The organism is Streptomyces diastatochromogenes, assembly GCF_002242805.1.
Taxonomy (GTDB): domain Bacteria; phylum Actinomycetota; class Actinomycetes; order Streptomycetales; family Streptomycetaceae; genus Streptomyces; species Streptomyces diastatochromogenes.
Genome location: NZ_MCGQ01000007.1, coordinates 513,954 through 567,170 on the forward strand (window position 1 = coordinate 513,954; position 53,217 = coordinate 567,170).

General features: G+C 69.4%; 70 protein-coding genes (2 of these 70 running past the window's edge). 14 read left to right on the plus strand and 56 right to left on the minus strand.

The genetic code is table 11. The features are described from left to right. The 3 genes from BEK98_RS06815 to BEK98_RS06825 form a co-directional block, all read right to left on the minus strand. A protein-coding gene (locus BEK98_RS06815; protein WP_208643032.1) for an LCP family protein crosses the window boundary here: on the minus strand, positions 1-281 show its start. The gene continues 775 nt to the left of window position 1, outside the view; the window shows 281 of its 1,056 coding nt (coding positions 1-281); it begins with the start codon at positions 279-281; its stop codon lies off the left edge, out of view. Positions 282-355: 74 nt separating this feature from the next. Continuing rightward, the gene (locus tag BEK98_RS06820) at positions 356-1,711 is read right to left on the minus strand and encodes a glycoside hydrolase family 10 protein (protein ID WP_094215476.1); all 1,356 of its coding nucleotides are present in this window, start codon (positions 1,709-1,711) and stop codon (positions 356-358) included. Between the two features lie 82 nt (positions 1,712-1,793). Continuing rightward, entirely contained in the window at positions 1,794-2,831 is a 1,038-nt protein-coding gene (locus BEK98_RS06825) for a LacI family DNA-binding transcriptional regulator (RefSeq protein ID WP_094215477.1), read from the minus strand. Positions 2,832-2,975: 144 nt separating this feature from the next. On the opposite strand from BEK98_RS06825, the gene BEK98_RS06830 reads away from it, so the two are divergent. Both BEK98_RS06830 and BEK98_RS06835 read left to right on the plus strand, forming a co-directional pair. Further along, the gene (locus tag BEK98_RS06830) at positions 2,976-5,288 is read left to right on the plus strand and encodes a beta-xylosidase/alpha-l-arabinosidase (RefSeq protein WP_094215478.1); all 2,313 of its coding nucleotides are present in this window, start codon (positions 2,976-2,978) and stop codon (positions 5,286-5,288) included. A 152-nt stretch (positions 5,289-5,440) separates the two neighbouring features. After that, complete coding sequence (locus BEK98_RS06835; protein ID WP_208643033.1) at positions 5,441-6,310, plus strand: COG4705 family protein; 870 nt, start codon at positions 5,441-5,443, stop codon at positions 6,308-6,310. A gap of 184 nt (positions 6,311-6,494) precedes the next feature. Here the strand turns inward: BEK98_RS06835 and BEK98_RS06840 are convergent, their stop codons facing one another. Genes BEK98_RS06840 through tsaB form a run of 4 tightly spaced genes read right to left on the minus strand, consistent with a single transcriptional unit; the run spans position 6,495 to position 8,992 of the window. After that, positions 6,495-6,746, minus strand: a complete 252-nt coding sequence (locus BEK98_RS06840; RefSeq protein WP_094215479.1) for a hypothetical protein — start codon at positions 6,744-6,746, stop codon at positions 6,495-6,497. Continuing rightward, positions 6,743-7,828: a tRNA (adenosine(37)-N6)-threonylcarbamoyltransferase complex transferase subunit TsaD gene (gene tsaD, locus BEK98_RS06845; RefSeq protein ID WP_094215480.1), complete on the minus strand. Its 1,086-nt coding sequence runs from the start codon at positions 7,826-7,828 to the stop codon at positions 6,743-6,745. The genes BEK98_RS06840 and tsaD overlap by 4 nt, the downstream gene beginning before the upstream one ends. Beyond that, positions 7,821-8,318: a ribosomal protein S18-alanine N-acetyltransferase gene (gene rimI / locus BEK98_RS06850; RefSeq protein ID WP_094215748.1), complete on the minus strand. Its 498-nt coding sequence runs from the start codon at positions 8,316-8,318 to the stop codon at positions 7,821-7,823. The genes tsaD and rimI overlap by 8 nt, the downstream gene beginning before the upstream one ends. A 17-nt stretch (positions 8,319-8,335) precedes the next feature. Beyond that, complete coding sequence (gene tsaB, locus BEK98_RS06855) at positions 8,336-8,992, minus strand: tRNA (adenosine(37)-N6)-threonylcarbamoyltransferase complex dimerization subunit type 1 TsaB (RefSeq protein ID WP_094215481.1); 657 nt, start codon at positions 8,990-8,992, stop codon at positions 8,336-8,338. Positions 8,993-9,105: 113 nt separating this feature from the next. On the opposite strand from tsaB, the gene BEK98_RS06860 reads away from it, so the two are divergent. Further along, positions 9,106-9,663, plus strand: coding sequence for a hypothetical protein (locus BEK98_RS06860; RefSeq protein ID WP_094215482.1), 558 nt, complete (start codon positions 9,106-9,108; stop codon positions 9,661-9,663). Between the two features lie 6 nt (positions 9,664-9,669). On the opposite strand, the gene BEK98_RS06865 is transcribed toward BEK98_RS06860, so the two are convergent. The 4 genes from BEK98_RS06865 to alr all read right to left on the minus strand — a co-directional run bounded on the left by BEK98_RS06865 (position 9,670) and on the right by alr (position 13,033). Then, positions 9,670-9,858, minus strand: a complete 189-nt coding sequence (locus BEK98_RS06865) for a hypothetical protein (RefSeq protein WP_094215483.1) — start codon at positions 9,856-9,858, stop codon at positions 9,670-9,672. Between the two features lie 127 nt (positions 9,859-9,985). Then, a complete protein-coding gene (gene tsaE, locus BEK98_RS06870; protein WP_094215484.1) occupies positions 9,986-10,498 on the minus strand; it encodes a tRNA (adenosine(37)-N6)-threonylcarbamoyltransferase complex ATPase subunit type 1 TsaE in 513 nt (170 codons plus the stop codon). After that, the gene (locus BEK98_RS06875; protein WP_094215485.1) at positions 10,464-11,726 is read right to left on the minus strand and encodes an alpha/beta fold hydrolase; all 1,263 of its coding nucleotides are present in this window, start codon (positions 11,724-11,726) and stop codon (positions 10,464-10,466) included. Before BEK98_RS06875 ends, tsaE begins: the two co-directional genes overlap by 35 nt. Positions 11,727-11,866: 140 nt before the next feature. Then, entirely contained in the window at positions 11,867-13,033 is a 1,167-nt protein-coding gene (gene alr / locus BEK98_RS06880) for an alanine racemase (RefSeq protein WP_094215486.1), read from the minus strand. Positions 13,034-13,216: 183 nt separating this feature from the next. Between alr and BEK98_RS06885 the strand changes: the two genes are divergently transcribed. From BEK98_RS06885 to BEK98_RS06895, 3 genes are read left to right on the plus strand one after another with little or no spacing between them, the layout of a single operon-like run. Next, on the plus strand, positions 13,217-13,981 hold the full coding sequence (locus BEK98_RS06885) for a CPBP family intramembrane glutamic endopeptidase (RefSeq protein ID WP_094215487.1): 765 nt from the start codon (positions 13,217-13,219) through the stop codon (positions 13,979-13,981). Positions 13,982-13,992: 11 nt separating this feature from the next. Further along, complete coding sequence (locus BEK98_RS06890) at positions 13,993-15,264, plus strand: sensor histidine kinase (protein WP_094215488.1); 1,272 nt, start codon at positions 13,993-13,995, stop codon at positions 15,262-15,264. Next, entirely contained in the window at positions 15,216-15,860 is a 645-nt protein-coding gene (locus tag BEK98_RS06895) for a response regulator transcription factor (RefSeq protein ID WP_094215489.1), read from the plus strand. The genes BEK98_RS06890 and BEK98_RS06895 overlap by 49 nt, the downstream gene beginning before the upstream one ends. Positions 15,861-16,127: 267 nt before the next feature. Here BEK98_RS06895 and BEK98_RS06900 read toward each other — a convergent pair whose 3' ends face one another. The 6 genes from BEK98_RS06900 to BEK98_RS06925 all read right to left on the minus strand — a co-directional run bounded on the left by BEK98_RS06900 (position 16,128) and on the right by BEK98_RS06925 (position 20,284). Beyond that, positions 16,128-17,561, minus strand: coding sequence for an NAD(P)H-hydrate dehydratase (locus BEK98_RS06900; protein WP_208643034.1), 1,434 nt, complete (start codon positions 17,559-17,561; stop codon positions 16,128-16,130). A gap of 45 nt (positions 17,562-17,606) precedes the next feature. Beyond that, positions 17,607-17,978 carry a holo-ACP synthase gene (locus BEK98_RS06905; RefSeq protein WP_094215750.1) on the minus strand — a complete coding sequence of 124 codons (372 nt, stop codon included), beginning with the start codon at positions 17,976-17,978 and terminating at the stop codon, positions 17,607-17,609. Between the two features lie 10 nt (positions 17,979-17,988). Next, positions 17,989-18,594 (minus strand): class I SAM-dependent methyltransferase, encoded by a 606-nt coding sequence (locus tag BEK98_RS06910; protein WP_094215490.1) that lies wholly within the window; start codon positions 18,592-18,594, stop codon positions 17,989-17,991. After that, the gene (locus BEK98_RS06915) at positions 18,591-19,271 is read right to left on the minus strand and encodes a glycine-rich domain-containing protein (RefSeq protein WP_094215491.1); all 681 of its coding nucleotides are present in this window, start codon (positions 19,269-19,271) and stop codon (positions 18,591-18,593) included. Before BEK98_RS06915 ends, BEK98_RS06910 begins: the two co-directional genes overlap by 4 nt. Before the next feature lie 9 nt (positions 19,272-19,280). After that, complete coding sequence (locus BEK98_RS06920; protein ID WP_094215492.1) at positions 19,281-19,781, minus strand: hypothetical protein; 501 nt, start codon at positions 19,779-19,781, stop codon at positions 19,281-19,283. Positions 19,782-19,882: 101 nt separating this feature from the next. Then, complete coding sequence (locus tag BEK98_RS06925; protein WP_094215493.1) at positions 19,883-20,284, minus strand: ATP-binding protein; 402 nt, start codon at positions 20,282-20,284, stop codon at positions 19,883-19,885. 131 nt (positions 20,285-20,415) lie between these two features. Between BEK98_RS06925 and BEK98_RS06930 the strand changes: the two genes are divergently transcribed. From BEK98_RS06930 to BEK98_RS06940, 3 genes are read left to right on the plus strand one after another with little or no spacing between them, the layout of a single operon-like run. Next, entirely contained in the window at positions 20,416-21,252 is an 837-nt protein-coding gene (locus tag BEK98_RS06930) for a helix-turn-helix domain-containing protein (protein ID WP_094215494.1), read from the plus strand. A gap of 8 nt (positions 21,253-21,260) precedes the next feature. Next, complete coding sequence (locus BEK98_RS06935; RefSeq protein ID WP_094215495.1) at positions 21,261-21,437, plus strand: DUF397 domain-containing protein; 177 nt, start codon at positions 21,261-21,263, stop codon at positions 21,435-21,437. Then, positions 21,438-21,971, plus strand: coding sequence for an AAA family ATPase (locus BEK98_RS06940; RefSeq protein ID WP_094215496.1), 534 nt, complete (start codon positions 21,438-21,440; stop codon positions 21,969-21,971). Positions 21,972-21,982: 11 nt separating this feature from the next. Here the strand turns inward: BEK98_RS06940 and glmS are convergent, their stop codons facing one another. Next, positions 21,983-23,830: a glutamine--fructose-6-phosphate transaminase (isomerizing) gene (gene glmS / locus BEK98_RS06945; protein ID WP_094215497.1), complete on the minus strand. Its 1,848-nt coding sequence runs from the start codon at positions 23,828-23,830 to the stop codon at positions 21,983-21,985. A gap of 184 nt (positions 23,831-24,014) precedes the next feature. On the opposite strand from glmS, the gene BEK98_RS06950 reads away from it, so the two are divergent. The 4 genes from BEK98_RS06950 to BEK98_RS06965 all read left to right on the plus strand — a co-directional run bounded on the left by BEK98_RS06950 (position 24,015) and on the right by BEK98_RS06965 (position 27,469). Then, positions 24,015-24,581 (plus strand): carboxymuconolactone decarboxylase family protein, encoded by a 567-nt coding sequence (locus tag BEK98_RS06950; protein WP_094215498.1) that lies wholly within the window; start codon positions 24,015-24,017, stop codon positions 24,579-24,581. Next, positions 24,578-25,444: an RNA polymerase sigma-70 factor gene (locus BEK98_RS06955; protein WP_094215499.1), complete on the plus strand. Its 867-nt coding sequence runs from the start codon at positions 24,578-24,580 to the stop codon at positions 25,442-25,444. Before BEK98_RS06950 ends, BEK98_RS06955 begins: the two co-directional genes overlap by 4 nt. Positions 25,445-25,530: 86 nt before the next feature. Further along, a complete protein-coding gene (gene coaA / locus BEK98_RS06960; protein ID WP_167444103.1) occupies positions 25,531-26,499 on the plus strand; it encodes a type I pantothenate kinase in 969 nt (322 codons plus the stop codon). 22 nt (positions 26,500-26,521) lie between these two features. Next, on the plus strand, positions 26,522-27,469 hold the full coding sequence (locus BEK98_RS06965) for a DUF389 domain-containing protein (RefSeq protein WP_094215501.1): 948 nt from the start codon (positions 26,522-26,524) through the stop codon (positions 27,467-27,469). Here the strand turns inward: BEK98_RS06965 and glmM are convergent. The 3 genes from glmM to rplM all read right to left on the minus strand — a co-directional run bounded on the left by glmM (position 27,466) and on the right by rplM (position 30,011). Beyond that, positions 27,466-28,824, minus strand: coding sequence for a phosphoglucosamine mutase (gene glmM / locus BEK98_RS06970; RefSeq protein WP_094215502.1), 1,359 nt, complete (start codon positions 28,822-28,824; stop codon positions 27,466-27,468). The genes BEK98_RS06965 and glmM overlap by 4 nt on opposite strands. Positions 28,825-29,003: 179 nt before the next feature. Next, positions 29,004-29,525, minus strand: coding sequence for a 30S ribosomal protein S9 (gene rpsI / locus BEK98_RS06975; protein WP_066995736.1), 522 nt, complete (start codon positions 29,523-29,525; stop codon positions 29,004-29,006). A 42-nt stretch (positions 29,526-29,567) separates the two neighbouring features. Beyond that, the gene (rplM, locus tag BEK98_RS06980; protein WP_037680366.1) at positions 29,568-30,011 is read right to left on the minus strand and encodes a 50S ribosomal protein L13; all 444 of its coding nucleotides are present in this window, start codon (positions 30,009-30,011) and stop codon (positions 29,568-29,570) included. Positions 30,012-30,309: 298 nt separating this feature from the next. Here rplM and BEK98_RS06985 point away from each other — a divergent pair, with 298 nt between their 5' ends. Continuing rightward, on the plus strand, positions 30,310-31,188 hold the full coding sequence (locus BEK98_RS06985; RefSeq protein WP_094215503.1) for a hypothetical protein: 879 nt from the start codon (positions 30,310-30,312) through the stop codon (positions 31,186-31,188). A 3-nt stretch (positions 31,189-31,191) separates the two neighbouring features. On the opposite strand, the gene truA is transcribed toward BEK98_RS06985, so the two are convergent. The 35 genes from truA to BEK98_RS07165 form a co-directional block, all read right to left on the minus strand. Next, entirely contained in the window at positions 31,192-32,046 is an 855-nt protein-coding gene (gene truA / locus BEK98_RS06990) for a tRNA pseudouridine(38-40) synthase TruA (RefSeq protein WP_094215504.1), read from the minus strand. Positions 32,047-32,149: 103 nt separating this feature from the next. Next, positions 32,150-32,644, minus strand: coding sequence for a 50S ribosomal protein L17 (gene rplQ, locus BEK98_RS06995; protein WP_094215505.1), 495 nt, complete (start codon positions 32,642-32,644; stop codon positions 32,150-32,152). Positions 32,645-32,761: 117 nt separating this feature from the next. Further along, entirely contained in the window at positions 32,762-33,784 is a 1,023-nt protein-coding gene (locus tag BEK98_RS07000) for a DNA-directed RNA polymerase subunit alpha (protein WP_003966937.1), read from the minus strand. A 153-nt stretch (positions 33,785-33,937) separates the two neighbouring features. Continuing rightward, positions 33,938-34,342, minus strand: a complete 405-nt coding sequence (rpsK, locus tag BEK98_RS07005; RefSeq protein ID WP_003956432.1) for a 30S ribosomal protein S11 — start codon at positions 34,340-34,342, stop codon at positions 33,938-33,940. A gap of 65 nt (positions 34,343-34,407) precedes the next feature. Continuing rightward, positions 34,408-34,788, minus strand: coding sequence for a 30S ribosomal protein S13 (gene rpsM, locus BEK98_RS07010; protein ID WP_031167100.1), 381 nt, complete (start codon positions 34,786-34,788; stop codon positions 34,408-34,410). 190 nt (positions 34,789-34,978) lie between these two features. Beyond that, positions 34,979-35,092 carry a 50S ribosomal protein L36 gene (gene rpmJ / locus BEK98_RS07015; protein WP_003998809.1) on the minus strand — a complete coding sequence of 38 codons (114 nt, stop codon included), beginning with the start codon at positions 35,090-35,092 and terminating at the stop codon, positions 34,979-34,981. Between the two features lie 59 nt (positions 35,093-35,151). After that, on the minus strand, positions 35,152-35,373 hold the full coding sequence (gene infA / locus BEK98_RS07020) for a translation initiation factor IF-1 (RefSeq protein WP_003948620.1): 222 nt from the start codon (positions 35,371-35,373) through the stop codon (positions 35,152-35,154). A 286-nt stretch (positions 35,374-35,659) separates the two neighbouring features. Next, positions 35,660-36,496, minus strand: a complete 837-nt coding sequence (gene map, locus BEK98_RS07025) for a type I methionyl aminopeptidase (RefSeq protein WP_094215506.1) — start codon at positions 36,494-36,496, stop codon at positions 35,660-35,662. Positions 36,497-36,596: 100 nt separating this feature from the next. Then, a complete protein-coding gene (locus tag BEK98_RS07030) occupies positions 36,597-37,262 on the minus strand; it encodes an adenylate kinase (RefSeq protein ID WP_094215507.1) in 666 nt (221 codons plus the stop codon). After that, positions 37,262-38,575, minus strand: a complete 1,314-nt coding sequence (secY, locus tag BEK98_RS07035; protein WP_094215508.1) for a preprotein translocase subunit SecY — start codon at positions 38,573-38,575, stop codon at positions 37,262-37,264. Before secY ends, BEK98_RS07030 begins: the two co-directional genes overlap by 1 nt. Before the next feature lie 177 nt (positions 38,576-38,752). Continuing rightward, entirely contained in the window at positions 38,753-39,208 is a 456-nt protein-coding gene (gene rplO, locus BEK98_RS07040) for a 50S ribosomal protein L15 (protein WP_094215509.1), read from the minus strand. A 2-nt stretch (positions 39,209-39,210) separates the two neighbouring features. Beyond that, complete coding sequence (gene rpmD / locus BEK98_RS07045; protein ID WP_003974250.1) at positions 39,211-39,393, minus strand: 50S ribosomal protein L30; 183 nt, start codon at positions 39,391-39,393, stop codon at positions 39,211-39,213. Further along, positions 39,393-39,998, minus strand: coding sequence for a 30S ribosomal protein S5 (rpsE, locus tag BEK98_RS07050; RefSeq protein WP_015658456.1), 606 nt, complete (start codon positions 39,996-39,998; stop codon positions 39,393-39,395). Before rpsE ends, rpmD begins: the two co-directional genes overlap by 1 nt. 39 nt (positions 39,999-40,037) lie before the next feature. Continuing rightward, the gene (rplR, locus tag BEK98_RS07055; protein WP_053661883.1) at positions 40,038-40,421 is read right to left on the minus strand and encodes a 50S ribosomal protein L18; all 384 of its coding nucleotides are present in this window, start codon (positions 40,419-40,421) and stop codon (positions 40,038-40,040) included. Between the two features lie 3 nt (positions 40,422-40,424). After that, positions 40,425-40,964 (minus strand): 50S ribosomal protein L6, encoded by a 540-nt coding sequence (rplF, locus tag BEK98_RS07060; RefSeq protein WP_094215510.1) that lies wholly within the window; start codon positions 40,962-40,964, stop codon positions 40,425-40,427. 24 nt (positions 40,965-40,988) lie between these two features. Further along, positions 40,989-41,387: a 30S ribosomal protein S8 gene (rpsH, locus tag BEK98_RS07065; protein WP_094215511.1), complete on the minus strand. Its 399-nt coding sequence runs from the start codon at positions 41,385-41,387 to the stop codon at positions 40,989-40,991. Positions 41,388-41,600: 213 nt separating this feature from the next. Then, positions 41,601-41,786: a type Z 30S ribosomal protein S14 gene (locus BEK98_RS07075; protein WP_003948630.1), complete on the minus strand. Its 186-nt coding sequence runs from the start codon at positions 41,784-41,786 to the stop codon at positions 41,601-41,603. Between the two features lie 5 nt (positions 41,787-41,791). Continuing rightward, the gene (rplE, locus tag BEK98_RS07080; RefSeq protein ID WP_067119440.1) at positions 41,792-42,349 is read right to left on the minus strand and encodes a 50S ribosomal protein L5; all 558 of its coding nucleotides are present in this window, start codon (positions 42,347-42,349) and stop codon (positions 41,792-41,794) included. Then, positions 42,349-42,672 carry a 50S ribosomal protein L24 gene (gene rplX / locus BEK98_RS07085; protein WP_030930498.1) on the minus strand — a complete coding sequence of 108 codons (324 nt, stop codon included), beginning with the start codon at positions 42,670-42,672 and terminating at the stop codon, positions 42,349-42,351. The genes rplE and rplX overlap by 1 nt, the downstream gene beginning before the upstream one ends. A gap of 2 nt (positions 42,673-42,674) precedes the next feature. After that, positions 42,675-43,043 carry a 50S ribosomal protein L14 gene (rplN, locus tag BEK98_RS07090; protein ID WP_003998823.1) on the minus strand — a complete coding sequence of 123 codons (369 nt, stop codon included), beginning with the start codon at positions 43,041-43,043 and terminating at the stop codon, positions 42,675-42,677. 97 nt (positions 43,044-43,140) lie between these two features. Continuing rightward, the gene (gene rpsQ / locus BEK98_RS07095; protein ID WP_014674375.1) at positions 43,141-43,425 is read right to left on the minus strand and encodes a 30S ribosomal protein S17; all 285 of its coding nucleotides are present in this window, start codon (positions 43,423-43,425) and stop codon (positions 43,141-43,143) included. Continuing rightward, a complete protein-coding gene (gene rpmC, locus BEK98_RS07100; protein WP_030174543.1) occupies positions 43,425-43,649 on the minus strand; it encodes a 50S ribosomal protein L29 in 225 nt (74 codons plus the stop codon). Before rpmC ends, rpsQ begins: the two co-directional genes overlap by 1 nt. Next, positions 43,649-44,068, minus strand: coding sequence for a 50S ribosomal protein L16 (gene rplP, locus BEK98_RS07105; protein ID WP_030967307.1), 420 nt, complete (start codon positions 44,066-44,068; stop codon positions 43,649-43,651). The genes rpmC and rplP overlap by 1 nt, the downstream gene beginning before the upstream one ends. A gap of 5 nt (positions 44,069-44,073) precedes the next feature. Further along, entirely contained in the window at positions 44,074-44,898 is an 825-nt protein-coding gene (rpsC, locus tag BEK98_RS07110) for a 30S ribosomal protein S3 (RefSeq protein ID WP_094215512.1), read from the minus strand. Next, positions 44,898-45,245: a 50S ribosomal protein L22 gene (gene rplV / locus BEK98_RS07115; RefSeq protein WP_004571827.1), complete on the minus strand. Its 348-nt coding sequence runs from the start codon at positions 45,243-45,245 to the stop codon at positions 44,898-44,900. Before rplV ends, rpsC begins: the two co-directional genes overlap by 1 nt. 43 nt (positions 45,246-45,288) lie before the next feature. After that, a complete protein-coding gene (gene rpsS / locus BEK98_RS07120) occupies positions 45,289-45,570 on the minus strand; it encodes a 30S ribosomal protein S19 (protein ID WP_003948639.1) in 282 nt (93 codons plus the stop codon). 12 nt (positions 45,571-45,582) lie between these two features. Beyond that, positions 45,583-46,419 carry a 50S ribosomal protein L2 gene (gene rplB, locus BEK98_RS07125; RefSeq protein ID WP_094215513.1) on the minus strand — a complete coding sequence of 279 codons (837 nt, stop codon included), beginning with the start codon at positions 46,417-46,419 and terminating at the stop codon, positions 45,583-45,585. Between the two features lie 40 nt (positions 46,420-46,459). After that, on the minus strand, positions 46,460-46,879 hold the full coding sequence (gene rplW, locus BEK98_RS07130) for a 50S ribosomal protein L23 (protein ID WP_094215514.1): 420 nt from the start codon (positions 46,877-46,879) through the stop codon (positions 46,460-46,462). Continuing rightward, on the minus strand, positions 46,879-47,535 hold the full coding sequence (gene rplD / locus BEK98_RS07135) for a 50S ribosomal protein L4 (RefSeq protein WP_094215515.1): 657 nt from the start codon (positions 47,533-47,535) through the stop codon (positions 46,879-46,881). Before rplD ends, rplW begins: the two co-directional genes overlap by 1 nt. Positions 47,536-47,543: 8 nt before the next feature. Further along, positions 47,544-48,188, minus strand: a complete 645-nt coding sequence (gene rplC, locus BEK98_RS07140) for a 50S ribosomal protein L3 (RefSeq protein ID WP_005481233.1) — start codon at positions 48,186-48,188, stop codon at positions 47,544-47,546. A gap of 17 nt (positions 48,189-48,205) precedes the next feature. Beyond that, entirely contained in the window at positions 48,206-48,514 is a 309-nt protein-coding gene (rpsJ, locus tag BEK98_RS07145) for a 30S ribosomal protein S10 (protein WP_003948644.1), read from the minus strand. Between the two features lie 1,005 nt (positions 48,515-49,519). After that, positions 49,520-50,065: a hypothetical protein gene (locus BEK98_RS07150; RefSeq protein WP_094215516.1), complete on the minus strand. Its 546-nt coding sequence runs from the start codon at positions 50,063-50,065 to the stop codon at positions 49,520-49,522. Beyond that, positions 50,062-52,017 (minus strand): hypothetical protein, encoded by a 1,956-nt coding sequence (locus BEK98_RS07155; protein ID WP_244201792.1) that lies wholly within the window; start codon positions 52,015-52,017, stop codon positions 50,062-50,064. Before BEK98_RS07155 ends, BEK98_RS07150 begins: the two co-directional genes overlap by 4 nt. An 88-nt stretch (positions 52,018-52,105) precedes the next feature. Continuing rightward, the gene (locus tag BEK98_RS07160) at positions 52,106-52,498 is read right to left on the minus strand and encodes a hypothetical protein (protein WP_244201768.1); all 393 of its coding nucleotides are present in this window, start codon (positions 52,496-52,498) and stop codon (positions 52,106-52,108) included. A 9-nt stretch (positions 52,499-52,507) separates the two neighbouring features. Then, positions 52,508-53,217, minus strand: partial view of a glycosyl hydrolase 115 family protein gene (locus BEK98_RS07165; RefSeq protein WP_094215518.1) — the end only. The gene runs 2,323 nt beyond the window's last position; only the last 710 of its 3,033 coding nucleotides appear in the window; its start codon lies beyond the right edge, outside the window — the gene reads right to left on this strand; it ends in the stop codon at positions 52,508-52,510.

Sequence of the window (53,217 nt, forward strand, 5' to 3'; positions counted from 1 at the left end):
GAGCCGAGGACCAGGATGTTCAGGGCGCCGGTGGGCAGCGGGGAGGCGTCGGCCGAGGCGGTCGCGGCCGGGGTGGTCACCGCCTCCGCCGGGCGGTTGTCGCCGAGCGCGCTGTTGATGTCGACGCTCTTGATGTTGTTGTTGAGGTGCCAGTACGCGTAGCCGGCCGCGGCCACGCCCAGCACCAGGAATCCCGCCAGAGTGAGGCCGACGGCCTTCAGCGCTCTCGACCGCCGGCCCACCCGTCTGCCCGCGTCGCCCTGCTCCTCTTGTCGCGTCACGGGCAGGAACGTAAGTCCGAATTATTAGGGGACTGTTAGCGGAAGCCGTGAGAACCCGTTTTCTTGGGAAATTCTCATCCCAACGTCACCGTGGGCAGCGGGTTGCTCCCGCTCCACGACGCGTTGAAACCGAACGTCACCGAACCGCCGTCCGGCACAGAGCCGTTGTACGAGGCGTTCGCGCAGGACACCGCCGCGCCCGACTGGGCGCACGTGGCGTTCCAGGCCTGCGTGATCTGCTGGCCCGCGCCGAACGTCCAGTTCGCCTTCCACGAGGACAGCGAGGCCCCGGAGCAGGAGATCGTGACCTGCCCCGTGAAGCCGGTGTTCCACTGGCTGGTCACGCTGTAGGCCGCGGTGCAGGCGCCGGTCGGGGGCGGGGTGGTGGTGGAGCCGCCGAGGGCCTCGGCGATGCCGTGGTAGGCCGGTTTCGGCGCGTAGTTCTCGTCGTACGGCGTCGCCGCCCCGTACCCGGGGAACGTGCTCGGCACCCAGGAGTCGGAGTCGGTGAAGCCCCACACGGTGACGTTGACGCAGCGGGCCACGGCCGCGCAGGCGGCCACCACGGACTTGAAGTCGGCGGCCTGCTGGGCGAGTTTCGTGCTGTCGGCGGGCAGCGCCATCCGTACGTCCAGCTCGGTGATGGCCACGTCCACGCCGAGGTCGGCGAAGCGCTGGATGTTCTGCTGGAGCGTGGCCGGCACCTGGCCGAGGATCAGATGGGCCTGCAGGCCGACGCCGTCGATCGGAACGCCCTGCTGCTTGAGGGACTTGACCAGGTTGTACAGGGCGGTGGACTTCGCGTTCACGCCCTCGACGTTGTAGTCGTTGATGTACAGCTTGGCGTCCGGGTCGGCCGCGTGGGCCCAGGTCAGGGCGCTGGCGACATAGCCGGAGCCGAGGCCGTTGTACCAGAGGGTGGAGCGGTAGGTGCCGTCCTCGTTGAACGGCTCGTTGACCACGTCCCAGGCGGCGATCTTGCCCTTGTAGCGGCCGACCTCGGTGCTGATGTGGTTCTGCAGCAGGCTGCCGAGCTGGGCCGAGGTCCAGCTGCCGTTGGTCAGCCAGCTCGGGTTCTGGCTGTGCCAGACCAGGGTGTGGCCGCGCACCTGCTGGTTGTGGGCCTGGGCGAAGGCCACGATCTGGTCGGCCTCGCTCCAGTTGAAGCTGCCCTGGGTGGGCTCGACCGTGCCCCACTTCATGGCGTTGCCCGGGGTCAGCGAGCTGAACTGGGCCCCGGCGATGTCGCCGTACGTCCCGGTGAGCTTGGAGCCGGTGACCGCCGTACCGATGACCTTGCCCTTCGCGGCCGCGAGGTCGCGCAAGGGGGTGTCGGCGGCGTGCGCGGTGCCGGTGCCGGCGGCGAACAGGCCGACAGCCGTGACCAGGGCGGCCAGGCAGGCCCTCGAAGGGGTTCTGGAGGATCTCATTGCGGGTGCCTCCGAAAGTTTCGGTCGTGCAACCGATTGACTTCGGAGGAGTGTGGGGGCGCACCTCCCACCCGTCAATACGTCAACTTCCGGCCACACCCGGCGCTGCCGTGCTGGACCGCACCACGAGGCTGGTCGCCAGCTCCACCCGGGTCGCCGCCCGCTCGTCGTCCGCGCGGCCCAGGTCCAGCACCAGCCGGGCGGCGGCCTCGGCCATCTCCGTCAGCGGCTGCCGTACGGTCGTCAGCGGCGGGCCCACCCAGCGGGCCACCGGCAGATCGTCGAAGCCGACCACGCTCAGGTCCTCCGGGATGCGCAGCCCCAGTTCGCGCGCGGCCTCGTACAGCCCCAGCGCCTGCAGGTCGTTGCCCGCGAAGACGGCGGTGGGCCGGTCGGGGCCGCGCAGCAGCTCCAGGCCCAGGCGGTAGCCGGAGTCGTGGTGGAAGTCGCCGGTCCTGACCAGGCCCGGGTCGACCGGGAGTCCGGCGGTCTCCAGGGCGGCGCGGTAGCCGTCGAGGCGGGCGCGGCTGCACATCATCCGGGAGGGGCCGCTGATCGCGCCGATCCGGGTGTGGCCCAGCTCCACCAGGTGCCGGGTGGCGGCGAGGCCGCCCTGCCAGTTGGTGGCGCCGATCGAGGGGACGTCCGGGCCGGGGTCGCCGGCCGGGTCCATCACCACGAACGGGATGGAACGGCTGGTCAGCAGCGCCCGCTGGGACTCGTCCAGGCCGGACAGCACGAGGATCACCCCGTGCGGGCGGCGGGCGGCGACCTGGTCGGCCCAGGTCCGGCCCGGGGTGAGGCGCCCGGCGGACTCGGACAGCACGACACTCAGGCCCGCGTCCCGGGCCACGTTCTCCACGCCCCGGATGACCTCCATCGCCCAGGCGCTCTCCAGCTCGTGGAAGACCAGGTCGATCAGGGGCGAACGGGAGGCCTCGGCACGGCGGCGCCGGTAGCCGTAGGCGCGCAGCAGCTCCTCGACCCGGGTGCGGGTCGCCGGGGCGACGTCGGCACGGCCGTTGAGGACCTTCGAAACAGTCGGAGCGGACACCCCCGCTTCCCGGGCGATTTCGGCGAGGGTCGCCGTCTGCGTTTCTACGGGCTTCGAAGGCTTCATGCCCGCGATCGTATCCCTGCGGACCCTCTTGACGAAGGCCTTCGCTCGCCATAGGTTCCCGGAACATTCGATGTATTGTCCGAAACATTCGCAGCATCGACGAGCCCCTCTGACGAGCATCCCGACCCATCCGACGGGAGTTCCATGACCACCGCTCCTTGGCGCGACCCCGCCCTGCCCGCCGCCGACCGCGTCGACGACCTGCTCTCCCGGATGACCCTGGAGGAGAAGACCGCCCAGCTGTACGGCGTGTGGGTGGGCGCCGCCACGGACGGCGACGGAGTCGCCCCGCTGCAGCGCGAGATGACCGCCGAGTACGACTGGGACGAGCTGATCACCCGGGGCCTCGGCCAGCTGACCCGCTCCTTCGGCACCGCCCCCGTGGACCCGGCGCTCGGCGCCCAGGCCCTGGCCCGCGCCCAGCGGAGGATCGCGGCGGCGGGCCGCTTCGGCATTCCGGCCCTCGCCCACGAGGAGTGCCTGGCGGGCTTCACGGCCTGGGGCGCGACGGCCTACCCGGTGCCGCTGGCCTGGGGCGCGTCCTTCGACCCGGCGCTGGTCGAGCAGTTGGGCCGGCACATCGGGCGCGATCTGCGCTCGGTCGGCGTCCACCAGGGCCTCGCCCCCGTCCTGGACGTGGTCCGCGACCCGCGCTGGGGCCGGGTGGAGGAGACGATCGGCGAGGACCCGTACCTGGTCGGCACGGTCGGCGCGGCCTATGTGCGCGGTCTGGAGTCGGCCGGGATCGTCGCCACGCTCAAGCACTTCGCCGGGTACGCGTCCTCGGCCGGCGCCCGCAACCTCGCGCCCGTCCGGGCGGGGGTGCGGGAGTTCGCGGACGTGACCCTGCCGCCGTTCGAGATGGCGCTGCGCGAAGGCGGGGCGCGCTCGGTGATGGCCGCGTACACCGAGACCGACGGCGTGCCGGTCTCCGCCGACCCTGGCCTGCTGAGCCACCTGCTGCGCGACGAGTGGGGCTTCACCGGCACGGTGGTCGCCGACTACTTCGGCATCGGCTTCCTGCAGACCCAGCACCGGGTCGCCGGTGACGAGGCGGGCGCGGCACACCTGGCCCTCGCGGCGGGCATCGACGTCGAGCTGCCGACCCTGAAGTGCTACGGCACCCCGCTGGTGACCGCCGTACGAGCGGGCCGTGTCCCGGAGTCCCTGGTGGACCGGGCGGCCCGCCGCGTCCTGCTCCAGAAGTGCGAACTGGGCCTGCTGGACGAGGACTGGCGACCGGAACCGGAGGGCCCCGTCGACCTCGATTCGGCGGGCAACCGGGCGCTGGCCCGCCGGCTGGCGGAGGAGTCGGTGGTCCTGCTGGACAACCCCGACGGGCTGCTCCCCCTGGCCCCCGACACCCGGGTCGCAGTCGTGGGCCCCCGCGCGGCGGACGCGCTCGCGATGCTCGGCTGCTACTCCTTCCCGTCCCACGTCCTCGCCCACCACCCCGAGGTCCCCCTCGGCCTCTCCATCCCGACCGTCCTGGACTCCCTGCGCGCCGAACTCCCGGACGCCAAGGTCACGTTCGCCGAGGGCTGCGGGGTCTCGGACCCGGACACCGCCGGCTTCGCGGAGGCGGTCGCCCGGGCGGCCGAGGCGGACGTGTGCGTGGCGGTCCTCGGCGACCGCGCGGGCCTGTTCGGCCGGGGCACCTCGGGCGAGGGCTGCGATGTGGCGGACCTCCGACTTCCCGGCGTACAGGCGGAGTTGCTGGACGCACTGCTCACCACGGGCGTCCCGGTGATCCTGGTCCTCCTGACCGGCCGCCCCTACGCCCTGGGCCGCTGGCACGGCCGGCTCGGCGCGGTCGTGCAGGCCTTCTTCCCCGGCGAGGAGGGCGGCCCGGCACTCGCCGGGGTCCTGTCCGGCCGCGTGAACCCCTCCGGCCGCCTCCCGGTGAGCGTCCCGCGCATGCCCGGCGGACAGCCCTGGACCTACCTCCAGCCCCCGCTGGGCCTGGCCGGTGAGGTCAGCAGCCTGGACCCGACCCCGCTGTACCCCTTCGGCCACGGCCGCTCGTACACCTCGTTCACCTGGCAGGACCACACGGGCAACGATGTCACCGAGATCGGCACGGACGGCTCGTACGACCTCTCGCTGACCGTCCGCAACACGGGCGAGCGCGCGGGCGCGGAGGTCGTCCAGCTGTATCTGCACGATCCGGTGGCGTCGGTGACCCGCCCGGACGTCCGGCTCATCGGCTACCAGCGGGTGGAACTGACCCCGGGCGAGGCCCGCCGGGTGACCTTCCGCTTCCACCCGGACCTGTCGTCCTTCACCGACCGCACGGGCGCGCGGGTGGTGGAGCCGGGGGCGCTGGAGCTGCGCCTCGGCCCGTCGAGCGCCGAGGTACGGCACACGGCGCGGCTGCGGCTGACGGGGCCGGTACGGGTGGTCGGGGCGGATCGGCGGCTGCGCTGCGAGGTGGAGGTGTCCGAGGGAACTGATTGAGCGGAAGGGGGCGAGGGGACGTATTGAGCCACAGCGGAACCACAAGGAACCCGGTTCCGCAAGACCTCTGACACGGCGTTCAGGACGGGTTCAGGTTGCGCCTGGCAGGGTCGGGCCGAAGTTGATCACCCCCCACCCCGACAGGAGCACCCTTGACGACGACGAAGTCCGTGATGAAGAAGCTGCCCGAGGTCACGCTGGCGTTCTGGATCATGAAGATCGCCGCGACGACCCTGGGCGAGACGGCGGGCGATCTGTTCGCGCAGACGCTGAAGCTCGGCTATTTCCTCACCACCATCGCCCTGTTCCTGGTCTTCGTGGTGACGCTGGTGATCCAGCTGCGCTCGTCCCACTACAACCCGTTCTTCTACTGGACCGTGATCCTGTCGACCTCCATGGCCGGCACCACGATGTCCGACTTCATGAACCGGGACGCCAGCGCCAAGTACCTCTCGGGCGGCGCCACGAAGCTGGGCTGGGGCCCGCAGGGCCTCGGCCTCGGCTACCCGGAGGGCGCGGCGATCCTGGTCTCGATCCTGCTGCTGATCTTCCTCGGCTGGAAGCTGAGCGGGATGACCTTCCAGATCACCGAGATCGTCTCCTTCAAGGGCGAGGCCCTGTTCTGGTCGGCCATCCTGGTCTCCAACACGCTCGGCACCTCGATGGGCGACTTCCTCTCCGACAGTTCGGGCCTCGGCTACCTGGGCGGCGCGGCCCTGGTGACCGGCCTGCTGCTGGTGCTGCTCGCGCTGATGAAGGTGCCGGCCGTCCCGAACGTCCTGCTCTTCTGGATCGCCTTCGTCCTGACCCGCCCGCTGGGCGCCACGGCGGGCGACTTCCTCACCAAGCCGGTCGCCAAGGGCGGCCTGGACCTCGGTACGGCCGGTTCGTCGGCGGTGCTGCTCGCGCTCCTGTTCGGCCTGATGGCGTACGCGCACCTGCAGGAGCGGAAGGCCGGGACGGCCGCGCTCGAAGGCCCAGAAGCGCACGCGGTCAGCCTCGACAAGGCCGGCCGCCGGTAACGGAAAACACCCCGCCCCCGGAGAACCGGGGGCGGGGTGTTCATGGAGCGCCGGGCAGGCCTTGCACCTGCATTTCCCCGCAGGAAGCGGGGCGTCTTTCCTTGGACCACCAACGCACTGCGTTCGTACCGGATTTCCGGCCGTTCGCTGTGTGATGATCATAGCCGATGTGCGGGCCGGTACGTCAACTCAGCTGCTCGAACCGCCAGCGGTGCACCGCCCGGGTCACCAACTCGGCGTCCGGCTCGGGAAGTTCGGGCAGCGAGGCGTCGTACGGCGCGTCCCACCAGGTGATGACGAGCACCCGGTCCTGCGGGGCGCGGAAGGTCTCCCGCCGTACCGGCTCCCGGGCGAGCCCCTGTGCCCGCACCCAGGCGAGGAGTTCCCCGCCCCGGCCCTCGGCGGCCCGGGCCTCCCACATCAGGGCGACCGTCACGAGTACAGGTTCTCCTTGCTGACCTCGTGCACATGGTCGTGGCCCGGGACGTGCGGGTCCGTCACCGGCAGGGAGGAGTCGGCGGACAGGTCCCAGCTGGAGGCGGCCCGGTTACGGGCGACCATCTCGGCGCCGAGGGCCGCGACCATCGCGCCGTTGTCCGTGCACAGCTTGGGGCGCGGGACGCGCAACCGGATGCCGGCGGCCTCGCAGCGCTCCAGCGCGAGGGCGCGCAGCCGGGAGTTGGCGGCGACACCGCCGCCGATCATCAGATGGTCGACGCCCTCGTCCTTGCAGGCGCGGACGGCCTTGCGGGTGAGGACGTCCACCACGGCCTCCTGGAAGGAGGCGGCCACGTCACGGACCGGGACCTCCTCGCCAGCGGCGCGCTTGGCCTCGATCCAGCGGGCCACGGCCGTCTTCAGGCCGGAGAATGAGAAGTCGTACGCCGCGTCGCGCGGGCCGGTCAGGCCGCGCGGGAAGGCGATCGCCTCCGGGTCGCCCTCGCGGGCGTAGCGGTCGATGACCGGGCCGCCGGGGAAGCCCAGGTTCAGCACGCGGGCGATCTTGTCGAAGGCCTCGCCGGCCGCGTCGTCGATGGTGGAGCCCATCGGGCGGACGTCGGAGGTGATGTCCTCGGACAGCAGCAGGGAGGAGTGGCCGCCGGACACCAGCAGGGCCATGGTCGGCTCGGGCAGCGGGCCGTGCTCCAGCTGGTCCACGCAGATGTGGGAGGCGAGGTGGTTGACGCCGTAGAGGGGCTTGCCGAGCGCGTAGGCGTACGCCTTGGCGGCCGAGACGCCGACCAGCAGGGCGCCGGCGAGGCCGGGGCCCGCGGTGACCGCGATGCCGTCCAGGTCCTTGGCGGAGACGCCCGCCTCCTTGAGCGCGCGGTCGATGGTCGGGACCATCGCCTCCAGGTGGGCCCGGGACGCCACCTCGGGTACGACACCGCCGAAGCGGGCGTGCTCGTCGACGCTGGAGGCGATCGCGTCGGCCAGCAGGGTGGTGCCGCGGACGATGCCGACGCCGGTCTCGTCGCAGGAGGTCTCGATGCCGAGGACGAGAGGTTCGTCAGTCATTGGTCTCGGTTCCTTGTACGGAGGATGAACCCGCGGCGGAGCCGCTGTTGGATTCCGTGGTCAGGCGCATCACCAGGGCGTCCACGTTGCCCGGCTGGTAGTAGCCGCGTCTGAAGCCGATGGGCTCGAAGCCGAAGCGCTCGTAGAGCTTCTGGGCGCGGACGTTGTCGACCCGGCACTCCAGCATGACCTCGGAGCACTCGAAGGCGGTGGCGGCCTTCAGCAGCTCGGTGAGCAGCAGGGCGCCGAGGCCGGTGCCCTGCTGGTCCCGGGCCACGGCGATGGTCTGGACGTCGGCCAGCTCGCCGGAGGAGGCCAGGCCCGCGTAGCCGACGATGCGGCCGGCGTCCTCGGCCACGAGGTAGCGCCGGGTCGCCTCGGAGCCCCGGGAGTGGGCCAGCTCGGACCAGAACATGCCGCGGGACCACGCGTCCTCGGGGAAGAGGTCCTTCTCCAGTTCGAGGACGGGGTCGATGTCCCACCAGCGCATCTCGCGCAACTGTCCGGTCACTTGGGGGTGACCACCTTGTAGTTCTTGGGGACCTGGGCGTCGGGACGGCGCAGGTACAGCGGGCGCGGGGCCGGAAGCTCCTCGCCCGCGGCCAGCTTCTCGGCGGCCAGCGCGGCGAGGGCGGCGGCGGACACGTGCTCGGGCTCGTGGGCGCTCGGGAACGTGTCCGGGTAGAGCAGCGCGCCCGCGCCGACCGCGGGGAGCCCGGCGACCTGCTCGGCGATGTCGGCGGGGCGGTCGACGGCCGGGCCGGTCAGGCGGGTGCGGGAGTCGGCGTACGTCGCCCAGTAGACCTCCTTGCGCCGGGCGTCGGTCGCCACGACGAAGGGGCCCTTCTCGATGTCGGCGGCGTAGGCGAGCCCGTCCAGCGTGCACAGGCCGTACACGGGGACGCCGAGCGCGAGGCCGAAGGTGTCGGCGGTCATCAGGCCGACGCGCAGGCCGGTGTAGGGGCCGGGGCCGGTGCCGACGACGACCCCGGTGACGGCCTCCAGCTTGAGCCCCGCCTCGGCGAGCACACGGTCGACGGCCGGCAGCAGCAGCTCCCCGTGCCGGCGCGCGTCCACCTGACTCGACGACGCGATGACGTCCGTCCCGTCGTGCAGTGCGACGGTGACGGCGGGGGTGGCGGTATCCAGAGCGAGCAAGAGCACGCGAACAGCCTACGGCGCCCGCGCCGCCCGCATCGCCGTCCGGGGCAGACGGTGACTGACTGCTACGGTCTGTACGAAGTACGACATATGGCGCGAGGCAGAGGTGGACGGACGTGGCAGGGACCAGCTCGGGGATCGTGGCCGGCCTCACCGCGGCGGCCCTCGGAGCCGTCGGCTTCCTCGCCTACCAGGCGCAGGCGACCGTACCGGCGAGCCTGGCCGGCGGAGCCGGCGCGGGGGCGTCGCCCTCGGCGAGCGCCAGCAAGGCGCCGCGCGACCTGCGCAACCCGGGCGCCCTGCCGGGCGACTCCGGTACGGGTGAACGGGTCGTGTACTCGGTGGACGACGACCGGGTCTGGCTGGTCGACGAGAGGAACGTGGTGCAGCGCAGCTTCGGGGTGCACCCCGGCGCGGTCGACCCGCCGGTGGGCCGGTACTGGGTCACGTCCCGCTCCAACGCGGTCACCGGGACGGACGGCGTTCCCATCGAGCACGTGGTGCGCTTCACCAGCGTGGACGGGGTGGTGATCGGCTTCAGCGCGGCGGTGGGCAGCGGCGCGGGGATGACCACCGAGGGCGTGAAGACGGGCGGTATCCGGGAGTGGCGCGAGGACGGCGACGCGATGTGGAGGTTCGCGACGATCGGCGTACCGGTCGTCGTCATCCGCTAGCCGCGGCTACGCGGCCCGGCGGTGCCCCTGCTCCCGCTCGGCCCGCCCGGCCTGCTCGGTCTTCTCGGGCTCCGGCTGCCGTGGTGGTCGGGAGATGGTGGCCGCGGCCGCGCACGACGCCAGCAGGTCGTGCATGGACACCCCGGAGACCACGAGCGGCCCGGCCGGTTGCGCCGTGGGTCGAGAAGCGGGCATGGACGCCTCCTGACGTGCGGGGGCGGGCGTAGTTAGGTACACCTAACCACTGGCTGGATACCATGTGACCACGCCCGGGACGCCCGGCGCAACATGTTGCCGACGGCTTGTCGGAAAGTACGGCGGATCAGGCGTCCAGCGTGTCCAGGCCGGCCTCGGCCCACCGCTCCCCGAGCCCGGTCACCGTCACGTGCCGTACCTCGTCCGTGGTGTCTCCGACGGCGCGGTGGATGACGACCTGCAACCGGTCCTCGGTCAGCTCCTCGACCTTGCCCTCGCCCCACTCCACGACGATCACCGAGTCGGTCAGGGAGACGTCGAGGTCCAGGTCCTCCATCTCGTCGAGGCCGCCGCCGAGCCGGTAGGCGTCGACGTGGACGAGCGGGGGGCCGTCGCCGAGGGAGGGGTGCACCCGGGCGATCACGAAGGTCGGCGAGGTGACCGCGCCACGGACGCCCATTCCCTCGCCCAGCCCGCGGGTCAGCGTCGTCTTGCCCGCGCCCAGCTCCCCGGTGAGCATCACCAGGTCGCCCGCGCGCAGCAGCTTGGCCAGTCGGCGGCCCAGCTCCCGCATCTGCTCGGGAGAGGTGACGGTCAGCCGGGTCTCAGCGGGGTTGTGCGGTGCTGCTGGTGCTTCCATAGCCACTTACGGTAGCCCCTGCGGGCACGGCACCCGCGCGGGTGAGCAGGTCGGCGAGCCGGTCGGTGACCACTTCCGGGTGTTCCAGCATGACCAGGTGCCCCGCGTCCGGCACCAGCACCAGCTCGGCGTCCGGGAGCAGGTCGGCGATGACCTCGCTGTGCTCGCTGGGCGTGACCAGGTCCTGCACCCCGGCCAGCACGAGCACCGGGAAGTCCCGGAAGCAGGCGAGCGCCTCGGTCTTGTCGTGGTCGGTGAAGGCCGGGTAGAACTCGGCGACCACGTCGATCGGCGTGGACTCGATCATCCGTTCGGCGAACCGCTCCACGGCCGGGTCGACGTCCCGGGTCGCGAACGAGTACCGCTTGATGATCCCGGCGAACAGATCGGCGGTGGCCCGGCGGCCCTTCTCCACCAGCTCCGCCTGCTGCCCGAGCGCCTTCAGCACTCCGGGGAGGATCCGGCGCACCGCGTTGACGCCGGCCAGCGGCAGCCCGAAGTTGACCTCGCCGAGCCGTCCGGACGACGTGCCGACGAAGGCGGTGGCGACCACCCGGTCCCGGATCAGCTCCGGGTACTGGGCGGCCAGCGCCATCATCGTCATCCCGCCCATGGAGTGGCCGACCAGCACGATCGGCCCGTCCGGTACGGCCGCGTCGAGGACCGCCTTCAGATCGCGGCCGAGCTGGTCGATGGTGACGGGCACGCCGTCCTGGGTCTGGGCCACGCCCCGCCCGGACCGCCCGTGGCTGCGCTGGTCCCAGTGGACGGTCCGGACGACCCCGCGCAGGGCGGCGCGCTGGAAGTGCCAGGAGTCCTGGTTGAGGCAGTAGCCGTGGCTGAAGACGACGGTGACCGGGGCGGGTGCCTTGCGGCCGAAGAGCCGGCGGCGGCGCGGGGAGACGTTCGGGCCGGGGTCGGGGTCGACGTCGTCGACCTCGTAGTACAGCTCGGTGCCGTCGTCGGCGTGCGCCTTGCCGGGGGTGCCGCGCAGGGTGCCGTAGGGGCCCGCCGAGTCCAGCGCGAGCCGGGCCTTGCGGCGCATCCCGCGGCCGACGGTCATCCGCTCGATGGCCACACCGGCGGCCGCGCCCGCGGCGAGCACGCCTATCGCGGCACCGGCGATGCCGGTCGCCCTGCGCCAGCTGCCGGCCGCCTCCGCGGCGGAGGCGGCGGCGGCCGCCGAGGCGACGACGTCCGCCACGGCCTCCGCACTGCTCTCGCTCACGTACCGCTCCTCTTCGCCGTACTGCAGTTCGCTGGGTGGATGAAACAGATGGTGCCGGTGGGGCTGGTGTGGTGCAGGGGTGGTGCGTGGTACGGGTCAGGACGGGAGTAACCGGGCGCGTGCGCCCGTCTCCGAAGGGGTTACCCCTCTTCTTCCCCGTTCACATAGACGCGAGGAACGCGCGTTCCGATCCGGGTGACGATTTCGTACGCGATCGTGCCGCAGGCCTGCGCCCAGTCCTCGGCGGTCGGCTCACCCCGGTCGCCGGGCCCGAACAGCACGGCCTCCGCGCCCACCGGGGGCTCGTCCCCGCCGAGGTCGACCACGAACTGGTCCATCGCGACCCGTCCGGCGACGGTCCGCCACTTGCCGTCGACCAGCACCGGGCCGGTGCCGGAGGCGTGCCGGGGGATGCCGTCCGCGTAGCCGACGGGGACGAGGCCGAGGGTGGTCTCGCCGGGGGTGACGTAGTGGTGGCCGTAACTGACGCCGTGTCCGCCGGGCACGTGCTTGACCAGCGCCAGTGACGCGCTGAGCGTCATCACCGGCCGCAGGCCGAAGTCGGCCGGGGTGCCGATCTCCGGGCTGGGCGAGACGCCGTACATGGCGATACCCGGACGGACCAGGTCGAAGTGGGTCTCCGGGAGGGTCAGCGTGGCCGGGGAGTTGGCGAGGTGCCGCACCTCGGGGCGTACGCCCTGTTCCTCGGCGTACGCCACCATCTCCCGGAACCGGGTGAGCTGGGCGGCGATGGACGGGTGCCCGGGTTCGTCGGCGCACGCGAAGTGGGACCACAGACCGGTGACCCGGACCAGTCCCTCGCGCTCGGCGCGCAGGGCCTCGGCGACCAGCTCGGGCCAGTCGGCGGGCTGGCAGCCGTTGCGCCCGAGCCCGGTGTCGGCCTTCAGCTGCACCCGTGCGGGCCGGCCCGCCTGCCGGGCGGCCTCCGTCACCTCGCGCAGCGCCCACATCCCGCTGAGCGCGACGTCGATGTCCGCCTCGATGGCCTCCCGCCAGGGTCCGCCCGGCACCCACAGCCAGCACAGGACGCGGGTGTCCAGACCGGCGGCGCGCAGCGCGAGGGCCTCCTCGGGCGTGGCCGTGCCGAGCCAGGTGGCCCCCGCCTCGACGGCCGCGCGGGCGCACGGCACGGCCCCGTGGCCGTAGGCGTCGGACTTGACGACGGCCATCAGGGCGGCGCCCTTCGCCCGGGCGCGCAGGGCCCGCACATTGGCGCGCAGGGCGGCCAGATCGATCTCGGCCCGGGCGCGCAGGGGCGCGGTCGGCACAGCTGCAGTCTCACTCATGGCGCCCCCAGTGTCTCAGAGGACCGCGCGGGCCCCAGGTGCAGTGCCAGGTCCCGGGCCGCCGCGGTGGAAGGCCACCCGGATGCCGCGCGGACGGGTCACCCGGGGGGTGGACCTGGGTACAGCCCGATTCGGCAGGCAGGTGCAGTCCGCACGCGCCGCCGCCCCGGCATCGTCGAGGCCATGCAGACGAGACAGTGGTGGAAAGCACAGGCAGGGGTCTATCTGGTGGTCGCCTTCGTGGCGGCCGGAGCGCTGGGAGCGCTGCAACCGGCCACCGGGATACCCACGGAGGTCGTCCAACTGACCCAGTTCGGCCCGGCGTTGGGCGTGGCCGCGGCGGCGCTGCTGTGGCCGTCCCTGACGCGCGAACTACTCGCCGGTCCCCCGGCGCACCCGCCCGCCCCGTGGCGGAAGCTGCTCGCCACACCCGCACTGATCATCCTCCTCTCGGCAGGCCCGTACGCCCTCCTCACCCACACCACCCACGCCACCGACCCCCGCGGCCTGCACCACCCCTTCCTCCTCATCGCCCTCGCCCAACTGGTCGGCGCCTGCGGCGAGGAGATCGGCTGGCGCTGCTTCCTGCAGCCCCTGCTGCGCACCCGCTTCGGACCGCTCACCGCGTCGGCGGCGGTCGGGGCGGTGTGGGGCCTGTGGCACGTCCAGGTGCTGGCCCGGAGCCCGGCCTACGCGGTGGGGTTCCTACTCGCCACGATCGCGATGTCCGTCGTGCTGGGCCTGGCCCTGGAGGGAGTCGGGGGACGCCTGCGCCTGCTGCTCGCGGGCGGCTTCCACGCCCTGGTCAACCTCGGAATGCTGCTGTTCATGGACGAGGAGACGGGCAGGGCGGTGCCGATGGTCCTGTTCGGGCTGGCCTGCGCGGTGACGGCGGTGGCGTGGGTGGGGCTCAGGCGCGGGGTTACGATCCCGGCGGCCGTGGGGTGAGGGGGCATGGGGTGGGGGGTTTCCGGCGCGCGGACTGGGTCGCGCTCGGGCGGTGTCAGCTGGTCGGGCTGGCCGGGTTTCTGGTGGTCGGGGCCGGGCTGTTGGCCGGCGGCGCGTTGACGCTGCTGCCGCTCGGGATCGGCTTCCGGGTGCTGCCCGCGGCCGCCGGGCTGCTGCGCCGGGTGTCCGACCGGTACCGGGCCCGCGCGGCCCGCTGGACCGGCCGCCCCCTCAGCCCGCCCGACCCGCTCCCCCGCGGTACGTCGGCCCGCCGCGGCAGTGCCGCGATCCTCGGGGACGACGGCTTCTGGCACGACCTGCGCTGGGCCTGGCTGGAGCCGTGGACGGGCGGGGTGCTGGCGGCGGTTCCGCTCGCGCTGGTCGAGTACGGGGCGTTCGGCGCGCTGGTCCAGCCCTTCGTCTGGCGCCGGCTGGGCGACGGCAACTGGTACGCCTTCGTACCGGTCACCTCCACGGCCGGCATGCTCACGGCCCTGCTCCTCGGCCTGGTCCTCATCACCACGGGCCTGCGCCTGGCGCCGGTCATGGCGACCCTGCACGCCCGCCTCACCCACCGCCTGCTCTCCGCCCCGCGCACCACCGAACTGACCCGCCGCGTGGCCCGGCTGGCGGACACCCGGGCCACCGCCCTGGACGTGCACGCGGCCGAACTGACCCGTATCGAACGGGACCTGCACGACGGCGCCCAGGCCCGCCTGGTGGCCCTGGGCCTCACCCTGGACGAGGCGACCCGCCTGCTGGGCACCGACCCCGAGGCCGCCCGCACCCTCCTCCTGGACGTCCGCGCCACCTCCGCACGGGCGTTGCAGGACCTGCGCGACCTCGTCCACGGCATCCACCCGCCGATCCTGACGGACCGGGGCCTCGCCGACGCGGTCCGCTCCCTGGCCCTGGACAGCCACCTGGACGTCGAGGTGACGGTGGATCTGCCACCGGCCCGCCTCCCCGCACCCGTCGAATCGGCGGCCTACTTCGCGGTGTCCGAACTCCTCACGAACGCGGCGAAGCACGCGGCGGCGACCCGGGTCGACATCACCCTCACCCACAACGCCACGCACCTACGGGTGAGCGTGACAGACGACGGCCACGGCGGCGCCGACCCGTCCTCCGGGACCGGACTCCCGGGCATACGACGCCGGTTGGATACCTTCGACGGCACCCTCGCCCTGCACAGCCCGCCGGGCGGACCGACCACCGCGACCCTGGAGATCCCGTGCGCGTCGTCCTCGCCGAAGACCTCTTCCTCCTCCGCGACGGCCTGACCCGCACCCTGCGCGAGCACGGCTGCGAGGTCGTGGCCTCGGTCGACAACGGCCCCGCGCTGGTACGGGCCCTGCGCGAGACGGACCTGGACGTCGCCGTGATCGACATCCGCCTGCCGCCGACGCACACGGACGAGGGGCTGCAGGCGGCCCTGGAGGCCCGCCGCACCCGCCCCCGGCTGCCGGTCCTGATCCTCTCCCAGTACGTCGACCAGCTCTACGCCCATGAACTCCTCGCCTCCGGAGAGGGCGCGGTCGGCTACCTCCTCAAGGACCGCGTCACCCACACCGCCCAGTTCATCGACGCCCTGCACACGGTCGCCGCCGGCGGCACGGTGATGGACCCCCAGGTCATCGCCAAGCTCCTGACCCGCAGCGAGAAGCGGGGCCGGACCGACTCCCTGACCCCCCGCGAGCACGAGGTCCTCACCCTCATGGCCGAGGGCCGCTCCAACACGGCCATCGCCGACGCCCTCCACATCAGCGAGAGCGCGGTGGCGAAACACATCGCGTCGATCTTCAGCAAGCTGGAGATAGAGCAGTCGCCGGAGGCGAATCGGCGGGTGTTGGCGGTGTTGGCCTACTTGAAGGGCTGACACCCGCGTAGCTACGTAACTGCGGGCAGTCGTGCCGCTGGGGCGGTGCCCACCCTGCAGCGGCTGCGTGGATGGCTGCGGGTGAGTAGGGGCTGGTCGCGCAGTTCCCCGCGCCCCTGGGGAATTGCAGCCCCGTCGACCACCATGACACCGTCCGTAACTGCGGGCAGTCGTGCCGCTTGGGGCGGCACGGGTGGGCGCAGCGGCACCCCGTCAGCGCCGGGCTGCGCGACCCACCCCCGCTCAGCCCCCACTCCGGGCAACAGGTCAACCCCGTACGTCCCGCCACGCCTCCGGAATGCGCTCCGCGACGTCATGTGCCCCGACCGGCGCCCCGTCAGCCGCGAACCGCCCCGCCAGCCCATGCAGATACGCCGCCACACTCCCCGCGTCCAACGCGGACAACCCCGCCGCCAGCAAAGACCCGGCCAGCCCCGACAACACGTCCCCGCTCCCGGCCGTAGCCAGCCACCCCGTCCCCGTGGCGTTCACCCGCACAGCCCCACCCCCGGAGTCCGCGACCAACGTCGTCGACCCCTTCAAAAGCACGGTCGCCCGATACACCGCCGCCAACTCCCGCACCGCAGCCAGCCGAGCCCCCTCGACCTCCTCCCGCGGCACCCCGAGCAACGCCGCCGCCTCCCCGGCATGCGGAGTCATCAGCGTCGGCGCCGTACGCCCGGCCACGGCGTTCCGCCCGGCCAGCCGCAGCCCGTCCGCGTCGAGCAGCACCGGCACATCGGCGGTCAGCACCTCCGCCACGGTCGCCGCATCGTCCCCGGCCCCCGGCCCGGCCACCCAGGCCTGCACCCGCCCGGCCTTGGCAGGCCCCTGGTCGGACACGAGCGTCTCCGGGAACCGAGCGATGACCGCCTCCGCCGCAGGACCGACGTACCGTACGGCCCCCGCCCCACCCCGCAGCGCCCCGGAGACGGCGAGCACCGCGGCTCCCGGATACCGCGCGGACCCCGCGGCGATCCCGACCACCCCCCGCCGGTACTTGTCGCTCTCCGCCGCGGGCACCGGCAACAGCCGTGCCACATCCGCGTGCTGCAACGCCTCCAGCTCGGCGTCCGGCGGCAGGTCGAGCCCGATGTCGATCAGCCGCACCGACCCGGCGTACTCGCGCGCGGGGTCGATCAGCAGCCCCGGCTTGTGCGTCCCGAAGGTGACGGTGAGGTCGGCCCGCAGCGCCGCGCCCCGCACTTCCCCCGTGTCCGCCTCGACCCCACTCGGCAGATCCACTGCGACGACAGCGGCCCGCGACCGCTCGACGACACCGGCCAGCGCCTCCGCGTCCGGCCGCAGCCCGCCCTTGCCCCCGATCCCGACGATGCCGTCCACGACGAGGTCGGCCCGCTCGACGGCCTCTTCGGCAGCGCCGTCGGCCGCGACACACCCACCCGCCCGGAGCAGCGCCGCGAGCCCCTCGGCATGGGTCCGCTCGGGCTTCGCCAGCAGTACGGCCGTGACCCCGGCCCCGCGTCGCGCCAGCCGCGCCCCCGCGTACAGGGCGTCGCCGCCGTTGTCCCCGCTCCCGACGAGCAGCACCACCCGGCTGCCGTACACCCGCCCGAGCAGGTCCGCGCAGGCAGCGGCCAGCCCCGCGGCGGCCCGCTGCATCAGCGCACCCTCCGGAAGCCGCGCCATCAACTCCCGCTCGGCCGCCCTCACCGTCTCCACGCTGTACGCAGTACGCATGGCATCGAGTCTCCCCCGGAAACCCCGGCCGTCACACCCGGGGCATCACCCCTCGGCGACCACCACGGCCGACGCGATCCCCGCGTCATGGCTGAGCGACACATGCCAGGACCGCACCCCGAGTTCCGCCGCCCGCGCGGCCACGGTCCCCTTCACCCGCAGCCGGGGCTGCCCGCTGTCCTCGACGAACACCTCGGCATCGGTCCAGTGCAGCCCGGGCGGCGCACCCAGCGCCTTGGCCAGCGCCTCCTTGGCCGCGAACCGCGCCGCGAGCGACGCGATGCCCCTGCGTTCCCCGCTGGGCAGCAACAACTCACGCTCGACGAACAGCCGATCGGCCAGCCCAGGCGTCCGATCCAGCGACGCCCGGAACCGATCGATCTCGGCGACGTCGATTCCGACCCCGATGATGCTCATGGTGAGCACCCTACGGTGCGACCCGCCGCAGGATCGCCCGCACGATGTGCCAGTGCTTCGGCCTGCCGTGGGCGTCGTGGCCGTCGTACTCGCGCTCGGTGACGGCCACCGCCCGCAGGCCGGTGCACAGTCCGTGCACCTCGGCCCGGGTCAGGAAGGTCAGGGGCCGGCCCCACCGGGCCCAGGAGTCGTTGACGCCGAAGAAGGTACAACAGAACAGGCCGTCTTCGGTCAGTCCGGTCCGGATCGCCGCTACGACACCCGGCAGGTCCCGCCGCGGCAGGAACGGCAGTACGTGGACGGCGAGTACCAGGTCGTACCGGCCCGCCGGGATGTCGGCCTCGCGGATGTCGCGGGGGATCACGGTCAGCCGGGGGTCGCCCAGCCGCTCGGCGTACCGGAGGGTCACCGCGTCCGGGTCGACGGCGTCGACGTCGAAGCCCGCCTGCAGCAGGTGGCGGGTGTCGCTCAGCGGCCCAGCACCGATGTCCAGGGCCCGCCCGTGCCCCCGCCTCAGCAGGTCGAGAGCGTCCAGGACGAGCGAGCTCGGGCCGCGGTCCGGGCGGAGCGCGGCGTACGACGACGTGCGGCCGGACCGCGGCCCGTGCGGGGTCATCCGCTGGCTCGGAGAACCTTGTCCTCCACCAGGGCCGCCGCGAGTTCCACCTTTTCGGCGTCCGTCAGCCCGCCCGGCAGCTCGCGCACGTAGAAGGCGCCGGTGCGGGCGATGAACGCCAACGCCTCGGCGGCCAGCCGGTTGACGCTGACCAGGACCTCACCGTCGGGCGCGATCAGCCGGGTCTCGTCCCCTTCCACCCGGATCCGCTGCTGCCCCGCCTGCTCGTTCACGAGCCGACGGCGCGGGGTCAGCGTCCGGGCGTCGTACCAGACGTCGGGCAGGGCCTCGCCGAACAGGCGCTCGTAGTAGGCCCTGAACTCGTGGAACGACGGCTTCGGGCGAGGCACCGCCGTGTCCGGGACGGGCGCGTTGCTGGGGGCATGGTGGACGTACCGGCCGAAGAACCGCCGGCAGTAGGCCTCGTACTCCGTGGTGAACAGGATGAACTGGTGCCACACCTCGTCGACCCGCAGCGAGTGCATCTGCCAGGACCGGCCGGGGTCCTCGTGCGCCATCACGAAGTACCGCTTGACCTCGCGGAACAGAAGTTCCGCCTCGGCGGCCTCGTCGACTACCCGTTCCTTGAGGAGCTTCTCGATGAGATACGGCGCCGCATGGTCGACGGCCGCGCTCCAGTCGACGGCCGCGCTGCGATCGATGGCCTGGAGACTCATTGCCGCTCCCTATTCCGCCCGGAGCGCCTGCACCTGCGGCAACTGCACCTGACAGGTCGACACGCAGATGCTGCAGTCGGTGTGGCAGGTACTGCAGGGCGAATGGCAGCTCGTGCAATTGGGGTCCCAGTCGTCCGCGCGCTCCATGCGCAGCCGGGCGCGTCTCCCGATACGCAGGCGTCCGGACTCCGCGGATGGTGTGGGCGTGCCGTGGACGTCGGCGACGTTCTCCTCCCGGCGCCGCACGAGGGTGGCGTCCGCCCGCACCCAGAGCACCGTGCCGCCGAACGGCATGACCTGTGCGGGAGCCTCCTCCGCGTGGAGGATGTCCGCCCTGGGGATCCTGATGCTCTGGGACAGGTCGTAGAGGCTCGGGTACAGCTCGACGTGTTCGTTGCCGTCCGTGGACCCGACGTACCCGAAGAAGACCCTGGCCGTCGTCCCATGCCTGCGCAGGTTCCGCAGCAGCGGATGCTCCTCGATCGGGACGCCCGTGTTCTTGCCCGCCATGGTGCCTCCTGGCTCGTGTGCATGGATCTCGAAGCTACGAGCCCGTGGAGCCGGAGCGTTTGTGCCGTCGCCGACACATCATGCGTCCGGCGTAGAACGGCTCACGCCCCCAGCTCACACCACACGTACTTGCCCCGGTTGCCGAACCTGGCCGACGGCTGCCAGCCCCAGTAGTCCGCACAAGCCTTGACCAGGCCCAGCCCTCGCCCCTCCTCCACCTCACCCACCAGCGTCAACGGCCGTGGCGGTTCCGGCGGCGCGGGATCCGTGTCCCAGGCCCCGATCCAGACCACCCCCTCCGGGGAGCGGCGGACCCTGAGGGCAGCGGGCCCCTTGGTGTGGCGTACGGCGTTGGAGACCAGCTCGGTGGCGAGCAGCTCCGCTGTGTCCACGAGTCCGATCAGGCCGTGGAGGGTGAGGATCAGACGCAGGGTGCGGCGGCAGACGGTGACGGCTCTGAGGTCGTTGGGGATGTAGAGGGTGTAGTCCCAGGTTTCGGGCATGCGACAACTCCGTCTCGCTGTGTGTGCGTTACGTCACCGACGGTAGATCTAAATCTAGGGACGCAGCAAGCCGGTCGCGTAATCTGACGCCGAACGAGTCGCACCTACAGGGGCGTTAGGAGGACCAGTCGATGGTGAAGAGGCGCGAACCAACGGCACGCCAGATGCGGCTGGCAACTGAACTGCGCAGACTTCGCGAGGCTGCGGGTCTCAACTCCCGCCAGGCAGCCGCGTTGCTCGGCGTGGGCCCCGCCCAGATCACCCATATCGAGTCCGCGCTCGCGGGCGTGAGCGAGCAGCGACTCCGCCGCCTCGCCTCCCACTACGCCTGTACTCACGAGGAGTTCATCGACGCCCTGGTCGCGATGGCCACGGATCGGACGCGCGGCTGGTGGGAGGAGTACCGGAGCCAACTGCCCACGTCGTTCCTGGACCTCTCCGAGTTGGAGCACCACGCCCGGTTCCTACGTCACGTGGCAATCCTGTACGTGCCCGGCCTACTGCAGACGGAGGACTACTCGCGTGCCGTCTTCTCGTCCAGGCTGCCGGAACTGACCGGCGAAGAACTTGAGTTGCGCATCCAGCACCGAAAGGAGCGCCAGGAGTTCACCATCCCGTACGAAGCGGTGATCCACGAGGCGGCACTTCGGATCAGAGTCAGCGACCGCGCCACCTCAAAGGCTCAACTCATCCGGCTTCTTGAGCTCTCCGAAGCGGACCACATCACCTTGCGCGTCATCCCCTTTGACCTGGACGGATTCGCCACAGCCTCAAGCACGATGACGTACGTGGGTGGACCCCTGCCCAAGCTGGACACAGTGGTACGGGACGCGCCTCACGGCTCAATCCTTATCGATTCCGAGGCCCAGCTGAACACTTATCGAACGCGCTTCCGTACGGTGGAGGCAGTATCACTCGAACCGGACCAGTCCCGTGACTTCATCCACCGGCTGACAAACGACCTGTGAGGCACCCTATGGACAACTGGCGAAAGTCGTCCTACTCGGGCGAGGGCGACGGCAACGAGTGCGTGGAGATCGCAACCTCCCCCACCCACACCGCCGTCCGCGACTCAAAGGCCCCGGCCAACGCAACCCTCACCTTCCCGGCCGAAGCATTCACCCCCTTCATCAACGCCCTGAAAGGCACCTGAGTGGCAGAATTACTCCTCATCGGAGGACGAGCCGGCGTCGGCAAGACAACCGTGGCCTGGGAAGTCTCGGCCTTGCTGCGCTCCGCCACTGTCCCCCACGCCGTCATCGACGGTGACTTCATGGGGTCGGTGCACCCGGCCCCCGAGGGAGACCCTCACCGCTCGGAGATCACCGAAAGCAATCTCACCGCGGTGTGGTCGAACTACTCCCGGCGCGGCTACCGCAGGCTGATCTACACGAACACCCTCAGCGTGCTGCCAGAGGTAACCGGCATGTTCGAGCGGGCCATGGGGAGCGGGGTGAGGATCGTAAGGGTGCTGCTCACGGCCACCGATGCCACGGCCCACGAGCGGCTGGTGCGCCGGGAACTCGGGTCGGAGCTGGAGAGTGAGCTGGCAGGCAGTGCCCGTAAGGCCCGTCTGCTGGACCAGGAGGCCGCTGCGGACGCTTTGCGGATCGCGACGGACGGCAGGTCGGTCGTGGACATCGCACACGAGGTGGTGTCCACGACCGGCTGGACCGACCGCCGGTGATCCTCAGCGCCTCACTCCACCGTCACCGACTTCGCCAGATTCCGCGGCTGATCCACCTCGTTGCCCCGGGCGGTAGCCAACTCGCACGCGAAGACCTGCAACGGCACCGTCGCCACCATCGGCTGCAGCAGGGTCGGAGTCGCCGGGATCCAGATCAGATGGTCGGCGTACGGAACCACCGCCTCATCCCCCTCCTCCGCGATCACGATCGTCCGCGCCCCACGCGCCCGGATCTCCTGGATGTTGGAGACGATCTTGTCGTGGAGGACGGACCGGCCGCGAGGCGACGGCACGACCACGACCACCGGCACGTCCTCCTCGATCAGCGCGATAGGACCATGCTTCAGCTCGCCCGCAGCGAAGCCCTCGGCGTGCATGTAGGCGAGTTCCTTGAGCTTGAGGGCTCCCTCCAGCGCGACCGGATACCCCACGTGCCGCCCCAGGAACAGCACCGTGTTCTTGTCGGCCAGGGACCGGGCGAGCGCCCGTACCGGCTCCATCGTGTCCAGGACCCGCTCGACCTCACCCGAGATCTGCGACAGGTCCCGGATCACCGCACGGATCTCGTCGCCCCACTTGGTGCCCCGCACCTGCCCCAGGTACAGAGCGACCAGGTAACAGGCCACCAGCTGCGTCAGGAAGGCCTTCGTGGAGGCAACCGCCACCTCGGGCCCCGCATGCGTGTACAGCACCGCATCCGACTCGCGAGGGATCGTCGAGCCGTTGGTGTTGCAGATGGCCAGGACCTTCGAGCCCTGTTCGCGCGCGTGCCGTAGCGCCATCAGGGTGTCCATGGTCTCGCCGGACTGGGAGATGGCGATCACCAGGGAGCGGCCGTCGAGGATCGGGTCTCGGTAGCGGAACTCGCTGGCCAGTTCAACCTCGCACGGGATCCGCGTCCAGTGCTCGATGGCGTACTTGGCGATCAGGCCGGCGTGGAAGGCCGTACCGCAGGCGACGATGACGACCTTGTCGACCTCGCGCAGCTCGGACGGCGAGATCCGGACCTCGTCCAGGGTCAGGGAGCCGGCCGCGTCGATGCGGCCGAGAAGCGTGTCGGCGACAGCCTTGGGCTGCTCCGCGATCTCCTTGAGCATGAAGTAGTCGTAGCCACCCTTCTCGGCGGCCGAGGCGTCCCAGTCCACGTGGTAGGACCGCACGTCCGCCTCGCGGCCGTCGAAGCCGGTCACCGTCACGCCGTCCCGGCGCAGCTCGACCACCTGGTCCTGGCCCAGCTCGATCGCCGAGCGGGTGTGGGCGATGAACGCGGCGACGTCGGAGGCGAGGAACGCCTCGCCCTCGCCCACGCCCACCACGAGCGGGGAGTTCCGGCGCGCGCCCACGACCACGTCGGGCTCGTCGGCGTGCACGGCGACCAGCGTGAACGCGCCCTCCAGGCGGCGGCAGACCAGCCGCATGGACTCGGCGAGGTCGGCGCAGGACGAGTACTCCTCCGCCAGCAGGTGCGCGACCACCTCGGTGTCCGTCTCGGACGACAACTCGTGACCACGCTCGGCCAGTTCCGCCCGCAGCACCGCGAAGTTCTCGATGATGCCGTTGTGGACGACCGCCACCCGGCCGGCGTTGTCGAGGTGCGGATGCGCGTTCGCGTCCGTCGGGCCGCCGTGGGTGGCCCAGCGGGTGTGGCCGATGCCGGTCGAGCCCGCCGGCAGCGGCCGGTCGACCAGTTCCTTCTCCAGGTTGACCAGTTTCCCGGCCTTCTTCGCCGCGGCCAGCCCGCCGTCCGCCAGCACGGCGACGCCTGCCGAGTCGTAACCCCGGTACTCCAGCCGCTTCAGCCCGGCCATCACGACCTCGAGCGCCGACTGCGACCCCACATAACCCACGATTCCGCACATGAGCGGCAGCCTACGATCCAACGCCCCTCGAAACCGCCCTCCGCTTGCCCGAATTCGGAAATTCCCACCGGGGTACGAAGCTCTACGACGCCCCGGATCATCAACTCGGCGGGTGTCACACACGCTGGCCCGGCGGTGTCTTCATGTCAGACAGGCCGACAGGCCACCGGACAAGGAGAACCGCATGACACCGCGTATTCCGAAGGCCGAGCTTCCCACCGAGCTGAAGGAGAACATGATCAAGCAGCTCGGTGCCGTGCCCGAGCCCGTCGAGGTGGCGTTCAACAACCCCGCCCTCGCCCTGGCCAACCTGGAGTTCGGGGCCAGGGTGGCCGAGTGGGACGCGGCCGACGCGAGCCTCAAGTCGTTCGCGCACATGGCCGTCGCGGCGCAGGTCGGCTGCAGCTGGTGCCTCGACATCGGCTACTTCCAGGCGCAGAACCAGCACCTGGACCTGCCCAAGGCGAGCCAGGTGCCGCGCTGGCGGGAGTCGGACGTGTTCACGCCGCTGGAGCGGGACGTGATGGAGTACGCCGAGGCCATGACGAACACGCCGACGACCGTCACCGACGAGCAGTCGGCGAGCCTGCTGGACCGGCTCGGCCCGGCGGCGCTGGTCGAGCTGACCGTGTTCATCGCCTTCGCCAACTTCGCTACCAGGACCAACACGGCGCACGGGATCACGTCGCAGGGCTACTCCGACGCGTGCGAGATCCCCCTGGCCGCGCGATCCGCGAACTCCGGCGCATGACCGAGGACCCGTTCGTCGCCCATCGCGGCCTGTTGTTCACCGTCGCCTACGAGATGCTCGGGTCGGCGGCCGACGCGGAGGACGTGCTGCAGGAGTCCTGGCTGCGGTGGGCCGACGTCGACCACACACAGGTGCGTGACCCGCGGTCGTACCTCGTCCGGACCGTCACCCGGCAGGCGCTCAACCGGCTGCGCACGTTGTCGCGCAGCCGCGAGGACTACGTGGGCGAGTGGCTGCCGGAACCGCTGCTGACCAGCCCCGATGTCGCCGAGGACGTCGAACTCGCGGAGAGCGTCTCGATCGCGATGCTCACCGTGCTGGAGACACTCGCGCCGACCGAGCGGGCGGTCTTCGTGCTCCGCGAGGTCTTCGAGCTGTCGTACGGCGAGATCGCCGAGGCCGTCGGGAAGTCCGCGGCCGCGGTGCGGCAGATCGCGCGCCGGGCCCGCGAGCACGTGGCGGCCCGGCGGCCGCGGGTGGAGGTGGGCCGGTCGGAGCAGCAGGCGGTGGTGGACCGGTTCCTGGCCGCGTTGCGCACCGGACAGCTCAAGGAGCTGATGGAGGTCATGGCGCCGGACGTGGTCCTGATCACCGACGGGGGCGGGCTCGTGGCCGCCGCACTGGCTCCCCTCCACGGGGTCGAACTCGTGGCGCAGGTGCTCGCGGGCGCGCACCGGAAGGTGGCCGCGTTCGAGACGACGGCGGTGTGGCTCAACGGCGCTCCCGCGGGCCGGCTCGACTTCGACGGCGAGCCGTCCACGGTGAGCCTCACGGTGGAGAACGGGCGGATCACCCGCATCTACGTGGTGCGCAACCCACGGAAACTGACCCGCCTCAACGAGCCGTCCGCACTCACCCGGTAGGCCGCACAACGCTACGTGACGCACCCCACCCCGCAGTCCCGTTCAAACTCCGTTAACAATGGACTGTGATCTCACCGGTCTCCTCGATGCCCCGGAGCGCCCACCGGCCCAGGCCGGAGGCGACTCCCTACGTCGACCTCACCCGTTCCGAGTGGAGCGCGCTGCGCGACAAGACTCCGCTGCCGCTCACCGCCGAAGAGGTCGAGAAGGTGCGCGGCCTCGGCGACGTCATCGACCTCGACGAGGTGCGGGACATCTATCTCCCGCTCTCCCGCCTTCTCAACCTCTACGTCGGCGCCACGGACGGGCTCAGAAGCGCCTTGAACACGTTCCTGGGCGAGCAGGGCTCCCAGTCCGGCACGCCCTTCGTGATAGGGATCGCCGGATCCGTGGCGTGCGGCAAGTCGACCGTGGCCCGTCTGCTCCAGGCCCTCCTGTCCCGTTGGCCCGAGCACCCGCGCGTGGAGCGGGTCACAACCGACGGCTTCCTGCTGCCGACCAAGGAGCTCCAGGCCCGCGGACTGATGTCGCGGAAAGGATTCCCCGAGTCGTACGACCGCCGGGCACTGACCCGGTTCGTCGCCGACATCAAGGCCGGAAAGGACGAGGTCACCGCACCCGTTTACTCCCACCTCATCTACGACATCGTCCCGGACGAGAAGCTCGTCGTACGCCGGCCCGACATCCTGATCGTCGAGGGCCTGAACGTCCTTCAGCCCGCCCTCCCCGGCAAGGACGGCCGCACCCGCGTCGGCCTCGCCGACTACTTCGACTTCAGCGTGTACGTCGACGCGAACGCCGACGACGTCGAGAGCTGGTACCTCAACCGCTTCAAGAAGCTGCGCCAGACCGCCTTCCAGGACCCGTCCTCGTACTTCCGCAAGTACACCCAGGTCTCCGAGGAGGAGGCCCTCGACTACGCCCGCACCCAGTGGCGGACGATCAACAAGCCCAACCTGGTGGAGAACATCGCCCCCACCCGCGGCCGCGCCACCCTGGTGGTGCGCAAGGGCCCGGACCACAAGGTGCAACGCCTCCGCCTCCGCAAGCTGTAGGAGGGCCTGTTAAAAAGGCGCCATGCTGCATCTGCGCCTGATCACCCCGTCCGAGACGACCGACGAGGTGGTGCGGCTGATCGAGAACACGGTCGGCACCGCACACCTCGTCGTCGTACCGGGCGCTGCCCGCAACCCCGTCGGCGACGTGGTGATGTGCGACGTCGCCCGCGAGGCGGGCGACGAACTCATCGCCGGACTGCGGCGGCTGGGCCTGGACGAGACCGGTTCGATCGCCGTGGAGAACATCGACCTCTCGCTGTCCCGGCGGGCCGACAAGGCGGAGGACGAGGCGCCGGGCGAGGGCGCGGACGCGGTCCTGTGGGAGGGGCTGACCGACGCGACCCACGAGGAGTCGACCCTGTCGTACACCTACGTCGCCTTCATCACACTGGCCACGATGATCGCCGCCTGCGGTGTGGTGCTGGACAACGCGATCCTGATCGTGGGCGCGATGGCGGTGGGGCCGGAGTTCGGTCCGCTGGCCGGCATCTCCACGGCCCTGGTGCAGCGCCACCCACGCCTCGCGCTGCGCTCCCTGACCGCGCTGCTCGTGGGCTTCGCGGTGGCGATGGCGGTGACGGTCGGCTTCAGCCTGTTCATGGACGCCCTCGGGCTGTTCCACCGGTCCGACCTGGAGGGCAAGCGCCCCAACACCGCGTTCGTGTACGCCCCCGACGCCTTCTCGTTCATCGTCGCGGTCCTGGCCGGCATCGCCGGCACGCTGTCCCTGACCTCCGCCAAGTCGGGCGCGCTGGTGGGCGTGGCCATCTCGGTGACGACGGTCCCGGCCGCCGCCAACGCGGCCGTCGCCCTCGCCTACGGCGACACGGAACAGACGGCCGGCTCGACGGTCCAGCTCCTGCTGAACCTGCTGGGCATCGTCCTCGCGGGCACCCTCACCCTGCTGGCCCAGAAGTGGTTCTGGGCCAGACACAGGGAACAGAGGGAACAGAGGGCGGCGCTCTAACCGAGGGCGGACTTCACGGCGTCGGCCAGCCGCCCGGCCACCGACCGGGCCTGGTCGATATCCGCCGCCTCGACCATCACGCGCACCAGCGGCTCCGTACCCGAGGAACGCAGCAGCACCCGCCCGGTCGACCCCAGCTCCCGCTCCGCCTCGGTGACGGCGGCGGCCAGGTCGGCGGACGTCTTCACCCGGGACTTGTCCACATCCGGCACGTTGATGAGGACCTGCGGCAGCCGCTCCATGACCGCGGCCAGCTCCCGCAGCGAACGACCCGTCTCCGCCACCCGCGCCGCCAGCAGCAGCCCGGTCAGCGTGCCGTCACCGGTGGTCGCGTGGTCGAGGATGATCACGTGCCCGGACTGCTCACCGCCCAGGGCGTACCCGTGCTGCTTCATCTCCTCCAGCACGTACCGGTCGCCCACGGCGGTCTGCACCAGCCGGATCCCCGCCCGCTCCATCGCCAGCTTGAAGCCCAGGTTGGACATCACGGTCGCGACCACGGTGTCGGAGCGCAGCTCGGAGCGCTCCCGCAGCGCCAGCGCGAGCACGGCCAGGATCTGGTCGCCGTCCACCTCCTCGCCGGTGTGGTCCACGGCCAGGCAGCGGTCGGCGTCACCGTCGTGCGCGATACCGAAGGCCGCACCGTGCTCGATCACGGCGGCCTTCAGCTTGTCCAGGTGGGTGGAGCCGCAGCCGTCGTTGATGTTGAGCCCGTCCGGCTCGGCACCGATCGTGACGACCTGGGCGCCGGCCCGCGAGAACACCTCCGGCGAGACCCCCGCGGCCGCGCCGTGCGCCTCGTCCAGGACGATCTTCAGCCCGTCGAGACGGTTCGGCAGCGCCGCCAGCAGATGGGCGATGTACTGCTCGAAGCCCTCGTCGTACGACCGCACACGCCCGACCCCGGCACCGGTGGGCCGCTCCCAGGGCTCGCCGTGGCGGTGGGACTCGTACACGGCCTCGATCTTGTCCTCGAGCTCGTCGGCGAGTTTGTGACCACCGCGGGCGAAGAACTTGATGCCGTTGTCCGGCATGGCGTTGTGGCTGGCGGAGAGCATCACGCCCAGGTCGGCGCCGAGCGCGCCGGTCAGGTACGCCACCGCCGGCGTCGGCAGGACGCCCACGGTCAGCACGTCCACGCCCGCGCTGGCCAGGCCCGCGACCACGGCCGCCTGCAGGAACTCCCCGGACGCACGCGGGTCCCGTCCGACCACCGCCGTCGGCCTGTGGCCCTCGAAGGTGCCCGCCTCGGCCAGCACATGCGCCGCCGCCACGGACAGGGCGAGCGCCATCTCGGCCGTCAGGTCCGCGTTGGCGACACCGCGCACGCCGTCCGTGCCGAAGAGTCGTCCCACTTGTCCTCCAGAGGAAGCGTCATTGCTGCCGGGAATGATGGCAGGCGGCTGAAGATCCGATCACACCAGCCTTTGAGCGTCTTGTGTCGTTATACGCCCTGGGCTGGGATAAACGAACGCCCCGACGGCACATGTGGCGTGCCGCCGGGGCGTTCGGAGTACGAGCAGGCAGCTGCTGATTAGCGCTTGCTGTACTGCGGGGCCTTGCGGGCCTTCTTCAGACCGGCCTTCTTGCGCTCGACCGCACGGTCGTCGCGCTTGAGGAAGCCGGCCTTCTTGAGCGGGCCGCGGTTGTTGTCGACGTCGGCCTCGTTCAGCGCACGGGCGACACCGAGACGGAGCGCACCGGCCTGACCGGAGACACCGCCACCCGCGATGCGGGCGATGACGTCGTAACGGCCGTCGAGCTCGAGCACCTTGAAGGGCTCGTTGACTTCCTGCTGGTGCACCTTGTTCGGGAAGTAGTCCTCGAGGGTGCGACCGTTGATCTTCCACTTGCCGGTGCCCGGAACGATCCGGACGCGGGCGATGGCGTTCTTGCGACGACCCAGGCCGGCGGCCGGCTGGGGCTCGCCGAAGCGGGAAGCCAGGGACTCCGAGGTGTACTCACCCTCGACGGGGACCTCGGACTCGGTGGTGTAGCTGTCGATGTCGACGAGCTCGGTCTCTTCGAGCGGCTGCTCGGCAGTGGTCTCGGCCACGATTCTCCTCAGATTCTCTTCAGTCTTAGGGGGTGGCCGGACTTACTGCGCGACCTGGGTGATCTCGAACGGCACCGGCTGCTGGGCAGCGTGCGGGTGCTGGTCACCCTTGTAGACCTTCAGCTTCGAGAGCATCTGACGGCCCAGCGTGTTCTTGGGGAGCATGCCCTTGACGGCCTTCTCGATGGCCTTCTCGGGGTTCTTGTCGAGCAGCTCGTCGTAGCGGACGGAGCGCAGACCACCCGGGTAGCCGGAGTGGCGGTACGCCATCTTCTGGGTCCGCTTGTTGCCGGACAGGTGCACCTTGTCGGCGTTGATGATGATGACGAAGTCACCGGTGTCGACGTGGGGCGCGTAGATCGGCTTGTGCTTGCCCCGCAGGATGGAGGCGGCGGTGCTGGCGAGACGACCCAGGACAACGTCCTGAGCGTCGATGACGTGCCACTGGCGCGTCACATCGCCGGGCTTGGGGCTGTACGTACGCACGGTTCGTAGCCTTCGCTTCGAGTGAATGGTCCTGAACAGGTCACCGAAACGATCACGACAGCCCTGACCGCACCGCGGTGACGCAAACCGCGTGCTGATCGCTGGTCATCGGCCCGGTGGACCGGTGTAAGGGCCCGTCCCGTGAGAATGAGCAAGCCAATACACAACGAAGAAGCAGAATACCTGGGCGCCCCCGGCAGGGTCAAAACGAGGCTCTTCCCCCTCATGTCGAGGGACAAACGAGGCATGCCGACCGACGCGCTCCAGCACCCCCCGGCCCCCGTCTAAGATGCGCCCCATGAGTTACGGGCAGGGGGGACCCCAGTCTCAGTGGGATCCCTGGAAACCGAATTCCCAGCAGCCCTGGAGCAGCGGCGGTGACGACGGGACTCCGGACTGGGCCGCGCTCGCCGAGGCATCGGAGACGCGGAACAAGCGCCGCAGAGTGCTGTTCATCGGCGGCGGCGCGCTCGCGACGATCGCGGTCGGCACCGCCGTCGCGATGGCCGTCGTCTCCGCGAACAGCGACAACGACGCCTCGGGCAACCCCACCAACCTGCCCGCCAGCGCCTCGCTGCCGAGCGGCTCGGCGACGGCGCCGTCCTTCGCCCCCACCAGCGCCCCGCCTCCGCTGGACCCGAAGGACTTCATATCCAGCGTGAAGAAGGACACCGCGCCGCTGAGCCCCGAGACGCTGTTCCCGGGGACGCAGCTGACCATGGGCAGCACGGTGTACAAGAAGGGCGCCACCGCGGACACGAAGAACTGTGCCTCCGCCGCCGACGCGACCCTGCCCAAGATCCTCACCGCGAACGGCTGCACCCGCCTGATCCGCACCAGCTACACCAAGCCGGGCATCGCGATCACCGTCGGCGTCGCCGTCTTCGACACCCAGGCCCAGGCGGCCAAGGCCAAGGCCCAGACCGACAACCGGAGCATCGTGCGCTCGCTGGCCGGCAAGGGCGTCAAGCCCTTCTGCGACGGCGCGGTCTGCTTCTCGACCCGCAACACCGTCGGCCGCTACGCCTACTTCACGATCACCGGCTTCACCAACGGCAAGAACGTCACCAAGAAGGACACCCAGGCCTTCTCCGTCAGCGACGACCTGCAGGAGTTCACCTTCCGGCAGATCTACCGCCGCGGCGAGGCCCAGGCCTCGGCCGCAGCGAACCGGTAGGTCTCAGCAGCACCCCGCCGACGGAAGCGAGCGCTTGTTCCTGGCCTCCTTGTTCCGGGCGGCCAGCAGCTCGTCGGCGGGGTAACCGACCTCCTCCAGGGTCAGCCCGTGCGGTCGTACGACGTGCACGGCGGAGTCCCGGACACCCGCGGCCAGCACCTTCCCGGGCCACTCCGGGCCGCGGTGGCCGTCCCCTACGAACAGCAGCGCGCCGATCAGCGAGCGCACCATGTTGTGGCAGAACGCGTCGGCCCGCACGGTCGCGGTGATGATCCCGTCCGCACCCTTGACCAGGCTCAGCTCCTGGAGCGTACGGATCGTGGTCGCACCCTCACGCCGCTTGCAGTACGCGGCGAAGTCGTGCTCGCCGAGCAGCGCCCGCGCGGCCTCGTTCATGGTGTCCACGTCGAGCGGCCAGTCGTGCCAGAGGACGTGGTTGCGGAGAATCGGGTCGACACCACCGGGGTTGTCGGTGACCCGGTAGGCGTACCGGCGCCAGACGGCGGAGAAACGGGCGTTGAAGCCGCTCGGCGCCGGCCTGAGGGCCCAGACCCGCACGTCCCTCGACAAGCGCCCGGCGAGGCGCTTGAGCAGCTTCTGGTTGTGCTCACGCCAGACCTCCTCGGGCAGGTCCACGTGCGCCACCTGGCCGCGCGCGTGCACCCCGGCATCGGTCCGCCCGGCCACGGTCAGCTCGTACGTCTCCCGCGACCGCGTCACCGTCCGCAGGGCGTCCTCGATCTCCCCCTGCACGGTCCGCTTGCCGCCGGCCTGCTTGGCCCAGCCGTGGAAGTCGGTGCCGTCGTAGGAGATGTCGAGGCGGACACGGACGTACCCGGGCTGTACTTCGTCACTCACGTAGGAATCCTCTCAGGGCCGCGCCCCTGCAAAAAACGTGGGGAAGAACGCGAAAGCGGGCCCGCCCCGAAGGGCGGACCCGCTTCCAGCGTCAGGCAGAGCCTCAGGCGTCCTTGGACTCCTCGGCAGCGGCCTCCTCGGCCGGAGCCTCGGTGGTCTCGGCAGCCTTGGCCTCCTCGGCCTCCTTGACCGCACGCTTGGTGGCGGCCTCGGCCTCACCGGTCGCCTGCTGGGCAACCGTCAGCGCCTCGACCAGCTCGATGACGGCCATGGGCGCGTTGTCGCCACGGCGGTTACCGATCTTGGTGATGCGGGTGTAACCACCCGGACGGTTCTCGTAGCGCGGGGCGATCTCGGTGAAGAGCGTGTGGACGATGCTCTTGTCCGTGATGACCTGGAGCACCTGACGGCGGTTGTGAAGGTCGCCCTTCTTCGCCTTGGTGACCAGACGCTCGGCGTACGGGCGCAGGCGGCGGGCCTTCGCCTCGGTGGTGGTGATACGGCCGTGCTCGAAGAGGCTCTTCGCCAGGTTCGCGAGGAGCAGCTTCTCGTGCGCGGCGCTGCCGCCCAGACGGGCACCCTTGGTGGGCTTCGGCATTGTTCTTCTCCTGTGTGTCTGCCCCGGCCGTGTCAGGTACCGAGGTCAGTATCCGAGCAGGCGGTTGCCTGTCGGAGATCCGGGGTCCGCTTGCGCGAACCCCGGAGGTGGTGGAGATCAGTACTGCTCGGTCTCCACGAAGCCCGCGTCCGCGTCGTCGTCGGCGCCGAAGGCGTCGGCAGCGGCGGTCGGGTCGAATCCGGGCGGGCTGTCCTTGAGGGCCAGGCCCATGCCGGCCAGCTTCGCCTTGACCTCGTCGATGGACTTCGCACCGAAGTTGCGGATGTCCAGGAGGTCGGCCTCGGAGCGCGCGACCAGCTCACCCACGGAGTGGATGCCCTCACGCTTGAGGCAGTTGTAGGAGCGGACCGTGAGCTCCAGCTCCTCGATCGGCAGCGCCAGGTCGGCGGCAAGGGCGGCGTCCGTGGGGGACGGGCCCATGTCGATGCCCTCGGCGTCGATGTTCAGCTCGCGGGCGAGACCGAACAGCTCGACCAGGGTCTTACCGGCGGAGGCCATGGCGTCACGGGGACGCATCGCCTGCTTGGTCTCGACGTCGACGATCAGCTTGTCGAAGTCGGTGCGCTGCTCGACACGCGTGGCCTCGACCTTGTACGTGACCTTGAGAACCGGCGAGTAGATGGAGTCGACCGGGATACGGCCGATCTCCTGGCCCACCTGCTTGTTCTGCACGGCGGAGACGTAACCGCGACCGCGCTCGACGGTCAGCTCCATCTCCAGCTTGCCCTTGCCGTTGAGCGTGGCGAGGACGAGGTCGGGGTTGTGCACCTCGACACCGGCCGGGGGCGCGATGTCGGCGGCGGTGACCAGACCCGGACCCTGCTTGCGCAGGTACATCACGACCGGCTCGTCGTGCTCCGAGGAGACGACCAGCTGCTTGATGTTGAGGATCAGGTCGGTGACGTCCTCCTTGACGCCCGGCACGGTGGTGAACTCGTGCAGGACGCCGTCGATGCGGATGCTGGTGACAGCAGCGCCGGGGATCGACGACAGGAGGGTACGGCGGAGGGAGTTGCCGAGGGTGTAGCCGAAGCCCGGCTCCAGCGGCTCGATCACGAACCGGGAGCGGAACTCGTCGACGACCTCTTCGGTCAACGAGGGACGCTGAGCGATCAGCATGTGTGGATCAGATCCTTCTTTCGTGGACGCCCGCTATTTGACGCCCGACGGAAACCGCACCCATGAAAAGCGCGGGTACTGCAAGGGTACGGGCGGCACGACCCGAAGGAGCCGTACCGCCCGGAACCAAAGCCTGCTGGAAGCAGCCGTGCGTCAGACGCGGCGGCGCTTCGGCGGGCGGCAGCCGTTGTGCGGGGTCGGGGTGACGTCCTGGATGGAGCCGACCTCGAGGCCCGTGGCCTGCAGGGAGCGGATCGCGGTCTCACGACCGGAGCCCGGGCCCTTGACGAACACGTCGACCTTGCGCATGCCGTGCTCCTGGGCGCGGCGGGCAGCCGACTCGGCGGCCATCTGCGCGGCGAACGGCGTGGACTTCCGGGAGCCCTTGAAGCCGACGTGGCCGGCGGAGGCCCAGGAGATCACGTTGCCCGACGGGTCCGTGATGGACACGATCGTGTTGTTGAACGTGCTCTTGATGTGCGCGTGGCCGTGAGCGACGTTCTTCTTTTCCTTGCGGCGCACCTTCTTGGCAGCGCCCTGACGTCCCTTGGGGGGCATCTACTAACTCCTACGGGAGGTGGTCGGTCCTACAGCGAAGACCGTGGACTGAGGTCCGCTGCGGACTACTTCTTGCCCGGCTTCTTCTTGCCGGCGATGGCGCGACGCGGGCCCTTGCGGGTACGGGCGTTGGTGCTGGTGCGCTGACCGCGGACGGGCAGGCCGCGGCGGTGCCGCAGACCCTGGTAGCAGCCGATCTCGACCTTGCGGCGGATGTCGGCCTGGATCTCGCGACGGAGGTCACCCTCGGTCTTGATGTTGTTGTCGACGTACTCGCGGATCGCGACCAGCTGCTCTTCGGTCAGGTCACGAACACGGGTGTTCGGGTCGATGCCCGTCTCCGCCAGCGTCTGCTGCGAAAGGGTCCGGCCAATGCCGAACACGTAGGTGAGGGCGACCTCCACGCGCTTTTCGCGCGGGATGTCAACACCGGAAACGCGTGCCATTCAATGGCTCCAGTTGATCTTCGGAGGTCTTCCGCAGGACCGACTCCCAGCCGCCGTACGAGGTACGGACTGGGTCCCCGGCCTCCGAACCGGGGGTGTCGAGCCACCGTGGGCTCGGGACCTGCGTATGAACATATTCAGCTTGCGTCGCGCGAATCTCTGCGATGGATGCAGAGGGATCGGTCGTGCGTCAGCCCTGGCGCTGCTTGTGGCGCGGGTTCTCGCAGATGACCATGACCCGACCGTGACGGCGGATCACCCTGCACTTGTCGCAGATCTTCTTGACGCTCGGCTTGACCTTCATGGGATTGAGGTTCTCCGGGTCAGTGCCACCACCCCGCCGGAACGGGATGCGGGCAAGATCTACTTGTAGCGGTAGACGATCCGGCCACGCGTCAGGTCGTACGGAGACAGCTCCACCACGACCCGGTCGTCAGGGAGGATGCGGATGTAGTGCATACGCATCTTGCCGCTGATGTGTGCCAGGACCTGGTGGCCGTTCTGGAGCTCGACCTTGAACATGGCGTTCGGCAGAGACTCGACGACAGTGCCCTCGATCTCGATGGCACCTTGCTTCTTGGCCACGCTTCGCCCTTCGAATCGACTACCTTGATCGACTCTCTCGCTTGCCCCGTGGGACAAGTTGCGAGCGCATGCGGACATGCGGGTACACGAGAGCCGACGAGTCAGTCTACGTCAGCGCACCCGGAAACACGAATCGAGGGAGTCTGCCCCGCAGCGGAGATCGCTATGCCGACCGTCCGCGCCGCGGCTGTGGGCAGTCGTTCCGCAGGGGCGGAACGGGTGGGCACGGCCGCACCCGCACTCGCGCACGGCGAGCAACCCACCACAGGCAGTAGGCGTACGGCGCTTACGCCAGCGGATCAGGAGCGGCGGTGATGCCGTACTCCGCCAGCTTCGCCTTGCCACCGTCCGGGGCGGTCAGGACCAGCGGCCCCTCCGCGGTCAGCGCGACCGAGTGTTCCCAGTGGGACGACCACGTGCCGTCCGTGGTGATGACCGTCCAGTCGTCCTCGAGGACCTCGGTGCGCGGGGTGCCGAGGGAGACCATCGGCTCGATCGCGAGGCAGAAGCCGGGCACCAGCTTGGGGCCCTTGCCGCGGCGGCGGTCCACGTAGTTCAGCAGGTGCGGGTCCATGTGCATCTCGGTGCCGATGCCGTGGCCGCCGTAGTCCTCGATGATGCCGTAACGGCCGCCGCCGGGCTTCGGCTGGCGGCGGATGTACGTCTCGATGGCCCGGGAGACGTCGACCAGGCGGTTGCCCTGCTTCATGGCCGCGATGCCGGCCCACATCGACTCCTCGGTCACCCGGGAGAGTTCGATCAGCTCCGGAGCGTGACCGGAGCCCACGAAGGCGGTGTACGCGGCGTCGCCGTGCCAGCCGTCGACGATCGCGCCGCAGTCGATGGAGATGACGTCGCCGTCCTTCAGGACGACCTCGTCGGAGGGGATGCCGTGGACCACGACGTCGTTGACCGAGGTGCAGATCGTCGCGGGGAAGCCGCCGTAGCCGAGGAAGTTCGACTTGGCGCCGTGCTCGGCGAGCACCTTGCGGGCGACCTCGTCCAGGTCCTTGGTGCTCGCGCCCGGCACCGCCGCCTCCCGGGTGGCCGCGTGGATCGCGGCGACGACCAGGCCCGCCGCACGCATCTTGGCGATCTGCTCGGGCGTCTTGATCTGCACCATGGGGGGCCTGCGCTCTCCGTCACTCAGGTCGACTGGTTTACCTACACAACACTACGGCCGCGGCGCCCGGGCAGGGCACCGCGGCCGGAAGAACCGCGATCTACTTGTTCTCGGCCTTCTCGCGCTTGAGCGCCTCCAGCGCCCGCTGCGTGATCTCGTCCACCGGACCCAGGGAGGAGATCGTCACGACCAGGCCCTGCGCCTTGTAGTAGTCGATGATCGGCTCGGTCTGCGTGTGGTAGACCTCCAGCCGCGTGCGGACGGTCTCCTCGGAGTCGTCGTCGCGCTGGTACAGCTCACCGCCGCAGACGTCGCACACACCCGCCTGCTTCGGCGGGCTGTACGTCACGTGGAAGACGTGGGACGAGTCGTTGCGGCAGATGCGCCGGCCGGCGATCCGCTTGACGACCTCCTCCTCCGGGACCTCCAGGTCCAGGACGGCGTCCAGCTTGATGCTCTCTTCGTCCAGCAGCCGGTCCAGCGCCTCGGCCTGCGAGACGTTGCGCGGGAAGCCGTCCAGCAGGAAGCCGTTCTCCGCGTCGGGCTGCTCCATCCGGTCCTTGGCCATCGCGATGGTGACCTCGTCGGGTACGAGGTTGCCGGCGTCCATGTAGGACTTCGCGAGCTTGCCCAGCTCGGTCTGCTGGCTGATGTTGGCCCGGAACAGGTCGCCGGTGGAGATGTGCGGGATGGCCAGCTTCTCTGCGAGCCGGACGGCTTGCGTTCCCTTACCGGCACCGGGCGGCCCGACGAGGACGATACGCATCAGCGGAGGAACCCTTCGTAATTGCGCTGCTGGAGCTGGCTCTCGATCTGCTTCACCGTCTCGAGACCGACACCCACGATGATCAGGATGCTGGTACCGCCGAAGGGGAAGTTGTTCGAGGCATTGAACCCGACCAACGCCATTGTTGGCACGAGAGCGATCAGACCCAGATACAGCGAACCCGGCCAGGTGATCCGGTTGAGCACGTAGCTCAGGTACTCAGCGGTCGGTCGGCCAGCCCGGATGCCCGGGATGAAGCCACCATACTTCTTCATGTTGTCGGCGACTTCCTCGGGGTTGAAGGAGATCGCCACGTAGAAGAACGCGAAGAAAACGATGAGCAAGAAGTACAGAGTGATGTAAATCGGGTGGTCGCCCTTGGTCAGGTTGTTCTGGATCCACTGCTTCCAGCTCGAGTTGCTCCCCGAGAACTGCGCGACCAGCGCCGGGATGTAGAGCAGCGACGAGGCGAAGATGACGGGAATCACACCCGCCTGGTTCACCTTGAGCGGGATGTACGTGGACGTACCACCGTAGGAACGACGTCCGATCATGCGCTTCGCGTACTGCACCGGGATGCGGCGCTGGGCCTGCTCCACGAAGACGACGAGCGCGACCATGACCAGGCCGACCAGGATGACCGTGCCGAACTCGATCCAGCCGCCGGCCAGGGTGCCCTGCTTCTTGATGGCCCACAGCGCGGACGGGAACGTGGCCGCGATCGAGATGAACATCAGGATCGACATGCCGTTGCCGATGCCGCGGTCGGTGATCAGCTCACCGAGCCACATCACGACGGCCGTACCGGCGGTCATGCAGATGACCATGGTGATGGTGGTGAAGATCGCCTGGTCCGGGACGATCGAGTTGGCGACCTGACAGCCGTTGAACAGCGCACCACTGCGGGCGGTGGCCACCAGACCCGTGCCCTGCAGGATGGCCAGCGCCACCGTCAGGTACCGGGTGTACTGGGTGATCTTCGCCGTACCCGCCTGGCCCTCCTTCTTCAGGGCTTCCAGACGCGGGATGACCACGGTCAGCAGCTGAAGGATGATGCTCGCCGTGATGTACGGCATGATCCCGAGCGCGAAGATCGTGATCTGGAGCAGTGCGCCACCGCTGAACATGTTGACCAGTCCGAAGAGGCCCTGGTTGGCGGACGCCTCGTCCATGCACTGCTGGACGGCCTTGTAGTTGACGCCCGGGATCGGGACGTGGGTACCGACCCGATAGACCACGATGATGGCCAGCGTGAACAGCAGCTTCTTGCGCAGGTCGGGCGTCCTGAACGCCCGGGCGAACGCGGTGAGCACGGTGCCTCCTGCGACCCCCGCGCAACTGCGTCAAGGGTGACGGTCTTGAGGTTCGACGGATACAGAAAACGAACAGTGCAGGCCACCTTACCGGCGACACTGCCCCCCTTGGAACGACCGACCGGGGATACCTCGGTGTGAGGTACCCCCGGTCGGGATCGCTTTACGTCCTCAAGCTCAGATGAGCTCGGTGACCGTACCGCCTGCGGCGGTGATCTTCTCCTTGGCGGAGCCGGAGACGGCGTCGACCGTCACCTGCAGCGCCACGGAGACCTCGCCCTGGCCGAGGACCTTGACGAGGCTGTTCTTGCGAACGGCACCCTTGGCCACGAGGCCCTCGACGGTGACCTCTCCACCCTCAGGGTAGAGCGCGGCCAGCTTGTCGAGGTTCACGACCTGGTACTCGGTCTTGAACGGGTTCTTGAAGCCCTTCAGCTTCGGGAGGCGCATGTGGAGCGGCATCTGGCCACCCTCGAAGCGCTCCGGAACCTGGTAACGGGCCTTCGTACCCTTGGTACCACGACCGGCCGTCTTACCCTTCGACGCCTCACCACGACCGACACGGGTCTTGGCGGTCTTGGCGCCCGGGGCGGGACGGAGGTTGTGGATCTTGAGCGGGTTCTGCTCCGCCATGATCAGTCGACCTCCTCGACCGTCACGAGGTGGCGGACGGTGTGCACCATGCCGCGGAACTCGGGGCGGTCCTCCTTGACGACCTGCGTGTTGATGCCCTTGAGACCAAGGGAGCGCAGGGTGTCGCGGTGGTTCTGCTTGCTGCCGATGTAGGACTTGACCTGCGTGATCTTCAGCTGAGCCATCACGCACCCGCCCCGGCACGCGCACGCAGCAGAGCCGCGGGAGCGACGTCCTCGAGCGGCAGACCACGGCGGGCCGCGACCTCCTCGGGACGCTGCAGGCCCTTCAGGGCCTCCACGGTCGCGTGCACGATGTTGATCGCGTTGTCGGAGCCGAGCGACTTCGACAGGATGTCGTGGATACCGGCGCACTCGAGCACGGCACGCACCGGACCACCGGCGATAACACCGGTACCCGGGGACGCGGGCTTGAGCAGCACGACGCCGGCAGCCTTCTCACCCTGGATGGGGTGGGGGATGGTGCCCTGGATACGGGGGACCTTGAAGAAGTGCTTCTTGGCCTCCTCAACACCCTTGGCGATGGCGGCCGGCACCTCCTTGGCCTTGCCGTAACCGACACCCACGGTGCCGTCACCGTCGCCCACCACGACCAGCGCGGTGAAGCTGAAGCGACGACCACCCTTCACAACCTTGGCGACGCGGTTGATCGCGACAACGCGCTCAACGTACGCGGTCTTCTCGGCGGCAGCAGCGCCGCCGTCACGGCCCTTCCGGTCCCGCCGCTCGCCGCCACCGGCACCGCCACCGCGGCGCTGGGGTCCAGCCATTGGAATTACCTCTCTCTGTTTCCGCTAGCTACGGCAGGCTCAGAACTTGAGCCCGGCTTCGCGGGCGGCGTCCGCCAGGGCGGCGATGCGCCCGGCGTACTGGTTGCCACCACGGTCGAACACGACAGCCTCGACACCGGCGGCCTTGGCACGCTCGGCGACCAGGGCGCCGACCTGCTTGGCCTGCGCGGACTTGTCGCCCTCGCCACCACGCACGGACGCGTCCAGGGTGGACGCGGACGCCAGGGTGTGGCCCTTGAGGTCGTCGATCACCTGCGCCACGATGTGGCGGTTGGAGCGGGTAACGACCAGACGGGGACGCTCCGCCGTACCGGAAAGGTTCTTGCGAATCCGGATGTGACGGCGCTTGATCGCGGCGCGCTTGTAGGCGTCGCCCTTCAGGATCTTCTGCCCGTATGCCATGGCTTACTTACCCGCCTTTCCGACCTTGCGGCGGATGACTTCGCCCTCGTACTTGACGCCCTTGGCCTTGTACGGGTCGGGCTTGCGCAGCTTGCGGATGTTGGCCGCAACCTCGCCGACCTTCTGCTTGTCGATGCCCTCGACCGAGAACCGGGTGGGGGCCTCCACCTTGAAGGTGATGCCCTCGGGGGCCTCGACGACGATCGGGTGGCTGTAGCCCAGAGCGAACTCCAGGTTCGAACCCTTGGCGGTCACGCGGTAACCGACACCACTGATCTCGAGCTTCTTCACGTAACCCTGGGTCACGCCGGTGATCATGTTCGCCACCAGCGTGCGGGACAGGCCGTGCAGGGCCTTGTTCTGACGCTCGTCGTTGGGGCGGGTCACCTGGAGGGTGCCGTCCTCGTTCTTGACGATCTCGATCGGCGCGACGATGGTGTGGGTCAGCTCGCCCTTGGGGCCCTTGACCGCGACCGTGCTGCCGTCGATGGTGACGTCCACGCCGGCGGGAACCGTGATGGGGAGCTTGCCAATACGCGACATAGCTGTTTCCTCCGTTCCCTTCCGTTACCAGACGTAGGCGAGGACTTCTCCGCCTACGCCCTTCTTGCCGGCCTGCTTGTCGGTGAGGAGCCCGTGCGACGTGGAGATGATCGCCACGCCGAGGCCGCCCAGCACCTTGGGCAGGGAGGTGGACTTCGCGTACACCCGGAGACCGGGCTTGGAGATCCGCTTGATGCCCGCGATGGAGCGCTCACGGTTCGGGCCGAACTTCAGCTCGAGGACGAGGTTCTTGCCGACCTCGGCATCCTCGACGCGCCAGCCCGTGATGAAGCCCTCCTGCTGGAGGATCTCCGCGATGTGAGACTTGATCTTCGATGCCGGCATCGTCACGGAGTCGTGGTATGCCGAGTTCGCGTTCCGCAGACGCGTAAGCATGTCTGCGATCGGATCAGTCATGGTCATGAATTGGCCTTCGGCCTCTCTCGCCGGGGTTTCCTGGTGCGCCATCCCTCTCCCCGATCCGAGACGGGACGGGTGCGGCGCGGTGGACCTACGGCGTAGTAAGTCGTACGGGCGCGGCAGACGCCCAACCCCGCAAGCCTACGGCATGCGGAGAAGGGCCCCTGCCGACCCAGATGCTTACCGAGAGCTTCAGGAATCCCTAAAAAGCGGGGATTACCAGGAGCTCTTGGTCACGCCCGGCAGCTCGCCACGGTGAGCCATCTCACGAAGGCACACGCGGCAGAGGCCGAACTTGCGGTACACGGAGTGCGGACGGCCGCAGCGCTGGCAGCGCGTGTAGCCACGCACACCGAACTTGGGCTTGCGAGCAGCCTTGGCAATCAGAGCCTTCTTCGCCATCTCGCTCACGCCTCCTTGAACGGGAAGCCGAGGTGACGAAGGAGCGCGCGGCCCTCAGCGTCGTTGGTCGCCGTGGTGACCACGGTGATGTCCATGCCCCGGGTACGGTCGATCTTGTCCTGGTCGATCTCGTGGAACATGACCTGCTCCGTGAGACCGAAGGTGTAGTTGCCACGGCCGTCGAACTGCTTGGGGGACAGGCCGCGGAAGTCGCGGATGCGCGGCAGCGCGAGCGACAGGGTGCGGTCCAGGAACTCCCACATGCGGTCGCCACGAAGCGTGACGTGGGCACCGATCGGCTGGCCCTCACGCAGCTTGAACTGCGCGATGGACTTGCGGGCCTTGGTGACCTGCGGCTTCTGGCCGGTGATCGTGGTGAGGTCGCGGATCGCGCCCTCGATCAGCTTGGAGTCGCGGGCGGCGTCGCCCACACCCATGTTGACCACGATCTTGACGAGGCCGGGGATCTGCATGACGTTCTCGTACTTGAACTCGTCACGCAGCTTGCCCGCGATCTCCTCGCGGTACTTCTGCTTCAGACGCGGAGTGGTGGTGGTAGCCATCAGATGTCCTCACCCGTCCGCTTGGCAACGCGGATCTTGTTGCCCTCGTCGTCGAAGCGGTAACCGACACGCGTGACGACCTTGTTGCCGTCCTTCTCAACGACCAGCTGGACGTTGGAGACGTGGATCGGCGCCTCGGTCGTGACGATGCCGCCGGCCTGCGAACCGCTGGCGGTCGGGCCGGCCTTGGTGTGCTTCTTGACCCGGTTGACACCCTCGACCAGGACGCGCTCCTCGCGCGGGTAAGCGGCAATGACCTTGCCCTGCTTGCCCTTGTCCTTGCCGGTGATGACCTGGACCAGGTCGCCCTTCTTGATCTTCATGCTTACAGCACCTCCGGCGCGAGCGAGATGATCTTCATGAACTTCTTCTCGCGCAGCTCACGGCCGACCGGGCCGAAGATGCGGGTGCCGCGAGGGTCGCCGTCGTTCTTCAGAATGACGGCGGCGTTCTCGTCGAAGCGGATGTACGAGCCGTCCGGACGGCGGCGCTCCTTGACGGTGCGAACGATGACCGCCTTGACGACGTCACCCTTCTTCACGTTGCCACCGGGGATCGCGTCCTTGACGGTGGCGACGATGACGTCACCGATGCCCGCGTAGCGGCGACCGGAGCCACCGAGCACACGGATGCAAAGGATTTCCTTCGCACCAGTGTTGTCGGCGACGCGCAGTCGCGACTCCTGCTGGATCACGTCTATCTCCTGATCGTCTGCCGGTTCCCCGGGGGCCGCTTCTCAGCGGCCCCCGGAGCCTGGCGGAACTGACCTGCGGGGTTAGCCCCGCAGGAAATTACTTGGCCTTCTCGAGGATCTCGACGACGCGCCAGCGCTTCGTCGCGGACAGCGGCCGGGTCTCCATGAGGAGGACGCGGTCGCCGACGCCCGCAGCGTTCTGCTCGTCGTGCGCCTTGAGCTTGTTCGTACGGCGGATGACCTTGCCGTACAGCGCGTGCTTGACGCGGTCCTCGACAGCGACGACGACGGTCTTGTCCATCTTGTCGCTGACGACGAGACCCTCACGGGTCTTGCGGAAACCGCGCGCCTCGGTGTTCTCAGTCACGTTGCTCTCGCTCATCAGGCGCTCTCCACCGTCTCGATGCCCAGCTCGCGCTCACGCATCAGGGTGTAGATCCGCGCGATGTCCTTACGGACGGCCTTGAGCCGACCGTGGTTCTCGAGCTGACCCGTCGCCGCCTGGAAGCGGAGGTTGAACAGCTCTTCCTTGGCCTCGCGGAGCTTGCCCAGAAGCTCCTCGTTGCCCAGCTCGCGCAGCTCGGACGCCTTGGTACCGGCCGACATCACGCTTCACCTGCCTCGCGCTTGACGATCCGGCACTTCATCGGCAGCTTGTGGGCCGCACGAGTCAGCGCCTCACGGGCGATCTTCTCGTTGGGGTACGACAGCTCGAACATCACGCGTCCGGGCTTGACGTTGGCGATCCACCACTCCGGCGAACCCTTACCGGAACCCATGCGGGTCTCGGCAGGCTTCTTGGTGAGGGGACGGTCCGGGTAGATGTTGATCCAGACCTTGCCACCACGCTTGATGTGACGCGTCATGGCGATACGAGCGGCCTCGATCTGACGGTTCGTCACGTACGCCGGGGTGAGCGCCTGGATGCCGTACTCGCCGAACGCAACCGTCGTGCCACCCTTGGCAGCGCCGCTGCGCTTCGGGTGGTGCTGCTTGCGGTGCTTGACCCTACGGGGGATCAGCATGTCGGTCAGGCCTCCGTTCCGGTGCTCTCAGCCGGAGCGGACGCGGGAGCCTCGGCCTTGGGGGCCTCGGCGCCAGCAGCCTGCTGCGGCTTGCGACCGCGCCGCTCGCCACCACGGCCACCACGGGCCGGGCGGTCGGCACCGCCACCGCGAGCCGGGCGGTTACCCGCACGGGCGGCAGCGTTCTCGGCGCGGACCTCGGCGATGTTCTTGACGTCGCCCTTGTAGATCCAGACCTTCACACCGATGCGGCCGAAGGTCGTCTTGGCCTCGAAGAAGCCGTAGTCCACGTTCGCACGGAGCGTGTGCAGGGGCACACGGCCCTCGCGGTAGAACTCCGAGCGGGACATCTCGGCGCCGCCGAGGCGGCCACCGCACTGGATCTTGATGCCCTTGGCGCCGGCCTTCATCGCCGACTGCATGCTCTTACGCATGGCGCGGCGGAAGGAGACGCGGGAGGAGAGCTGCTCGGCAACGGCCTGAGCAACCAGCTGAGCGTCCGTCTCGGGGTTCTTGACCTCGAGGATGTTCAGCTGGACCTGCTTGCCCGTGAGCTTCTCGAGGTCGCCGCGGATGCGGTCGGCCTCGGCGCCACGGCGGCCGATGACGATGCCCGGACGAGCGGTGTGGATGTCCACCCGCACGCGGTCACGGGTGCGCTCGATCTCAACCTTCGAGATACCGGCGCGCTCCATGCCGGACGTCATCATCCGACGGATGGCGACGTCTTCCTTGACGTAGTCCTTGTACAGCTTGTCGGCGTACCACCGGGACTTGAAGTCCGTGGTGACACCGAGCCGGAACCCGTGCGGGTTTACCTTCTGGCCCATTACCGGGTTCCTTCCTTGCTGCTGACGACCACGGTGATGTGGCTGGTCCGCTTGCGGATCCGGTAGGCACGGCCCTGGGCACGCGGACGGAACCGCTTCAGGGTCGGGCCCTCGTCGACGTACGCCTCGCTGATGACCAGCGAGGAGGCGTCCGTGTGGTCGTAGTTGTGCGCGGCGTTGGCAATGGCGCTGTCGAGCACCTTGCCGACCGGCACGGAGGCTGCCTGCGGAGCGAATCGCAGGACGGCCTGGGCCTCCGTGGCGTCCATGCCACGGATGAGGTCCACCACGCGGCGGGCCTTCATGGGCGTGACGCGGATGTACCGCGCCTGGGCCCTGGCTTCCATGGTTGTCCCTTCAGTTTCTTACGTGTCTGAATGCGATCCGCTACTAGCGGCGCTTCGACTTCCGGTCGTCCTTGACGTGGCCCCGGAAGGTGCGGGTCGGCGAGAACTCGCCGAGCTTGTGGCCGACCATCGACTCGGTGACGAACACCGGGATGTGGGTCTTGCCGTTGTGCACCGCGATCGTGTGGCCGAGCATGGCCGGGACGATCATCGAGCGACGGGACCAGGTCTTGATGACGTTCTTGGTGCCGGCTTCGTTCTGGACATCCACCTTCTTGATCAGGTGGTCGTCGACGAAGGGCCCCTTCTTCAAGCTACGCGGCATCTCAACCCGTCCTTAGCGCTTCTTGTTCGTCTTGCGGCGGCGGACGATGTACTTGTTCGACGCCTTCTTGGGCGAACGAGTACGGCCTTCCTTCTTGCCCCACGGGGACACAGGGTGGCGACCACCGGAGGTCCGGCCCTCACCACCACCGTGCGGGTGGTCAACCGGGTTCATCACGACACCACGGACGGTCGGGCGAACGCCCAGCCACCGCTTACGGCCGGCCTTACCCCAGTTGATGTTGCTCTGCTCGGCGTTGCCGACCTCACCGATGGTGGCGCGGCAGCGGACGTCGACCAGGCGGACCTCGCCGGACGGCATGCGCAGGTGGGCGTAGGTGCCCTCCTTCGCGAGCAGCTGCACGGAGGCACCGGCGGAGCGGGCGAACTTGGCACCGCCACCGGGACGGAGCTCGATCGCGTGGATCGTGGTACCGACCGGGATGTTGCGGAGGGCCAGGTTGTTGCCCGGCTTGATGTCGGCCCCAGGACCGTTCTCGATGCGGTCACCCTGCTGCAGGTTGCGCGGGGCGAGGATGTAGCGCTTCTCGCCGTCGGCGTAGTGCAGCAGCGCGATGCGCGCGGTGCGGTTGGGGTCGTACTCGATGTGCGCGACCTTCGCCGGCACGCCGTCCTTGTCGTGACGACGGAAGTCGATCACTCGGTAGGCGCGCTTGTGTCCGCCACCCTGGTGGCGAACGGTCACACGACCGGCGTTGTTACGGCCGCCCTTGCTGTGCAGAGGGCGGACCAGCGACTTCTCCGGCGTGGACCGCGTGACCTCGACGAAGTCGGCGACGCTGGCGCCACGACGGCCCGGCGTAGTCGGCTTGTACTTGCGGATTCCCATTTCTCAGTCCTCGTCCGATATCGGACGATCCGGACCGCCCTTAGGCGGTCGGACCGCCGAAGATGTCGATACGGTCGCCCTCGGCGAGGGTCACGATCGCGCGCTTGCTGCCGGCACGCTGACCGAAACCGGTCTTCGTGCGCTTGCGCTTGCCCTGGCGGTTGATCGTGTTGACCCCGGTGACCTTGACGTCGAAGACCGCCTGGACGGCCTGCTTGATCTGGGTCTTGTTAGCGCCCGGGGCGACGACGAACGTGTACTTGTTCTCGTCGAGGAGCGCGTAGCTCTTCTCCGAGACGACCGGCTTGAGCAGCACGTCACGGGGGTCCGTGAAGGACTTGCTCAGCGGGGTCTCGACGGTGTTCTTGCCCTCGGCGGCGTGGCGACGCGCCTTGGCGATGCGCGCGGCCTTGGCGGCCTTCGCAGCCTTGGAGGCAATGCTCGGGTGACGCGTAGCCATCAGGCCTCGCTCCCTTCGGTGTCAGCGGCCTTGGGGCCAGACACGAAGGACTCGAAAGCGGCCTGGGTGAAGACCACGTCGTCCGAGACGAGAACGTCGTACGTGTTCAGCTGGCCCGGCTCCAGGATGTGGACCTGGGGCAGGTTGCGGGCGGACAGCCACGCGGCCTCGTCGGCGCGCTCGACGATCAGGAGCAGGTTCTTGCGCTCCGAGATCTTGCCGAACAGGCTCTTCGCGGCCTTGGTGGACGGGTTCGCACCCTCGACCACGCCGGAGACGACGTGGATGCGGTTGTGACGCGCCCGGTCGGTGAGGGCGTGGCGCAGGGCCGCGGCCTTCATCTTCTTCGGGGTGCGCTGCGAGTAGTCACGCGGCACGGGACCGTGCACGACGCCACCACCGGCGAACTGCGGCGCGCGGGTCGAGCCCTGACGGGCGCGGCCGGTGCCCTTCTGGCGGTACGGCTTCTTGCCACCACCACGGACTTCGCCACGGGTCTTGGTCTTGTGCGTGCCCTGACGGGCAGCGGCCAGCTGCGCGACGACGACCTGGTGGATCAGCGGAATGCTGATCTTCTCCACGTCGAAGATCTCCGCGGGGAGCTCGACGGAACCGGCCTTCTCGCCCGCCGGCGAAAGGATGTCAACAGTGCTCATCGGTTACCTCAGGCCCCCTTGGCCGCGGTGCGGACCAGGACGAGGCCGCCGTTCGGACCGGGAACCGCGCCCTTGATGAGCAGCAGACCCTTCTCCGCGTCAACGGCGTGGACGGTCAGGTTCTGGGTGGTGACCCGCTCGTTGCCCATGCGACCCGCCATGCGGAGGCCCTTGAACACGCGGCCCGGGGTGGCGCAGCCACCGATGGAACCGGGCGAGCGGTGCTTGCGCTGGGTGCCGTGTCCGGCGCCGAGGCCCTTGAAGTTGTGACGCTTCATGACACCGGCGAAGCCCTTGCCCTTGCTCTTGCCGGTCACGTCGACCTTCACGCCGGCCTCGAAGACCTCCGCGGAGATCTCCTGGCCCAGCGTGTACTCGGAGGCGTCCGCGGTGCGGATCTCGACGAGGTGACGACGCGGGGTGACGTCGGCCTTGGCGAAGTGGCCCTTGAGGGGCTTGTTCACCTTGCGCGGGTCGATCTCGCCGAAAGCGATCTGGACGGACTCGTAGCCGTCGACATCGTTCGTACGGACCTGGGTGACGACGTTGGGGCCGGCCTTGACGACGGTGACCGGAACAACGCGGTTGTTCTCGTCCCACACCTGCGTCATGCCGAGCTTCTCGCCCAGGATGCCCTTGATCTGCTTAGCCATTCTCAGCTCACCGACCCTCAGAGCTTGATCTCGATGTCGACACCGGCCGGGAGGTCGAGTCGCATCAGAGAGTCAACGGTCTTGGGGGTGGGGTCGAGAATGTCGATCAGGCGCTTGTGCGTGCGCATCTCGAAGTGCTCGCGCGAGTCCTTGTACTTGTGCGGCGACTTGATGACGCAGTACACGTTCTTCTCAGTGGGCAGCGGCACCGGGCCCGCGACCGACGCACCAGTGCGGGTCACCGTCTCGACGATCTTCTTCGCCGAGGAGTCGATGACCTCGTGGTCGTAGGCCTTGAGCCGGATGCGGATCTTCTGTCCCGCCATGGCTACTCCGTAGTCCTGTCTCTTCAACGCTCCGGAACCCGGCGTTCCGTCTTCCCGTCCTCCGACCCACGCGGTCGGGCGTGTCGCGCTCCCGCTGACACAGATGTCCCTTGTTCGAACATCCCTGCGGGGAATGCACACGGCCCTTCCGGAACCGCAAGCCGAGGGCGGAAGGCCCACCGGGCGCCTAGCCGGTGCCGCACCACACTTCCCGGAAGATTCCCGTACGTCCGCCCCAGTGCTGCCCGCAGGCAGTTAGGGCGACGAGTACTGTGGGACTCGCTTCCGGTCCTCCCGGCGGGAGGCGCGCAGCATCAACACTCGACCGAGCAACTCCGACAGTCTGCCATATGGGGCCGGGGGCTGGCTAATCGAGCGGGAGAGAATACCCCCAGGGTGACGTAGGTCAAACACAGGTCCCCTTCGGGGGGACCGCGGCCGTGCCGGAGACCTTCCCCCCATCCCTGCTCTACGCTGTGCGACCTGTTGCACACGGAGCGTATGGGGATGGGCTCGGGGGTTGGGGGCTCGCACATGTCATCAGTGCTGCGCAGATCCGGCCATCGACCGCCGCGTGCCGGGATCGGCGTCGGCGCGGCCGTACTCCGGCTCGGCCTGTTTCCAGCGACGGCTGCCACCGCTGGCACTCGTGTCCGTCCGGCACCGGCTCGTTCGTCTGCGGCGACCTCGGCTACTACACCTACTGCGGCCGAGCGGGGGGCGCGGATCGAGGTCACGGAAACTGACTGAGCCGACGACTACGGCATGGAGTCGGATCCCGTCGCCGAGGCCACCGCAACCGGCGGGGCCCAGACGATCTCCTTCGAGGCAGACAGTGGTTCGCACACGTACACCGTCACGGCCACCGACAACGCGGGGCTCCCCCGAGGAGGGAGCGGCGTACGAGCTGACCGTGTCGGGCCGCGAGGAGAGGCTCACTGGCCGCTTAACGGCTGCCGACTTGCCAGTGAGCCGCCATTGACCACTCAAATGAAGAAGAACGACTCAGGCGCAGCCGAGAGTTTTCAGCGTGGCGGGGAAGTAGGCGCGCATGAACTTCTCGATGTCCTTGCGGTGAGCGCGGTCGACTGGGTTGCTGTTTTGCAGCAGGAGCGTGAGGGTGAAATAGGAACCGATATCAGTTCTGCACTGCACAGTGAAAATTGCGCCGTTGTTTCCGACAGCCGCCCTGTAGTCGCCTTCGAGTCGAGCGGGCGCTGCCATGTTTGAAACCGAGTCGCCGGACTGCGCAACCTCGTAGGGGTCCACCGCATCAGGGTGCCAAGCGAACCTCATCGCGAGGGCACTCTCGCCGTCCACGAGGACTTGGCACCAGGAGGACGGCTGCGGCTTGCGGCGATCAACCCGGTTGCGCTCGGTCACCTTGCCGCCCGGTTGCAGGAGCCGCTCGGAGAGAATCGGGCTGACCTTGGTGCCACACAGCGACGCTGGTGGCTTGCCGTCGTCGTTTAGGTTCCCGTACCAAACGCCAGACCCGACCGCCAAGGCCAGCGCCACTGCAGGCAGACCGATCTTGAGAAGACGTGTCACTTGTCGACCTCTCCGGACACACCCCGACCGTGGGCGATGCCGGCTTCCGCGGACTTCTCCACAAGATCCTGCCGAATATAGGGCGGCTCGCTCCCCGAGCCGTGGACTCTATTCCATTCCTGGGCGAGCGCAGTCAGTTGACCATTCCTGTTCTGGTAACTCGCGACGTTGTCGTCGTTCTGCTGGTCGTCCAACCTCTGCTGTTCGTCCTGCAGCCACTTGTCCGTGACATAGTCGAATCCTTCCTGAACATCGCCACTGACGATCGGAATGTAGCCGATGGCCTTATCGAACAGCGGCTTGCTCTCGAATTCCGCGGTTTTCGGATCTCCCTGAGCCTGGATCCGCGCCTCCTCCAGGAAGCCGACGCTCCGCCCGGCGCGGATGAGGGACTCCGTGGACTTCGAGTGGTCCTCGTGGATCTGCGAGACAATCGCCTGGTTCAACCCCCCGTTCAGCGTTCCGTAAGCGTCCTTGTCCTTCGACACCTGCTTCACGACCTCGAAGAGTTGGTCCTGCTTCAGCGGCGACCTCGAGATGTCGACCTCGCTCATCGAGGCATGCACAGTGCCGCCATGGTTGACGAGGATGTGGGCCAACGGCTGTCGCAGGGACGGTGGGAATTTGTCGCCGCTGTCGGCCAGGTACCCCACCGCCGACCTGAAGATCGCGTCGTTCTGCTTGCTGTGGGCGACGTAGTGGGCATGTTTGTCGGACGGGTCGATCCCCGTCGCCGCCGCCTGAAGAGCCGCCCCGAAGCCCGCGCGATCGTCTCCGTCCAGGCCGGCCGCGTACGTGCCGACCTTGGCGCCCTCGTGCTCATGAAGGACGACGTTCCAGTCCCGCTCTTTCATGAGGTACCTCATGCGGCCATCGGAGCCAAGGTAATCCGCTGCCGCATGGGGATCACGGCTCATGATGCCCAGCACCCCGTCCACCGGATCATTGGCGAACCAGCCACCACGCCGACCGCTGTACTCCGCCTTCAACCGCCAGATCCCAGGCTCCCTCCGCTCCGCCGCGATCATGTCGTCGGTCAGATCCTCCAGCATCTCCGGCGCATACCCATGCCCCCGCCCCATCAGCGTCACCAACGACTGATACCCCACCGCCTTGTCCAGCCGCTCCCCCTGCGCATCCGTGGCGTAATGCCCGACGCCGGCATGTCGCATCGCCGCGCGCCAGCGCTGGTACCAGGACGACTCCGTGTCCCGCGTCGCCGTCGCCAACGCATCCGCCAGCCCCGTCTCGATCGACGCGTACGCACCCACACCGGACCCGCCCCGCACATGGATCAGGTCGTTCAGCTCGTTCGTCAGTCTGATCGTGCCCGCCGCGCCCAGGTCGTCCAGCAGAGTGCGGGAGAACACCTCGTCGCCGGAGTTGTCGCGGAGCAGCCGCTGCAGTTCCGTCAGTTCGCGAGGTGAGAGAGGCCGGCCGGCGGTCAGTTTCTCCAGTGCCCCCTCCGCCTCCAGCGCCTCGTACTTCTCGACGTCCCCCATCGCCCTGCCGTTGAAGCCCCGGCCCCCGACCAGCGGGTCCGAGTCGACGACCGCCGCCGTCAGGGCGAGCCGGACGCCGGCGTCCGCGTCGGTCACGTCACGTACGGCCTTGTCGATGCGGTCCTGCCAGGACCGTACGGCCGACTCGTGGTGCTCCCCGTCCGCGTCCGCGCTGACCAGGCCCCGCTCCGAGACCCGCATCCCCGCCGCCACAGCCTCCCGCCGCGCCGCCGCCAACCCCCCCTTCAGCTGCACGAACTGGTCATGCGCGTCCCGCAGCAGGGAGGCGATCGCCTTCGCCTCCGTCTGCGCGTACTGGAACTCCTTGAGCGTGACGTCGAAGCGTCCGTGCGCCGCCTCCGCGCTCATGCCCGTCCAGGCAGGCCCCACCGTGATGCCGTACACCTCTCGGTGGTACGCCCTCTCCTGCTCGGCGAACTCGCCCGCCATCCCCTCCCAGCGCTCCGCCGCGGTGGTGAGCGCGGAGAGGTCGGTGCTCATGATCTCGTGGTACGTCGGCATCCCCGGTCGCTCCCCGTCAGTACCGGTCCAGCGCCGACATCTGCCGCACCGTCGACCCCACGGCCAGGTCCGTGCTCGTCAGTACCGTGTTCGTACTGCCCAGCGCGTCCTTCTCCGCGCCCAGCCGGTCCATCAGGTTCTTCACCTGGCCGCCCCACGTCTCGTGGGCCTTCCGCAGCGCCGCCGAGGTCAGCCAGCCGTCCCCGTCGCGCGCGCCGAACGCCTTGACCGCCGCCGCGGTCTCCTCGTCCGCCCGGGCCCCGGCTTTACGGGTCTGCGACTCGATGTGGTCCTGGATCGCCTTGGCCGCCGCCCGCTTCTCGGCGGGCGAGGACGCCAGCCCCTTCGGCCCATGGCCACCGACCAGACCGCCGCCCACCGTCCACCCCTCGCCGTAACGCCGTACCACAGCCCGTGACTACAGCCGTCGACTCTCCAGCGGACCCAGGTACAGCGCAGGCAGCCCTCCCGTGTCGATCACGAGCCGTTGCAGCACCACCGTGGGATCCACCATCCAGAACTTCAACCGGTGGACGCCGATCTTCGTCACGGAGTGTTTCGTGGCCGTCGCGTTGACGTTGTCCGAGGTGTTCCGCGCCCAGGTCATGTTCATCAGCCCGTCGTCGGCACCCGCGGTGATGTCCACCGACCGGGGAGCAGCATCGTCGAACGACACCGCATAGCGCAGGCCTCCCGTCGGCAGGGCCGGGTTCCGCGGGGAGACGTACGCCCAGACCGTCACCTCACCCGCCGGCTCCGACAGCAGACTCACCTCGTACTCCAGCCGAGGAGCCGAGGAGCCCCCGGGCGTCCGGCGGGGACCGGTCACCGGCCACGGCGTCATCCCGGCCCCGGTACGGCCGATGCCGTCCAGACGGCGCCACTCCCCGACCGCGCGGTCGTAGTGCTCCGCGTCCACCGCCACGTACCCGCCCGCCTCCACGAACCCCCGCAGGCCCCGCCGGGGCGGGTTCACCGCCGTGCATCCCACCCGCACCGACGTCCCTGCCCCGCTCACCGTCAGCGCCCCTTCCGAGCGGCCGGCCGGTGCCCGCGACCAGTCCACCCGGACCTCCAGCCGGACCTGCTGTTCCACCCTGCCCCGCGGACGGTCCACCAGCAGCCAGG

Coding starts and splice junctions, on each gene's coding strand:
- coaA (WP_167444103.1), top strand. CDS start 25,531: ATGCCCCGGAGCGCCCACCGGCCCAGGCCGGAGGCGACTCCCTACGTC.
- rplD (WP_094215515.1), bottom strand. CDS start 47,535: ATGAGCACTGTTGACATCCTTTCGCCGGCGGGCGAGAAGGCCGGTTCC.
- rpsJ (WP_003948644.1), bottom strand. CDS start 48,514: ATGGCGGGACAGAAGATCCGCATCCGGCTCAAGGCCTACGACCACGAG.
- rplB (WP_094215513.1), bottom strand. CDS start 46,419: ATGGGAATCCGCAAGTACAAGCCGACTACGCCGGGCCGTCGTGGCGCC.
- rplP (WP_030967307.1), bottom strand. CDS start 44,068: ATGCTGATCCCCCGTAGGGTCAAGCACCGCAAGCAGCACCACCCGAAG.
- rpsM (WP_031167100.1), bottom strand. CDS start 34,788: ATGGCACGCGTTTCCGGTGTTGACATCCCGCGCGAAAAGCGCGTGGAG.
- BEK98_RS06935 (WP_094215495.1), top strand. CDS start 21,261: ATGGACAACTGGCGAAAGTCGTCCTACTCGGGCGAGGGCGACGGCAAC.
- BEK98_RS06885 (WP_094215487.1), top strand. CDS start 13,217: ATGCAGACGAGACAGTGGTGGAAAGCACAGGCAGGGGTCTATCTGGTG.
- rplX (WP_030930498.1), bottom strand. CDS start 42,672: ATGAAGATCAAGAAGGGCGACCTGGTCCAGGTCATCACCGGCAAGGAC.
- BEK98_RS06965 (WP_094215501.1), top strand. CDS start 26,522: ATGCTGCATCTGCGCCTGATCACCCCGTCCGAGACGACCGACGAGGTG.
- tsaE (WP_094215484.1), bottom strand. CDS start 10,498: ATGGAAGCACCAGCAGCACCGCACAACCCCGCTGAGACCCGGCTGACC.
- BEK98_RS06985 (WP_094215503.1), top strand. CDS start 30,310: ATGAGTTACGGGCAGGGGGGACCCCAGTCTCAGTGGGATCCCTGGAAA.
- BEK98_RS07000 (WP_003966937.1), bottom strand. CDS start 33,784: ATGCTGATCGCTCAGCGTCCCTCGTTGACCGAAGAGGTCGTCGACGAG.
- BEK98_RS06925 (WP_094215493.1), bottom strand. CDS start 20,284: ATGCCCGAAACCTGGGACTACACCCTCTACATCCCCAACGACCTCAGA.
- rpmC (WP_030174543.1), bottom strand. CDS start 43,649: ATGTCGGCCGGTACCAAGGCGTCCGAGCTGCGCGAGCTGGGCAACGAG.
- BEK98_RS06915 (WP_094215491.1), bottom strand. CDS start 19,271: ATGAGTCTCCAGGCCATCGATCGCAGCGCGGCCGTCGACTGGAGCGCG.
- BEK98_RS07030 (WP_094215507.1), bottom strand. CDS start 37,262: ATGCGTATCGTCCTCGTCGGGCCGCCCGGTGCCGGTAAGGGAACGCAA.
- rpsK (WP_003956432.1), bottom strand. CDS start 34,342: ATGCCCCCCAAGGGACGTCAGGGCGCTGCCAAGAAGGTGCGCCGCAAG.
- BEK98_RS06825 (WP_094215477.1), bottom strand. CDS start 2,831: ATGAAGCCTTCGAAGCCCGTAGAAACGCAGACGGCGACCCTCGCCGAA.
- rpmD (WP_003974250.1), bottom strand. CDS start 39,393: ATGGCTCAGCTGAAGATCACGCAGGTCAAGTCCTACATCGGCAGCAAG.
- rpmJ (WP_003998809.1), bottom strand. CDS start 35,092: ATGAAGGTCAAGCCGAGCGTCAAGAAGATCTGCGACAAGTGCAGGGTG.
- BEK98_RS06900 (WP_208643034.1), bottom strand. CDS start 17,561: ATGCGTACTGCGTACAGCGTGGAGACGGTGAGGGCGGCCGAGCGGGAG.
- rplC (WP_005481233.1), bottom strand. CDS start 48,188: ATGGCTAAGCAGATCAAGGGCATCCTGGGCGAGAAGCTCGGCATGACG.
- rimI (WP_094215748.1), bottom strand. CDS start 8,318: ATGCGCTGGTGGGACATCGACCCCGTCCTCGAACTGGAGAAGGACCTC.
- BEK98_RS06930 (WP_094215494.1), top strand. CDS start 20,416: ATGGTGAAGAGGCGCGAACCAACGGCACGCCAGATGCGGCTGGCAACT.
- rpsE (WP_015658456.1), bottom strand. CDS start 39,998: ATGGCTGGACCCCAGCGCCGCGGTGGCGGTGCCGGTGGCGGCGAGCGG.
- BEK98_RS06830 (WP_094215478.1), top strand. CDS start 2,976: ATGACCACCGCTCCTTGGCGCGACCCCGCCCTGCCCGCCGCCGACCGC.
- BEK98_RS07155 (WP_244201792.1), bottom strand. CDS start 52,017: ATGGCGGGCGAGTTCGCCGAGCAGGAGAGGGCGTACCACCGAGAGGTG.
- rplR (WP_053661883.1), bottom strand. CDS start 40,421: ATGGCATACGGGCAGAAGATCCTGAAGGGCGACGCCTACAAGCGCGCC.
- alr (WP_094215486.1), bottom strand. CDS start 13,033: ATGAGTGAGACTGCAGCTGTGCCGACCGCGCCCCTGCGCGCCCGGGCC.
- rplW (WP_094215514.1), bottom strand. CDS start 46,879: ATGGCTACGCGTCACCCGAGCATTGCCTCCAAGGCTGCGAAGGCCGCC.
- tsaD (WP_094215480.1), bottom strand. CDS start 7,828: ATGACTGACGAACCTCTCGTCCTCGGCATCGAGACCTCCTGCGACGAG.
- BEK98_RS06950 (WP_094215498.1), top strand. CDS start 24,015: ATGACACCGCGTATTCCGAAGGCCGAGCTTCCCACCGAGCTGAAGGAG.
- rpsQ (WP_014674375.1), bottom strand. CDS start 43,425: ATGAGCGAGAGCAACGTGACTGAGAACACCGAGGCGCGCGGTTTCCGC.
- rplF (WP_094215510.1), bottom strand. CDS start 40,964: ATGTCGCGTATTGGCAAGCTCCCCATCACGGTTCCCGCCGGCGTGGAC.
- rpsH (WP_094215511.1), bottom strand. CDS start 41,387: ATGACCATGACTGATCCGATCGCAGACATGCTTACGCGTCTGCGGAAC.
- BEK98_RS06865 (WP_094215483.1), bottom strand. CDS start 9,858: ATGCCCGCTTCTCGACCCACGGCGCAACCGGCCGGGCCGCTCGTGGTC.
- rplV (WP_004571827.1), bottom strand. CDS start 45,245: ATGGAAGCCAGGGCCCAGGCGCGGTACATCCGCGTCACGCCCATGAAG.
- rplO (WP_094215509.1), bottom strand. CDS start 39,208: ATGGCGGAGCAGAACCCGCTCAAGATCCACAACCTCCGTCCCGCCCCG.
- BEK98_RS06905 (WP_094215750.1), bottom strand. CDS start 17,978: ATGAGCATCATCGGGGTCGGAATCGACGTCGCCGAGATCGATCGGTTC.
- rpsC (WP_094215512.1), bottom strand. CDS start 44,898: ATGGGCCAGAAGGTAAACCCGCACGGGTTCCGGCTCGGTGTCACCACG.
- BEK98_RS06920 (WP_094215492.1), bottom strand. CDS start 19,781: ATGGCGGGCAAGAACACGGGCGTCCCGATCGAGGAGCATCCGCTGCTG.
- rplQ (WP_094215505.1), bottom strand. CDS start 32,644: ATGCCGAAGCCCACCAAGGGTGCCCGTCTGGGCGGCAGCGCCGCGCAC.
- BEK98_RS06955 (WP_094215499.1), top strand. CDS start 24,578: ATGACCGAGGACCCGTTCGTCGCCCATCGCGGCCTGTTGTTCACCGTC.
- BEK98_RS07075 (WP_003948630.1), bottom strand. CDS start 41,786: ATGGCGAAGAAGGCTCTGATTGCCAAGGCTGCTCGCAAGCCCAAGTTC.
- BEK98_RS06910 (WP_094215490.1), bottom strand. CDS start 18,594: ATGACCCCGCACGGGCCGCGGTCCGGCCGCACGTCGTCGTACGCCGCG.
- rplE (WP_067119440.1), bottom strand. CDS start 42,349: ATGGCTACCACCACCACTCCGCGTCTGAAGCAGAAGTACCGCGAGGAG.
- map (WP_094215506.1), bottom strand. CDS start 36,496: ATGGTGCAGATCAAGACGCCCGAGCAGATCGCCAAGATGCGTGCGGCG.
- rpsS (WP_003948639.1), bottom strand. CDS start 45,570: ATGCCGCGTAGCTTGAAGAAGGGGCCCTTCGTCGACGACCACCTGATC.
- glmS (WP_094215497.1), bottom strand. CDS start 23,830: ATGTGCGGAATCGTGGGTTATGTGGGGTCGCAGTCGGCGCTCGAGGTC.
- BEK98_RS06820 (WP_094215476.1), bottom strand. CDS start 1,711: ATGAGATCCTCCAGAACCCCTTCGAGGGCCTGCCTGGCCGCCCTGGTC.